Below are 45,858 nucleotides of genomic sequence, written 5' to 3' on the forward strand. Positions count from 1 at the left end.
CGCGACGAAGGCCGCGACGTGCTGCTGTTCGTCGACAACATCTATCGCTACACCCTGGCGGGTGTGGAAGTGTCCGCGCTGCTCGGCCGGATGCCTTCCGCGGTGGGCTACCAGCCCACGCTGGCTAAGGAGATGGGTGACCTGCAGGAGCGGATCACGTCCACCAAGACTGGTTCTATCACCTCCTTCCAGGCGGTCTACGTCCCGGCGGACGACCTGACCGACCCGAGCCCGGCCACCACCTTTGCTCACCTGGACGCAACGCTGGTGCTGTCTCGCCAAATTGCGGAATTGGGCATCTACCCGGCGGTGGACCCGCTGGACTCCACCTCGCGTCTGCTCGACCCGAACGTGATCGGCGTCGATCACTACGAGACGGCGCGCGCGGTGCAGTCCACCCTGCAGCGCTACAAAGAGCTGAAGGACATCATCGCGATCCTGGGTATGGACGAGCTGAACGACGACGACCGCGCCGCGGTAGCCCGCGCCCGTAAGATCGAGCGTTTCTTCTCGCAGCCGTTCTTCGTGGCGCAGCAGTTCACTGGTGCTGAAGGTAAGTACGTGAAGCTCGCGGACACCATCCGCGGCTTCAAGGGCATAGTGAACGGCGAGTACGATCACCTGCCTGAGCAGGCGTTCTACATGGTCGGCACGATCGAAGAAGCGGAAGCGCGCGGCAAAGAAATGGCGGAGAAAGCGGCCTAAAAGGCGAAACGCCTCAGGTCCGCTGATCGACAGCTGAAGAAAAGGAATAACCGGAGAAAGCCATGGCCACCCTAACCTGCAATATCGTGAGCGCCCAGGAAGAGCTCTATTCGGGCGTGGCCAAAATGGTGGTGGCCTCCGGCGAAATGGGTGAGCTGGGCATCATGCCTCGCCACACCCCGCTGATCACCCGCCTCAAGCCGGGCCAGGTCCGCGTCGTGCAGGAAGATGACGAAGAGGAGTTCCTCTACATCTCCGGTGGCCTGATGGAAGTACAGCCGCACGTAGTCACCATCCTGGCCGACACGGCAATCCGCGCCGGCGATCTGGACGAAGCCGCCGCCATGGCCGCCAAAGAAGAAGCCGAGCGCACGCTGGCTGACAAAGAAGTCGGCATGGACTACGCCAAGGCACAGGCCGAGCTGGCGGAAGCCGTGGCCCAGCTGGCTGCGCTGGAGCGACTGCGCAAAGCGGTCAAGCGTTCCCGCTAAAAATGGGGTCAGGTTCAAGGGACAGATTAAAGCGAGCTTTACTCTGTCCCTTGAACCTGACCCCAGGCATCGCTGTATCGTTTGATGGCCGAAGTCGCCAGCCGAGTTCCGTGGCTGGTGGCATCGCGTCTTGCACTTATCTCCAGCATGGCCTGGCCAATCTGCCGCGCTTTGATCGCCACGCCGACAGGTGCAAACACACCATATAGGAACCGCTGCCCCAAGTGGGCCTCCGCTTCCGTCGGACCGATATAGTCTGGGCGGTAAAACACGGCGGTGATTGCTGTGCCCTTAGTCAGTCCTTCAATCGTCTTCTCCGCACGAATCTTTTCGCGCACCCACATGGTGTCCGAGTTTTCTGAGATGTCGCTCGAGCTGATGTAGTGGAAACTGACGCGCGGCTTGTCGGTAACCTCAAGCCACTGGCGAACAAACTGCGCCGGAAAATCCACGTGAATCTTGCCGTACGTCTCCTCATCGACACCCAGCGAACTGGTGCCGAGCGCCCAAAACACGGCGTCGACGCCCGCCAGCTGGTTGATGACCGCGCTGTAGTCTAGATAGTCCAGGTGCTGCGTCATCACCACCTTGCCCGCAGCAACGCCCGCTTCGATACGGGGGGACGGCCGACGGGTAACAACATGGATCTGCCTAACGCCGGGATCAGCCAGCGCCGCCTCCAGGATGCCGTCTCCGGCCGTGCCCGTAGCGCCAAAGATGGCGATGGTCTCGTGGCCCGCAGGAGGGCCGTCAAACGCCGGCGCTTCGCGAGTATCGGTGGCCACCAGATACACCCCGGTCAGGTAGAACAACGCGAACCCTCCGATAAGCACTAGAAAAATCGTTCGCAAACGAGGTCGTTTCATGCGTAAGCCTTTTAGTTATCCACTAAGGTGTACCGAGATTCGAAATGTCATGGACCAAGAACCGCCATCTCCAGCCAACACTATGACGAAAAAAAGAGACTATGAAACGTGGCCATAGTCGCAGTGGTTTTCGCCGGCTAGACGAATTCTCGGGAGGAAGCCCTGATCCATTCACTCTGTGCGTCTCGCGTAACTCAACAACGGTCCTAAAGAGCCACTTTACATGTGTAGCACATGCAACTAGGCTCAAAACATGTCTACCATGATCCAAATCCGCCACGTCCCTGACTCCATTCACCGAACGCTGAAGGCTCGAGCCGCGCTGGCCGGCACCTCGCTATCGGAGTATCTGCTCCACGAATTGGAAGCCATCGCCAGCCGCCCGACGCAGGAGGAGCTGCTCGAATCCCTGGCCGAGCTCGAACCCGTTTCTACTAAGACCTCGCTAGCAAGGGCGGTACGACAAGAACGCGATCGGCGGTGATCGTCATCGATGCCTCGGTTGTCCTTGAGTTGCTCTTGAAGGGCCAGAAAGCCGCCGCAGCTCAGAGTGCAGTTGCTGGGTACAAAAACTGGGCCGCGCCTCACTTACTGGATGTCGAAGTGGTCCAAGTGCTTCGTCGCTTTGTCCTGTCAGGTGAGTGCGATTCAAAGCGCGCCGAGCAGTCACTCAATTTGCTGAGCCTGATGCCCATCACCCGCTATACGCACCAGCCGTTAGTCCGCCGGGTCTGGGCCTGGCGGGAAAACCTCACGGCCTACGACGCCTCCTACGTGGCTTTGGCGGAAGCACTTGGATGCCCTCTCGTTACCAGAGACAAAAAGCTCGCCGCGAGCGCCCAACCGATCGCTCAGCTTATATAGCGTGATGGCAAGGGCGGCACGCCAACACCACGCAACCAAAACTAAAGACCAGAATCCATCGGCATGCTCGGTGTAATTTTCGCCCCTGGCTTTTACACTGGGACTTTCGAGGCAAGTCGTGCCGCTATGGCATTCAGGCGAATTCCACAACTTCCGAAACTAACCCTGGCCGTTGCCGCAAACTTGCTCGCGTTCCTACTAAGCCCTATGACATCCAACGCTCAAACTGTCGAAAGCAACCTATCGAATGCTGACCAAATCGATCGCTATCTGGCCGAGCAAATCCGTTCCACAAAAATCCCTGGCTTAGTCGCACTCGTAGTCAACAAGGACGGCGAACTTTACTCAGCCGCTTTCGGTCACCGAGATGTGGCGAACCAAGCACCGATGACCATGGACACCATCTTCCGGATCGCCTCGATGACCAAGCCTCTTGCCGCAACGGCGGTCATGATGCTGGTGGAGGATGGGCAGCTTGACCTCGACGACCCGATTGCCGACTACATTCCGGCGTACTCGGAACCAAGAGTACTCGTCGACTTCAACGCTCAAACAAGCAAATACACCACCCGCCCCTCGGCCACTCCAATCACGATCCGACATCTGCTATCCCACTCGTCGGGCATGGCGTACGGATTCTCCAACCATATCAATGGGGCCATAAGGCAGGCCAATCCCGAGCTGGACCAGCAAACGTTGCCGTTGCTCTACGACCCGGGAACCAGCTGGTCATACGGGCAGGGCATCAGCCAGGCGGGAATTGCCCTCGAGCACATTACGGGAATGGGCCTGGAACGCTTTCTCCAAGAGAGATTGTTTCAGCCCTTGGGAATGTCTGAGACGTCTTATATCGTATCCCGAGCCAACCAGCCCCGAGTCACCACGCTTCACCGGTTGGACGACTCGGGGCTAATAGAAATTCCCAACCCGATTGATATCCGATCATCTGCGAATGGAGACCGTGGTCTACACAGCACCGCACGAGACTACGCCAAATTCATTCAGCTGTTTCTCAATGATGGTGTAGCCCCCAACGGCCAGCGCCTGCTCAGCTCTAAGACCATCGAAGAGATGAGCCGCAATCAGCTTGGCCCAGTACGTATATCTCTGCAGCAGGGCATCCAGCCAGATTGGTCGCGACCCTTCCCCCTCGGCGCTGATCATGACAGCTTCGGCTTAGGCTTCCAGATAACAGGCCCACACAGCGCCGACAACCAACGAGCGCCAGGGAGCCTAAGCTGGGCTGGACTCCTCAACACCCAATTCTGGATCGACCGCGAAAACGGAATAGGCGGCATCCTCCTGATGCAATACCTCCCGTTCTACGACGAAGACGCCATAAAGACGCTGCAAGGCTTTGAAGCGTTGGTCTATCGCGGCTTGGGTGACTGAATTGACCCCTCATCCACGGGGTTATCCCGCCACGTTAAAACCCGAGAATCAGCCCTGCCGATAAATACCGCAGATCTTGTTGCCGTCCAGATCGCGAAAGTAGCACAGGTGCATCGGACCCATGGAGCCATTCCGCTGCCCTGGCGGATCTTCGATACTCGTTGCCCCGTTGGCGACAGCAACGTCGTGAAACTCCTTCACCTGTTCGGGTGAGGCGCAGCTAAAGCCGATGGTTGCCCCGTTGGACACCGTGGCCGGCTCGCCGTCGATGGGCTCAGTGACGCTGAAAATCGATCCGTCATGAATATAAAACAAGCGGGTTTGACCCGTGTCGTTCTCGTTAACCGCGGGCTCTCTGACTCCGATGACACCGAGTACGGCGTTGTAGAAAGCTTTGGCCTTCTCGATGTCGCTCGAGCCAACCATCACGTGATGGATCATTGTGCTTAACTCCCAGTGGTTTCTGAAAAAACAATGCCTGACGCGCGTGCCCTGGCCGCCATCCCGTGTCGTTGCGGTAGAGGGCCTGATTAGGACTGAGAGGGCCTGCATCTGCGTTCTGCGCGTTAGCCTGAAATACTGGGCCACTGTTTGCAAGCGTTGCGTTGCCGGTGAAAAGCGGCCCCAGCAAAACTGGGGCCGCCGCCTTAGCTAGAGGTCTTCGGAAAACTCCTGGCCGCTCACGTGGCGCAGCCACCAGTCCTCAGGGCTGACCGGGCTGCCGTCGGCACCGAGCATCGACAGGGACGGGCAGCTTTCGCCTTCACCTAAGATGGTGACGTGGTCGCCGTCGAACGACTTGAAAGTGCAGGCCACCGTTTCATTGTAGGTCGGCGCTTGTTCCATCAGTATCCCCACGGCGATTCGCTCACCCATTCGAAGACTGTCGTAGTAGTCCGAGTAGTAGTGCACGCCGGCCATGTTGCGGCCGATGGAGATGTTGGCCGCAAGCTTGTCGAGTTCACCCTGAATGGTCAGGGCCTTTCGTCCTCCATCGCCCACCAGGGCTGAGCCGTCGGCGTTCGGCACAAACCGCACGGCAGACCCGCTGGAATCGTACCGGCCATCCGCGTTTACCCGGAGCTCGCGTTCTTTGAAGCTGTCGCAGTCGTCGTACATCTCGAAAAACGCTTTGAGCATCGTGACGCAGCCACCGGCCACCGTCGCGTGTCCGGCGCCGTATGCTGGATGCATCGGCGAACCCTCGGGGAACGCCATGGGCAGCAGGAGGTTGCAGGCGTCAAACCGTTTGGCGGTAAGCCCCCGGGGCAGACAGTTGCCGCGGCAGTCGAACGGCCGATGGGTCAGCGCGTTCTGCTTTCGGTTGTGGTCGGTGATAGCCTTCCGAAGCGCCGCCGGGAACTCAGCCAGCGCGTGATCGAATGCTTCCTCCGAGCATCCGAGCGCCTGCGCGGTTTTGCCGCCGGCACAGGCGAGGGTGAAGCGTCCGCCCATCGCTTCGGGTCGTGCCCGTCGATGGTAGTTGAACTTCTGCCGCCGCACTGCCTTCAGGCAGCGCGTCGCCACCTCGCAGACCAGGCTGAGTATGTGCGGTCCGCCAAACGTGGCAAACGGCGTCCGCCGACCTGATGGGCTCGTTTCCGGAAAGCCCTTGGAGTTTGGTACGCCCATGGCAAGCATGATGAGGCAAGCGTTCAGGTAGGCCTCGTAGAGCGCGTCAAAGTGCACGTAAGTTGCGAGGTCTCGCGGTGTTGCGATGAAGCGCTTCTTCTTTTCGAACAGGTCGAGGCCGCGCAGGTCGGCGCCGTTTTGTACATCCAGCCACTCACACCAGCTGGTCATATAGTCCAGGCAGTTCTTCTGGCTCTGCGTGCGCTGATCGATGCACAGCGAGCCGTAGGGCACCAGCCCTTCCTTGAGCGTCCCGCCGGCACCGATCAGCATGAATTGTGAGATGTAGGGTCCAGCATGGGCGCCTTTGGTTGATCCGCGAAAAGCTGAGGCCGGCGTCAGCTTGCCGTCGAGCGACAGCGTTCTGCCGAAACGTCGATTGCGCTCAAACCGGTTGAAGCCCGTCTCGTCTACCTGGTGCGGGGTTGAGGACTTGACCCCTTTCCCGGAGTAAAACGGCATGCTGTTGAGCAGCTTCACGAGCTGCTGAGCGGACAGCTCGGCGTTGCCGGCGCGCGGGTTGGACGCGCAGAATTTGCGGCCCCCACCTTCGGCGATGGTGGTGAAGGGAACGTCGCGCAGCAGCGCCAGGGCATAGACCTCTGCCATTTCCGCGGCCAGCTCAGACGAAGCGATTCGCGGCGCCGGCGCCATGCCAACGGCTCCCGCATCTGGACCCTGCAATTCGTACACGTGGCCCGAGCGCGGGCTTTCCCAGCCGCGCCAGTCGAAGGGTTCGCCCTTCTTGGGTTTGCAGTGAAAGTCGTCAGGCGACGCGGAAACAACCTGCTTTTCAAAGAGCGTCGGATCGGGTGCGTTGATCGCCTCGACGAAGCACCGATAGGCTTCGGGCTCTTCGACCAAGCCCCAGGCGTTGTGCTTCAGCCCTTTGGTGAAATTCGAGGGATAGGTCGGCGAAAAGTCTGCCTCTTCGTCGTTTGTTCGGGTCAGCGCCTGGGGCGTCAGACGGGATATTTCTGTCGCCAGGTTGCGCTGCGCGCGAGCCTTTCGCGCTCGCTCGGATCCGGCTGGATCGGGTTCGGAATACGGTAGTTTCATTCGTGTCTCCCCACGTTTGGTTGGATAGGTGTTTTTAGTAACGTGCGATTGACCCGAACGTCCTCCCACTGGTTTTTTTGCCTGATAAATCGGTAGGCTGGCGGTAAGTGCCTAGGGACGCTGCCCGCTTCGCCGTGATTTTGAACCTGGCGCGGCGTCGGCAGTCCTACTTTGGATATAGCCAGTCCGAACGGTTATCGGACCGGTCCAGCTGGAGGGGATTAATGAGTATCGAGTTTGTGTTGACGTCGCTGGTGGTGATACCGCTACCCGGCACCGGCGTTCTTTATACGCTGGCTGTCGGCCTAGGTCGGGGATTTTGGGCGAGCGTTGCGGCGGCCTTCGGCTGCACCATCGGGATTGTTCCGGCTGCCGCTGCCAGCTTGGTGGGCCTGGCGGCCGTTTTCCACACCAGTGCGCTGGCATTCCAGGTCGTGAAATACCTGGGTGTCGCCTACCTGCTCTATATGGCGTACAGCATCCTGCGCAGCGGCGGCACGCTGGACGTCGACGAAAATCGCACGGCGGAACCGCATTGGCGAACCGCACTCAACGGCACGCTGATCAACGTCCTGAATCCTAAGCTGTCGTTGTTTTTTCTGGCGTTTCTCCCACAGTTTGTTGACCCGCAGCGCAGTGGCGCAACGCTGGAAATAGTGCTGCTGGCAGCGGTATTTATGCTGCTGACCTTCGCCGTCTTTATCGCCTACGGCGCGTGCGCGTCGCTCGCCCGCGACTACGTGATCTCCCGACCGGAGGTTATGAACTGGCTGAAGCGAGGCTTTGCCGCCACCTTTGGGTTTCTCGGCGTGAAGCTGGCGCTGAGCGAACGCTAGGACACCGTGAACCAACCCGGGTTTTCCGGAGACTGTTTCGTGTGAGTCAGACCACTGTGGCCTGACCGTTTTGTGCCTCGTAGAAGGCCTGTTCAAACTCTATGGGCGGCACGTCACCGATCGGTCCCATCAGCCGCTGGCGGTTGAACCAATCGACGTATTTGAAGGTTTCGTATTCGACCTCGTCGAGGGTTTTCCAGGGTCGTTCCTTTTCGATCAGCTCGGCTTTGTACAGGCCAATGATGCTTTCAGCCAGGGCATTGTCGTAAGAGTCTCCCACACTGCCTACAGAGGCCACCACGCCTTCCTCAGCAAGCCGCTCAGTGTAGCGAATGGAAAGGTATTGACTGCCCCTGTCGCTATGATGGATCAGTCCGCTGCCGCTTTGTCGCGCATGCAGCGCCTGCTCCAGAGCGTCCATGACCAGGTCTGTTGTCATCGTTCGACTGACGCGCCAGCCCACAATCGTTCGGCTGAACACGTCAATGATGAAGGCGATGAAGACCACGCCCTGCCAGGTGTAGACGTAAGTAAAGTCGGCCACCCAGAGCTGGTTCGGACCGTCCGCGATAAACTGCCGATTCACCAGATCTAATGGCCGGTCAGCGGACTCATCGGCAATGGTGGTCTTTCGTCGCTTACCGCGTACGATGCCCTGGATACCCAGAGCCCTCATTAACCGCTCGACCGTACACTGGGCCACCACATAGTTTTCGCGATGAAGTTGCTTCCAGATCTTGTGCGCGCCATAGACCCGGCGATTTTCATCAAACACCCGCTGAATCTCTGGCTTCAGTGCCTCGTCCCGATGCCAGCGGTTGGGCTGGAGGTCGGGATCGGCTTCACGCGCTTTGTAAGCGTAGTAGCTGGATGATGAGATCGGTAACAGAGCGCAGAGCGGCTCGACTCCGAATCGATCCTTGTGTTGGTCGATATAAGCGATCATTTCTTCAACCGGCGGTCGAGCTCCGCCTGGGCGAAAAAAGCCGATGCCGTCTTCAGGATCTCATTTGCTCGGCGCAGTTCTTTGACCTCCCGTTTCAGGGCTTTCATTTCTTCGCGTTCGCTGCTGCTCAAACCATCGCGTTTACCCTGGTCGATCTCGGCCTGCTTGACCCAGCGACGCAGCGACTCAGTCGTACAGCCGATCTTTTCTGCTACCGACTTGGTGGCCGCCCAGCGGGATGAATGGTCTTTCAGGGCTTCCTCAAATAGACGAACCGCTCGCTCGCGGACTTCTGGGGAATAGCGTGGGGATTTCTTGTTCATGACTCCAGTTTCTCAACATTTGGAGTCTCCGGAAAACCCGGGGTGGTTCAAGTGAGGGGCTCAGTGACCATTGTAGATCGGCCTTCATTATACTGCCCCATTCTATTTATCTACCGACATACCTAACTTCACGCATATGCGTCTAACGCGGTTAAGCGGCATTCAGAATATCAAACTGTTATTCGTCCCTGATTATGGTCCAGGATTTTCTTTGCAACCGATTGCGTTAATCCAACTACACCGTACAAATCATCAATCTTCTTAAACCCTTGCTCTTCTCTGTGACTCAAAATTGCTCGAGCTCTGGTTCTACCGACCATGGTGAGCTTTGTGAGTTCAGTAAACGAGGATGTATTGAGGTTAATGGGTGCGTCCAGCCTTTCAGTCGCTGCGCTTTGAACTGATTGTGGCGAAAGCCTAGGAGCCCTAGCAAGTAATTCCGCGAGCTGGTCGATCTGAGCTTTCAGTCGTCCTTCTCTCTTCTTCACCTTTCCTGCAGAGCGTCTATTCTCAGCGCGAATCTGATCAATTTCTTGCCCAAGCAACCGTTGTATCTCCGCTACGCTTTCCGAGGTGCCTAACAACTCGCGGGTAATTCTGGAAGCCTCTCGTACGCTGTAATGAGCGTCAGCGGCAGCTTTTTGTGCAACGTTTTTCGAATATTCAGCTGCCATGCGTGCATCTGCGCAACTCTCAGAAAACTCCTTGGCATTCTCCGCGTGTAAAACAACCTCCCGTTTTCTTTCCGACACTACCAGTGATCGACGTCGCAGGACATTTCGCACATCTCTGCATTCCTCAACAAGCATCCCGAGCTCACGTTGACTCTGCAAAATTACCTGTGATCCGTCCTCCATTGTCTTGCGGTGAGATTCGATCTCTCGGCTCATATCGACAACCGAATTTCGTTCTTCCACTACTTTTTTCACGCTATCCTTTGCAATTTCGTAAGCAGAAAGCCATCTTTCGACCACCGCCTCTGTCCTATCCATTTTTTCAACAAAGGCCGTCTTGCTCGATTCCAAATCCTCTTTTGCTTGCTCGAACGATGACAACTCAGAATGTAGATTATCTACTTGCAGCGTGATTTCCTGCTGCGTGTCTCGTAGGTCATTTAGCAACGACTTGGTTTGCGCATTTAAATCGTTAAGTTCGGATTGTGATTCATAGGTCAACGTTCTGACCTTTGCCATTTTCGAAGCCATGACACCGCGAACGAATACGATCGACAGCAGTGCGACCAATCCAATAAAAGCAAGAGAAATCAGCAACCAAGTGAGGATTATCTCGTTTCCCACATTGGGGTATAAATCGCTTGGGTTCATTTTTTGACTCTTTACGCCTTTTATCCAAGCCACCGCAACAGAAATGGCAGTAGTGTCTGCTCGGTCAGTTCGAGCATTCCTGGTTGGGAAGAAATGAGTATTCCGACTGACACCAAAATCAGCGGTACAACAAGATAAGTGCTAAGGAAAAAGACGATCCGTTTTGGATTAGACTCGCCCTGGCAGAACAGTTTACGTATGTTCGGACACTTTTCTAAACTAGCAGCTGATAAGACCGTGACCAGTGCAGCCATGATTTGCAATCCCAGGTACAGACCCAGGTGATCCGATTGAAAAGGGATTGGCGTAGCAAAGGTAAGCAATACGCCGGAGAAAGATGCGCCCATCCCCAATATAAGTGCGCCCCGGATTGTCCTTATCTTATGCGCTACGGCCGTAACGAGCGACGACGGAGCTTGCGGTCGCTGCAAGAGTTGGTCGAGGTCAACCAAGATAGCCGACTTAGGGACTGCAAGTGGTGTACTCACCTTCTCAGGGATGCTGATTTCGTTTGCAACGGGAGCTAAAACCTGATCCTCCCTGCTTGTTCGCTGAACAAGCGTCCAGGCGAGCCAGATACCGGAAATTGATGCAAGGCCGACAAGGAGTGGCCCGAGAGAGACAAATACCGTCCATATTGGCTGCGCCGGATGCGAAAAACTCTCTAGCCCCCGAATAAATAGCAGAACATATAGGCCTGTAACTAACCCCAGTAGACCACCAACAAAATCAACTCTAAGGCTACTCAAAAACGGAAAGCTCCAAGATTCATACTGTTCCGGCTTAGCCAAATTTTTGGCCAAGATCGCTTTAGAGTACTGCTTGAAGAATTTTGAATTCTCGTCAAATTGAACCAAGGCTGCAGTGAATATCAAAGTCAAAAAAAACCCGTAAGGCGCAGCTAAACCGGCCGCAATATCCGGTAGAGAGGTTTCTCTTTCCCAATTTGTTGGTTCAAAATATATCGCTGCAAAGGACAGCGTGATCCAGGACAACAAGAGAAAAAAAAGCACCAAATCTTTCGCTATCCGGGGCCAAAACCTGGCTACGTCGACCGTCATTACCTGCCAATCAAGAATTGCTAGGGATCGGAGAGAAAAAACAAATACCAACACTGGCAGCAGCACTACGCCAATCGACGCCCAGGTCAAAGGCAAAGAAAACCAGCGGTGGCAGAATGCTACTGCGATCAATCCAAGCAGCAGATAGACTAAAGAGATAGCGAGGCGAAGTTTGGGAAACCAGACGACGTTGACGGATCTGTGGTTGCTAAACGGCGTCTGTTCAGAATGCTGTCTCACGAACAAACTCAAAACCAGGCCCAGGACTGCAAATGCGGAACCGAAGCCAATACTCGACATCCATCGGTGGTTTTGGGCCTTAAAGTTATAATGCGGAATTTTTCGGAATCCGTCGCGTGAAGCGACAATTGTGTCTATTCGACATGGACGACCCGAATTGGTCGAAATGAAGCGGCTTTCAAAGCTGTCACCGGAAAGCGCATGCCAACAATGACTACGTCGATCAATGAAGGCAATTGCAGCTTCGTAATAGAGGCCTGCATCATCGCTAGCTGTAGTAGTCGCGACCCGATCTGACAGTTACCGGTTCTGACGGAGCACGTCCGGTGTCAGGTCAGTTCAACGCGCTGACCTTCTCGTCCCACAAAGCGCGTCCATCACGCAACGTCTCCATGGGTGTCCTTCCGCAGCACATCTTACCCTGGTGCGTGCGTTCGTGATTGTAGCGATCCACCCAGGCGTCCAGGTCCGCCTGCAGGTCTTCGAGTTTCGTGTAGACGCGCTTGCGGAACGCGATCTCGTAGAACTCCTCTTTGACCGTCCGGTGGAACCGTTCGCAGATTCCGTTAGTCTGCGGACTGTACGCCTTCGTTCTGGTGTGGTCGATGTCGTTGATCGCCAGGAACAGCTGATAGTCGTGGCGCTCAGGTTTGCCGCAATACTCGGTGCCGCGATCGGTGAGCACCCGTATTAGGTCCACGCCCTCAGCTTCAAGCAAAGGCAGAACCCGATCGTTCAACAGCTCAGCTGCCGTGATCGGCGTCTTCGTCGTATACAGCTTGCAGGCAGCGACTTTGCTGTAGGTATCCACGAACGTCTGCTGGTAGATCCGGCCGATACCCTTGATGGTGCCGACGTAGTAGGTGTCCTGGGATCCCAGATAGCCAGGATGCTCTGTTTCGATCTCACCGTGGGCTTCGTTCAGCGTTTTCTGCCGCTCCAAAGCAATGACTTGTGCTTCGGTTAGCACCAAGCCTTCCTCAGCCATCTTGGTCTCCAGAGCTCGCAGGCGTAATTTCCGGCTTTGCAGTTGGTGACGAAGCCAAATGCTCCGAACGCCACTGGCTGAGACAAAGATCCCTTGCTTACGCAGCTCGTTGCTCGCCCTGACCTGGCCGTGCGCGGGAAACTCTAGCGCAAAATCCAAAACCGCCTGTTCGATCTGCGGCTCGACGCGATTCTTGGGATTCGGTTTGCGGCGGTTCTTGTCCAGCAGCGCTTCAACGCCGCCATCTTCTTTTGCCGATTTGTAGCGGTAAAACGTATCTCGCGATACGCCCATCATCTGGCAAGCCTTCGATACGTTGCCCAGTTCTTCCGCCAGATTCAGCAATCCGAGTTTGTTTCCAATGATCCTCTGTGTAGACTGACTCATGAGGGTTATCTCCTATGGTTTTTGATGAAAATTCGCACTTCCATCAAAACCGATAACCCTCACTTTCTTCAAGCTAGGTGTCAGATCAAGTCGCGACTAACTCAGCTAGCAAAGTGATATGAGCGTTTTTCAATTTCTGATCGTTTGTTTTCAAAAGCACTGTACTCCCAATCTTGCGTGGTGAGAGATATAAGGCCTCTAGTTGCGTCCAGATAGTCTGGATGCGTAAGCAGCGAATCAGCTTCAGGCACAACCAATTGACCATTTGGGAATCGGGATCGTATAGATCTCGCCATAAATAGTTTGTCGCGCACGTCCGTCGCCAATATTAGGAAGGTTGGAACTCTTGACCTTCTATCATTCACCAACCGTTCGAGCATCGTAAGCTTTTGACCAAGCACCAACTCTAAAGAACGGCTTGTCGTTGCGGTGGAATAGCTATTAGGAAACTCAGCGCCTTGATCCCATCCGAGGCTAAGTTCTCGGGTTTTTTTTAGAATTGGGGAAAAATCAGGAATCTGAGGTAACGATCCGTTCAGGTCAGACTCTTGAGTTTGAGTCGTAGCGTAGATTTCAAATAGATTTCTAGGAAATGTGAGCGACGCAAATGGTTCATTCGGCGCACACCTTTTCCCGAGTGCTTGGCTAAATGCGCTTCCCCAGGTCGAATTTTCCGATAGCACATAAAGATCCGAACAACTACGTGCCAGTTCATTTCTCTGACCTGAAGTTACCGATCTAACAATTCTTTCAATTCTGTCTTTATCGACACCCGCTAGTTGCCTCAATTGCAAATACGGTGACTCCGCGGCGAAAAGCCGATTCTTTTCTGCCGTTGTGTGGGGCGCAATAACTGTTAAGCACGGGTGGTCTGCTTGGTTGCACAAGGAAAGTCGTTGGTTTGCCTTCTGGAATATTTCTCCGACCGGATCTAGGCCGGCTAGTCCTCCAGATGTCGTAGGACCGATGACAATCTGCTCATAAAACTCCAAAGGGGAGAGTGTTTGATGAGCCTGAGAGTAGGTAATCGCAGAAAGAAGAGCGTTTCCATTTACCCCTGCGCTCGGACGATCTGCCACTAGATAAACCGCTATTACCTCGTATCTATAATCGCTAGACTCACTTTGGCTTCCGTTTTCACGCCAAAGATCTTTTCTGAAGGTCATAATCCCAAAATCTTTGCTCGGGAGAATTGTTGTTGTTCTACGATTTTCCGCAATGTCAGGTAAGCATGACGATTCGGTTGGATAGCACAAAAGCTGAGATAGCTTTTGTCGCGTTGTCTGAAGGCGCGTAGCCCGCCACTCGCATGTCCGATGTTCGTCCTGGCAAGCATTCTGCGGCTCACTTCCTGCTGAACTAGGTGGCTCTGTCCGAGTCTGGTACCGAGTACAAAAGTCCAACGCCCATTTGTCGAACTCAGACAGCTCTTGACGCGCAAACTGGGTAAGAAGTAACGTCCGAAATTCTGCGCATGCGGCGTGCTGCTCATATTCATCGACCGAGGGTAATCGGTCCACGAACGGTTCATCTTTCATCCATGGAAAGTAGTATCTGTCTTGCACGTAGTTTCTGTCCGTGTGTGCTCTCGTGATGGCTTCCACCATAAGATCAAAATTCCTTCGCAATCTGGGAACACGAGGATCAGAAACCAGGGCGACGAACGACAGGTATCTTGTGTTTTTACCGTAAATCTCTGGAAGTACAGAAAACGGTCCCAGTTGATCTGCCACCCTGCCAGCTGGTTTTGAAAGCGGATCTTCGGCACGTTTTGGTGTATCAGTAGCGGTCCTACCAACTAGGTTAAGGCTTGTTCTCAAACCCACGTTTAGCTCTCGAATCTCACTTAACAACGCATCGTGATTTTCTTTTGCGACACCAAAGTCCTTTTCTTTTTCAAGAATTGCAGCAAACAGTTCTCGTTGCCGCTTCTCAAGTTCAGGGATTAGATCGGATAGTGCTGAAACCAATTCCAAATTGCGATCTTCGAACAGCGAGATCAACAATGTCTCGATTTCACCAATCTCATTGAGTTCGCTCTCGAAAGCGTTTTGATTGTTACCTGCAGCTTCGGCTAGGCGCCCGATCTGTAACGCAAGGGCTTCGCGTTGTTGATGCAGGTTTATCAACTCTGCCAGTAACGCGTCGTCAGCTCGTCTGCTCTGAAGGTCTTGCGCTTCTGCTATCTGTTCAAAAGCATTGCGCATGCGTTCAATCGTGAGGCCTTGTTCGATTTCATTAGCTTGCGATTGGCAGGAAAAATCCAATGAAAGTAACAGCGCTAGGAACTTACCTAGTTTCACTGTGCTCAGTTGCATCAAAACGTATCCAACAAGCTCTCATCCAAACAGGCCGGCTTTGTTGGTTGTCTGTTTAGGCATTGCTTGTGACAAATACATTTCGATAGTTGTGACTGCGACTCAACCCGTGGCCTCAGTAATGGCCCACAATAGGAGCCGCTCTCCGGGCCGGATTGAGATTCTTCAAAGCCACATCTTTTTCTGCAGATCTCTCCAAGCAATTCACTGTCCGCTCCCGGTGATTCAGCAAACGCTCCATCAAATACCCGTTTACGCCACTGTGGAATCAACAGAAAGTCGACCGAATCGCAGGAGCTTGGCCTCTGATAACGTGCCTCGAGATAAAACTCCGCTTGGGTACCGGGCTCGCCGACTGAAAGCACATGGCCTGAGTTAGTGGGGTGGGCTATTTTTTGACAAAAGGCGATCGCAAACTTTGATTTTGCCTGCAAATCAAGATGGAATGCGTCATCTTCCAGCACCTCCCTGGCACTGAGAGGGTTGTGTCGTCGGCGCTCTGCTCGACCAGGCATGGCTGCAACTGTGCATATTCCATGGGCTTTCGGGCCAAATGATTGGCTGAGAGAAGTCTCCGCCGATGTGGCATTCTCTTGTTCGACGTTGCCTGGGCAGCCCCAAACTGACAGATGACGATTTAAGCTGGCGTTTGCCTCCGTGAGCTCTTCAATGAGTGCAAACACATCTCGATCTACCTTGGGAGCGTTCTGCTCTCGACATTCCGAAATCTGTGTTTGTTTCTCGCAACAGCATTCTTGAGCCAAGCTATCTCCGTGTAATTGCGCATGAGCGACAAGAATGCTTGGCAGTTTGTCCCGCACGGTCAGAGGATTCAGTTCGTTAGCATCTGTGTTTGTTATTGCTCTCCCAACGTCAATAGAGACCTCGATGAGGTGCCTAACTTCATTTAGTCGCTGTTCAACAAGTGCTGCTTCAACTCCGGTAGCAGACTTGCCATTGGTCTGAAAGCATACTCTCTCAGCCAGGTCCGCCAACAATGCAAACTCGGGGCCGTGAGGGCGTACCTGGCGAGTTTGGCGTCTTAGTAGCTTTGTTGCGTCATCGCATGCACCAACCAGGGATTTCCCAGGCGTATCGCCATTGCTTTGACCACCAAGCAGAAATCCGGCCTCCAGAGTTGCGCACCGCAGGGCATGTGCTCCATCAAGCAAAGCTGACTGTCGCTCATTGACTTTCGCTTTTTGATATTTTCGGCGACCGATGCACTCAGGGGATACAGCTTTGCGCGCGTAAGCATTGACTGACAAGTGTGTGACGGATGGACACTGCCAAATCTTGGGCATGAAAGTTGTGCTCCCACGTGAATTGCCGAGAGCCGACAACATCATGGTCGCTTGCCCCGTATCTGCTGCATGCAATTCGGGATACTGTGCACAACGAATAGCATCCGCGCTCGACCTGGCATGTTCGCGATATTGCCGACACGTCATTTGTCGGTCGGTCTCGTTACTCGCTGTTGCTGGAAAAGTATTGCAGCCGGATAAAGAAACCGACATTGCAACATGCATAAACATCGCGACCACAATGCTGTTTGTGCGGGTACGCTCAGTCCTCGTTGACCTCGCGTTTCTTAGTTTTCTAGCCAAAGACGCGATCCATCTGCTTAGATGATCTTCTCTTGAAGTCTGCAAGTGACGCTCTCTAGGTGGATATGCATCTAGAAGAGTGCGTATGGTCGGCCGAAACTCTCACCCAGCGAGGGCCGCACCGTTAACTCTGCTTCTTTGAAGCTCCAGTCTTGGTAGTAGACTGGTGTTCGGATAGAAACACAGTAGTTTAAAAAGAACCTAAGATGAGGCCGCAATGAAATGACCCTTCTTAATCTCAAAAAAAGCCTTCCCAACTTCTCATTGCTTAGATGGTCAGTATTGCTTACCCACCTTTTGTTGTTGGTAGGTTGCACTCCTGGCCCCGATGATGACGACAGCCCAAATCCTGCCCCTAAGAGTCCAACTCAGAAAAAAGTCACAGTGAGAGATTCGGATCCGCCAATGCACATGTACGTTGAAGCGGTTGTCACGCTGACTGCAGAAGGCGTCGGAAACGCCAGGGCCAAAAGTGCCTGCGCCGATTGGTTTGAGGCGCAAGGCTACAGTGTTTTGCCCATGCGCAACGGCCTGCTTGTTCGGGGTACAGAGTCCCAAACTGCAAAGCAGCTCCGCGTGTTACAGATTGGCGATCTGCCTGGACCGCTAAATGAGTGGGTGTCGGACATCAGTGTGCGACCTCCACCGGATTATCAGGAATAGCCACAACCGAGCAAGGTGAGCAGGAAGAAATATGGCTAAACACATACAACCTTCATCACAACTTCCTTTCACCATGGCATCAAGCAATGCCCTTCCAGACGTCATCACCGGTTACATCTCGGCGAAGTCGAAAGGCGGAAAGCCCTGCGATCAGCTCACATCATTGCCTCGGTCTGCGAAGCCTTTTCATTCGAAGCGGGCCGACGCAGACAAAGCTCACAAAATGGCGGAGACGGCTGGCTTAACTATCTTGGCTGAAAGCCCTCTTGGGTATGCTGTAGCAGGCCCGGGCGCGGCTTACGAGGAGCTTACTGGCGGAAAACTGGTTATGCAGGAACAGCTGATGTATAGCCACGGAGCGCGGCAAAGATACGTCAGCCACATTGATATTCAGGGCAATGGCCAGCCTCAAGATTGTGGATGTGGAAAAATAAAAGGCAAAAGCACTGCCATTGAAATGGTGATGTTGGAGAGCCCCCGGCAGTACGCTGGCATTCAACCATCGCCGATTCCGCCGTCATCAACCAAATTCCATCTGCGTGTGCCAGGCGACGTCGCGCTTGGACTAGGTGCGCCGGCCGTTCATCGAAGTGGAATAACGGGCGCCGGAGTAACAGTCGCTATGGTTGACTCCGGTCAGCAGGCTCATCCTTACTTCGCTGCTCATGGATACGACGTTGGAACCACCACAACTGTGGTACCGGGGACCGATCCTGGCCATGATCCGGTCGGCCACGGTACTGGGGAAGCCGCCAATATCTTTGCTGCCGCTCCAGGAGCGATTCTTGACCCGTATAGAGCGTCAAACGACCAAGGAAAATTAGTCGGCGCAATCGCTGGTTTCCTCAGTGCTAAAGCGGCCACGCCGGCTATTCTCACTAACTCCTGGGGTGGGAATGGGCCATACAATCCTTCCAACCAGGTTCCGCCCTCCCAGGCCGACATTACGTGGGCCCTAGAAATATTAGATGCAGTTCAGCAAGGAATAGTCGTGGTTTTTTCGGCTGGAAATGGCTCGTTTACCATCGAGCCACAGGTGCCTGGCGTGCTCGGAGCCGGTGGTGTTTTCATGGAAAACGATATCGATCTGCGTGCCTCGGATTACGCTAGCGGATACAAGAGTCCTTGGATCAATAATCGTATCGTGCCCGATGTGTGTGGTCTGGTTGGTCTGCTTCCAAGGGCAGATTACATAATGCTGCCGATACCGGCTGGATGCCAGTTAGACATAGATCAAAGCTTGCCTGACGGAACAGCGGCCGGAGACGGAACGCAGGCTAATGATGGTTGGGCTTTGTTTTCGGGTACCTCTGCCGCCGCCCCGCAACTGGCTGGCATTGCTGCGCTAATTCTCGAAGCCCGACCAGCTGCGAAGCCCAAACAGGTGATAGAGGCGATAACTGTATCGGCAATCGATGTGCGAGTAGGGAATTGTCATCCCCGCTTCAATAATCCTGCGATGCTCGGGCCAGATTTGGCTACCGGCCATGGTCTCGCCAACGCACAGGCAGCAGTGCAATACGCAATGACCAATTTTTGATAGCTCTTGAGTCGCTCATCACTGACTTACCTTGTGATCCAAGAATTCGTTTAGGAAAGAGAATGAAACGCATATTGACAGTGACATTTGGAGTACTTGGAATGACCATTTTTTCAAACCCCCTCAACGCGGCTGAAAAACTTGAGGGTAACGGCATCGTGGTTAGTCCGCCAAAGCAATTCCCGTATGCATATCTGGAGGAACAACTCCTCGATCTAAATCAACAGCTTGCACAATTGCAGGCGATTGATGGAACCAAAATTGGTAGTCGACTAGGAAACTATCAGGGATCGAATCAGCGTACCAGGAACTTTGCGCTGAACCTGTCACCTGTGCCCCTACCAAAGATCGAGACAATCAGCGAAGCATCAGATGGCGCGTCTCTGTCGCCTACAAAAGAAACCATTACGCAAGACTCACTAAGTCAAACAGCCCCAGCCTTGCCTACTGCCACGGCCACTTCTCTTCCTGTCTCTGGATTTGGTGGGTCGGCACAAGACCTATTATCCGAGCAAGTCAACCTTCAATATCAAATCGGGAATCTGCGGCTTCTCCTAAACCAGTCTATAACTGACCGTTACCTCGAAAAAGGCGGCAAAAAAGGGGCCAAAAAACATGCACTGCTAGGATTTAGAATCAGCCTCAATCCGACTTCTAAGCATGAAGATCACGCTGCCAACGTAACCATAACGGTTAAGCCGAAACACTCTTCGGACAAGCGGCCAAGCATTGTCGCACTAATGCCCGAAGAAAAGACCTACAATGCTGTCGCGCTATCCAGCAAAAGCGGCTCCTTCGGCGCGGCGGCGTTAACGGGCATTTTCACGCTCGGTCTCGCCGGTGGATCAAGTTCGGAGGTTTTTTATGTGTATAAGGACGCGGACACCGTTGCGTTCCAACCTCCAATTCCTGACGGGAACAAGGTATCCTTTGGATGGCAGTTCCGCCCGGTCTTGAATCAAACGAGCGTAACTCCAGGCATTCGTTACCTGTTCGTGGCCTTGGCACTAGATGACTTAGATGATCCAGATGCCTATGAGTTAACGATCTCTACCAACACCTATTGGAACCGATACGATATCAAGGATCGGCTACCCAGAAACACGATTGAGGAATCAGAGGCAGGGCCGACCACGGACTTTCAAGTAATTGGCTCTGTAGCCCTTCAAGAAAGCCTCGCTCCAATAGTAGACACGGCCACAGCCAGCTCGCTTAGCAACGAAAAGCTCTTAGTCACGGTGACGGGCAGCAACCTTTTCAGGGGCTCGCGGGTATACGTAGGATCGCAGCAGATAACTGCAGAGAACGGAGCTTTATCACACCCCTCAGACGAACGTATTGAGTTTGTAGTCGATACAAAAAGCGTCTTGACAAACGAGGTCCGAATCACTGGTCAAAAATACGGCTTCTCGACTGTAGTCCAACACAAGGGAGCGGAGGATTTGCCTGGCTTCGTTCTAAGTTCATTTCGCCTTGGCGGGATGGCCAAAGGCGCTTTTCGAGAGCTGACGGTTGAGCTTCAAGATCGGTGCGGGGCGCTGAACCAGGCCTCGCTCTTAGGTCGCAATGCGTTTCTGCGCATCGGTGATCACGTCTTCGAGATTGAGAACGCTAGATTCAAAGCAGACCAAAACTCGTTGGTAGCTGCAGTTGAAGTGCCTCAGTCACTTCTTAAGCAAGATCAAGAACTCGAAATTTCCATTCCATTTCTCGGACCCAATTTCTCTACAACAGCAGTATTTCATCCTCCTATTGCAGTCACTTCGGTACAGCAACTTGAGCGCAAGGGCGATAACGTAGTCTGGGGACTAACCGGTCACGGCTTTGGTAGTGCAAACAAAAATGACACATCTCCGACACTGAGAATTTATGCCGGACAATACTATGAGCACACCGTACAAAACGACAACCTGGTAACCATTTCAGGAAAGCACACGGAGCTTGGAACCCAAAAAAAGGTCATTGTGTTTCTTGGCGGCTATTTTGAACCAACCATACTGCAGTCACCGAGCGCCCCAGCTCAAACGAAAAAACCGAAGGTGTCTTCGAGTGCAACAGCCAAGAAGAACAGTGCCGGTAGCGTGCAATACCAAGGCGAGAACCTAAAACAGATTACTGCAGTACGATTCGGTACCGAAAAGCTCGAGTTCACAGCTAAAACAGATGGTCTCTCAGTGTTTCTATCCAGAAACGTCACCAAAGAAGTTGGGGATGTGGTGATGTTGGCTGATTACGGCAATGATTCAATAGTTGAGCTCTCGCTGTCCATTGAACAATAGGAGAAAAGCAAAATGGCAGAAATTTCGAAAAGCAAATCTCAGGCCCAACAGATCACGGAGCTTTTCAATAATGAAGACTTAGCATCTAAGCTCACGGAAGTTCTGCGTGCCGAGGGTATTGAGGACCTAATCGTCTCCGAAGTAGTCCTAAAAGAGCCTTCGGAGATGACATTGAGTTTTGGAGCGCCTTGCCCGACCAAGTGTCGTGTATTAGAGGATGGATCTATCAGTTGTAGACCCGAATGCTGATAAATGGGTCGGAAATCAGTTTCGACTGTTCAGGCCTAACTCTGCTTCTGATCATGGTAGAGCTCTCACAGCACCCAAGATATCGCTGGGCTTTACGTTGTTCGACTCAGTACCTGCCCTGCGCAGCTCGAGAAACCAACCTAGTGCTTTTGGATAGGCCTTGACGCGCTTTTTTCAATCGCCAAGGAAGGCCATAGCAAGGCACGTCGCTCGACCTCAGGCTAAATGAATTTTTTTTAGCCAATGTCGTCATCTCAGAAATCGTCCGGATCAAGCTTGAGCATCACGCGCTGTCCTAAGATAGCACTAATTTGTGTTGGAGCGAGGCAAATCGAAGCGCCAGATGAGAGGTTCAACTGACCCAGCGCACTAAGGCAAAAGTGGCCACTAGTATGTTCGCGCGCGAAGCGGTCGAATGAACTCGTCACACAACAAAACACAAAGCTGCGACATGCAAACGCGGCCCAGGGGTATACCTAAATGTCATTCTTGCTTGAGCCTCCGCCGGAGTTTGGCGCGGATATTGCTCCTTCGTCGAACTACTACCGTAGCATCGACACCTTCCCTGACCCTTTGTTCTCCGGGCTACCCTCGGCGCCTGCACTGAGCCAAGGTCAGCAAAGCGCCGTGCGCGCTCAGATGCTTAGTCAACACATCCCTACCTCGGGTAGCGAAACTTCGGCCATTGTCACTTATGTGGGCCAGATGATCGCTCACGAGATTGTTCCCAGCACCTCTCTGTTTCCTGACTTGGTGGTCGAACCCACGATGAATCTCGGAAGCTTATACGGACATGCAGGCACGGACGACCCTCGCCCACCAATCGACTCCGCGGGGCGGTTTGTGCTGGGCAAGTTGCCCGGCGATCCAACCTCAGGTTCCGATTTGGCGCGTGATCGATACTCTGCTAAGGCACTTATCGCCGATCCGCGTAACGACGAAAACCACCTTGTGTCGCAGATGCACGCAACATGGCTTCGTTTTCACAATCGTATGGTCGATTACGCTCTCGCAAACGAGGAGTGCGATCCTTTACATTATGCTAGGCAGATTACGGTCAGGGCGTTCCAATTCGTTGCCGTAACAGACTTTCTCAGCCAAATCATTTCTCGTCCCGTCTATGAGCACTATCTGCGCGCTGGGCCTCAAATTCTAGACAGCACCAGGTTTACCAAAATCCCCGACTCGTTCGCGTTCGGAGCATTTCGAATCGGCCACAGTATGGTACGTAATGCATACACACTCAACCGACGACGGGGACGGCTGCGGCTTCATCCAATGCCAGAGCTATTCGCTCGATTCCGTGACCAACCGTTCAGCGCCGAAGAAAACGTTGACTGGCGAATCATTGACCAACAGCCTGCAGGCCGTATCGACTGCGCCATTGTGCACGCGATGAATAGACCGCCCTTCGATGGAACACGAAAGTCGATAGTTGAGATCAACCTACGTCAGGGCCAACACCTGCCACCTGGATATGCGTGTGCTGCGCACATCGTAGCTCGGCATCCTCGTCTGGCAGGGATAGCCCGTTTGACGCCTATGCCAGAAGACGCGCTCGAGAGCGGTCGTCTTCGTCCTTTGGGTCTGAACATTGAAACGCTACCGCTCTGGCTTTATTTGCTGCAAGAAGCCAGCGTTTCACCTGGGTTTGGTGATTCCATGGGTCCGCTGGGCAGCATCATCATTGCTGAAGTTGTGTTTTCTTCGATTCAAGCAAGCACCGAATCCGTTTCCCCGCTTCTCAGCCAGGGTTTCGCAGAATGGTGCGGCTGGCTTGGTCCTTTTGGCCGTTTTCTAGAGACGCGCCGTCCACCGCAAACGACACATGTGCGGTTTCTCGATGTTTTTGACTTCCTAGAATCAACTTAACCGACAAGGAAAACTATATGAGCCAACCAGAAGAATACTTGCCTTTCATCATGACTGGAACCGCTAGTGAGCCGACGTATGATGACAATGCGCTCGCCGCCTACCACCCACCGACAAATGCCGATGATAGAGTCGGATACACCACAGAGACTGTGCTTGGATTTGATCGTAACCAGTGGTACGCAAGGTTGCTTCTCACCGGAAGATGGCACCAGGAGGCAAAACGACTGACTTCCAACCTCCGGTTCTTTCGCCAGTCTGCGACCGAGCTTTTGGCAAACGACATCGACAATCAAGGCGTATTTGCGGATAACTGGAACTTAGTTGAGTATCGGCTCAGATTGCCGAATTCGAACACCGATCCAGATGACATCGTCATGGTAGGAGAGTTGACCTGGATTAGGGACGGTGTCAGAAAGAATACCAGGTGGTATTGGAAGGAATGATGTTCTGGCTAGCACGATCTACGGCGAATTCTCGACGAAATCTAGACTGATCTTATCCAGATCGGTTTGGTTCCTTGGGCTGTTCGCTGCATCTTCACTCTCGGCCGCACCGCTAGACGCGGACGGCCTGGAGTTCCCGATTGATTCGGACACCTCTGCCGTGTTCGTCCTGGAGCCATCGCAGATCGCTGGTGAGCTCATTCTGCAGCCAGCAGGGAGCGGCGAATCGCTCAAATTCCTGCCGGCAACGATGCCCGGGATAGCCGTTGCAGTAGTTCCACGTCGCGCTGAGTCGGAGATTTGGCGGATCACATACAGGGAGGGCGTCCTGACGGTTCCGAGCGGAGCGATCGTTAGAGCTTATCTTGAAGGTGTAGACGATGAATACGATGCGTATCACGCGCTCAATGAGGCGCTTAAGCAGCTAAACGTTGGTACCGATTTTGGGGAACGGGCGGGACGCGAATTGCTAGGACAGACGTTGCAGCGCACGGGAGTTAAGTCTGACGCCGCCCGACACTTGGTATACACCTTGGCCAAAGCACACGGTGATGCAGGTAAAACTGATTCTGCGGTCGAGATACTGAGCCTCATCGACTCTAACGCGCTCGTGTCCGACGCCAATCTAACCCATTCGGCTAGCCTTGCCCGGCTCCACGAGGCAACTGAGGACTACGCCAAGGTTATTAGCCTTGCTTCCTCGGCAGCTGCACGATTTTGCGTCGAAGATGTGTTATCGCCTGTGCTTGAACTCGACTGCGCAAAGATGGCCTTAATGCTAGCCGGTGCTCAGCTTATGCTTGCCTCGCGGATACAGGAAAAAGACCTTTTGATTTCAGCTCAGGAGAGTCTGGAACGACTTCTGCAAAGAGTGGCCGTGCATCAATCGAGTGCCTTACTGGGAGACACCTATGGACTATTAGCCTTGGCTGCTCTTCTGTCGGGCAAACTAGCTGAGTCTGAAGCCTACTACCGACTGGAACTGTCGGAGCGGCTGACAAACCGGAGCATTCATCCAGATCAAACCAGATCATCCCAGATCAATTTGGCCTCCGTCCTCAATCGCCTGGGTCAAGTAAGTGAGGCTCAGCGAATGATGCGCAGCGTGCTTACGAGTTCGCGCCAGACAATGACGGCGGAGAGCCGGCTAGGGATTCTCTTCAATCTAGCCCTCACCTACCAGGAAACCGGTGATTGGCCTCAGGCATACCGCTACTTCGACTTGGCCCAAGCGCTCGCCGAAGAGATGGGCGATCAATTTTCGGAGCATTTGGCCAGATTCCGTGCCGGTAGCGCGCTGCGAGAGAATGGAAATCCGACCGCGGCGTTGCTCATTCATAAGCAGGCGTTGGCATTTTTCGAAATCCAGTCACCCGAGCTCGCCACGCGACTCCGCGTTGAGCTTGCCAGAGATTACCTCGCGCTAGGTGATATTGACTCTGCCGGAAAAAGCATCGTGGATGCTATGAAAGTAGCCGACCGAACCGTCAGCACTCGTTACCAGCTTGATGCGCTTGCTACTGCCACAGATATTGCGTGGCAGAGAAAGAATTTTGATCGCGTGGCCGATTACGTTATTGAGTTCGAGGAGCGATTCCGCGGAACTCATGTTTTGCCTGGGGTAAAAATAGACCTTTACCTGTATTTTCTTCGCTATTTTCGAACGATTGGCAACGACATCAAAGCCTCTGAGTATGCTGCCGAAGCCTTGAGACTTGTCGAGTCTATTCGGCAACAGTACGACGCACTGGCAGTACCCAAAGCTTGGACACATCGAACCCACGCTCTCGTAGTTGAGAACCTGCGGCGGTTGTTGGATCCGTCATGTGCAGATGCGAATCAATGCCGACGAAGAGCCTTCGAGATGCTTGAGAGACACGAGAACTACTGGGTCCGCGCCGGACGAAAGACACGGTCAGGTAACGTTACTGTTAACACGTCTCAAGTGGCCGCCAGGGCTTTAAGGGACTACCAGTTCGCGGAAGCACGTCTGGTCCGGGTTGCCGACCAGCCAGATCAACTCGCGATGGCGATGGGCGAACTAGACCTCGCTCGCGAACGGTATCTGGATGCACGGTCAGGTCTTAGAACGACGCCTGATCTAAATTTCCTCCGCTCCGAGGACATTCAGGCTGCGCTTGAGGAAGATATGCTTGTTCTTCGATTTCACTATGACAACTCCACCGGAGTTCTCACAACCTTCACCATTGCGCCGTATCTCTTCGATGCGCGCGAAATTCACTTCCCAACTCTCCCGCAACTAACAAGGCAATTTGTTCTGGATCGAGGAGCAGATCAGAAACTCGCTGGTCAGCTGTACGGAATGTTGTTCGGGAGGTTGGACGGGGTCGAGTGGTCGAAGGTTGATCGGATTATCATGGTCTTGCCCGCATTTCTAGCCTCAGCACCCTTGACTGCGCTAAAGATTCCTAGCTCTGAAGACTATCTGGGTACACGATTTCAGATAATCCAGACACCATCAATCACTGATTTCCTCATTGATGCCACCACTAAGCCGCTCAGCGAGGAAGTCGCGGATATTGCCATACTCGCGGACCCACTTTTCGACGGGTCGCTAGGTACAAGCAGTCAATCCGAAGCATTTCGCAGTTGGAGTAAAAACCTGAAGCGTCTGCCCTTTACCGCACTTGAGGCTCAGGCCATTAAGGAGCAGTTCGCAAAGCGGAATGTGATTGTCGCCACTCAGGATGCAGCCACCGCGAAAAGGCTTATGTCCCCAGCCTTTCGAAATGCCCACGTCCTTCACATCGCGACACATGGTTATTTTTCGGATAGAACACCGGATGTTGTTGGGCTGGCAGTTAGCCCTTCCGCTGAGGACGGAGAAGTTGGATTCGTGTCGCTAACTCGATTCCTGACAAACGATATCGGGTCACGCTTGGTGATCATCAGCGGATGCGAGACTGCGCTTGGAAAGCAATATGACGGGGCGGGGTTGGGTAGTCTCACCAGCGGCGTACTCTCACGAGGTGCTGGAGCCGTCATCGGCACTCTTTGGCCGATAGATGATCGGGCAACGGCAAGATTTATGTCGCACTACTATGAGGCCTTAAGCCACGACGGTGGCGATGGGGCAATGGCGTTACGCGCGGCGCAGCGTTCCATGGCGATCTCCCGCCGATTCCGTAATCCTAAATATTGGGCGGGATTCGTGTTAGTCGCAGCGAATCAAAGCTTCCGAAAGGTTTTGTGATCGTATGCCCGTTTTTGCACTCGTTACTCTACTCGCAGAGAGTAGGTAGTTGTTGGCGTTGATGCCAAGTCCGAGTGAACTTCTACTTGTAGTAATCCCGGCGGGAGAAAACCCGCTGGCACGTAAATGGTCAATTCGTTTTCGCGAGCGAGCAATTGAGACAATTCTCCAACTACTGACCCATCTGCATCCTTGATGACTATTCGATACAGGCCGTTCGAGCCTGCAACACCCGCAAAGAGAAGCGTATGTTGATTGCTGAGCAATGTGGGTGTCTGCGGACCTCCCGAGCGCATCGTTTCCAAGTAAACCAATCCGGTCTGGCCAGACAGATCTTTAGACCCTTTCAGAAGCTCTTCTAGCTTAAGATTTTCATTCTGTGTGGAGATCAGCAGTGATGCTGGTCCCAGAAATGCGACGATTGCCGCTGCGGTTGCGACTGATAACAAGGATCCGGTCGTCCACCGTCGACGATGAGAATCGATACTGGTAATCCTTGCTGGCGCGTCTTTTGTTTGGTTTCTCAGGGCTTCGATGAGCGCCATGTCTTTGTTGAGCTCTGGTAAATGAGCGGTATGCTCCGCTAGCCAAAGCTCGAACGTTTCTTCTTCGCTCGGACTCAGTTGGTCGGCGAGGTACTTCCTGGCCAAATCCGGATCCATTGAATCCTTAGCAAGCTGTTCCCGTATGTCTGGATTGCTATCTGCGCCATTCATATCATCAATCACTTAACTTTCTGACCCGTCATGGTGCCGCTTTCTAAACAACTTACGAAGCCGTTGTTTGGCGCGAAATAGCACTCGATCAAAGTGATTGAGATCGAGCCTCAAATCGCGACAGATGTCCGCTTTGTCCTGACCGAGTACAAAGTACCGTCGAATAATTTCCTGATCCCGTGGAACATTCAATTCTTTGATGCACTGCTTTGCGCACTCAAGCAGGTCTTGCCACTCGGCAAGGGAAGCGACGTTATCGGGAGACGCCTCAATTTCAGACATTATTTGAGGGTCCAAAGGTAATTGTTTGCCTTCACGGGCTACGCTCCTATTCGCGATGCGAATCGCTGTAGTCTTAAGAAACCCGAGAATCCGGTTCGGGTTCTCCACCTTCCCTTCGGTCAGACTGATGATCGCCACCATAAACGCCTCCTGGGCTATGTCCTCAACCCATGGAGAGGAGACGTACCGCTTCCGGATGATGAACACCAACCAGCGAAAGTACTTCTCGTAGAATTGACTCTCCGCAATCTTGTCTCCTTCCATTATTCTGCGAGCCAGCTTTCCGGCCGCAGAACCTTGGGACGGCTCCGATTGATCCCCCACCTTGACTCCTGATTGTTGAACTCATGCGCTGTGGTCAGTTAGCAAGAGAACTTTACCATTTAGGAGCTTAGCGTTCTAAACGAGTCGGGCTCGTATTGGTCCCGCACACCAGGAAATAATCCTGTACAACATGTGTCACCAACATCGGCAACCTACCACCCAGAACGCCACCGATTCGGCAGCTCTCTCAACCAGGTTGGTGGGAGTTTTACGAGAAACCTTTCACCAACACTCTAGGTCGCAGTTGAGCGAACGACCGGTCCAACAAGCAGCAATCACCCTAACCGAAGGTTTCCTCAGAATTTCTTCTGTTTTTACACCGAGAAAAAAAGGTCCAGCCGATACAGAGTGTTATCTCATCAGTTGTCCCCGGTGCAAAAATGAACTGCTTGGCAGATGCTCCACAGAACACTCATCAAGACCCGCGCGAAGATACCCTGGTCGATTGCTGCGCACGGGCTCACCTCGGCGACCTGGCAGCGGAGTCCAAGATGCTTGATCAGCTCTATCCGAGAGTCAAAAGGCTCGTGAACTCCCAAACGCGAACCACCGATATCGTCGATGGCGTGGTCCAGGACACGTTTCTGATTTTGTTGAAGAAGCTCCGAAAAGGCGAGCCAGAAGATCCAGCAAAAATCGAGAGCTATACGCTCGGCATCGCCAAGTTTACTTTGATTGCTCGTTGCAGGCTGATGTCACGGCTGTCCGAAACTGAAATGTCGGAAACGTTGTTTGAATCTGGAGACTCGACTCCGTTAAATTTCGTGATGACCGAAGAGATGTATATGTGGATTGAACAATCAATTGACAGGCTCTCGAAGGAGAGAGATCGCGAGCTCATGCGAATTTATCTTGCGGAAGAGCTCGGTACAAACGATCTATGTGAGTTAATCAAAGTCAGTCGAGATCATCTTTATCGTGTCCTTTATCGCGCAAAAAAACGACTCGGCGATATTCTTGCAGAAGGCGCTGGAATGGAGTTACTAAAGTCCTGACCATTTTGGCGAGTAAATGGGCAGCTCTTGGAGGGTTCATTTGGAGCGAACGCTTGGTTCAATGGCGTGATCTTTGTTGTGACTTAGTTTTCGCGTCTGAATATTCATGACCAAAGAACCGCTGCTTGCATGCGTGATGTCAGTTCAAGTCGCAGACTCTAAGCCCGATTGCATTCCGGGCTTGGAACGAGTGGCCGTGAGCCGGGGCGGCCGGGTAATTCAGATCAGTAGTCTCGGATTTTTCGGGATTTTCGAAAGCGCAAGTGTTGCCGTTCAGGTCAGTATTGCTCTCGCACGTTTCGCAGCATATGGAAGCGACTCACCCATCAATGTAGGGATCGACGCCGGCCAGCTGCATATGGCTGGCGCTCAGTGCACTGGTGATGCCGTTAACGAAGCGTCTCGACTACGAGACTCAACAACCGACTCCGAACAGATCGTTATTTCCCCCGGGGTGCGACGTTTTGTCTTGTCTGAAGAGACGTTACCTAGTCTGAATCGACGAGAAGACGGTAGCTATGTCGTTGAGTGGCGCACCGATAAACGCGGCGCCGTATTACCCCGATTCCTGGCTATCAATGATCAGGTAATCGTTGGGAGAACGAATGCCCTTCGGACTCTCAAACTCAGGTCCTCAGAGCTCTCGGGAGCAAGTTTGGTGACGGTAATCGGCGAGGCTGGAATCGGAAAAACGCGCCTGCTCTCCGAGTTTGCCATTTTTGCAGCGAACCAGGGAGCACTTGTCCTGGGCGGACAGGAACATGAAGGCCTTGGTCAACCCTACGCCAGCCTTCACGAGTGCCTCTCCCAGTGGCTAGAACAAATCGATAACGTTGCCTTTCAGAGCATGGGTTCAATTGCGCATCTGGCCAAAATTGTCCCTTCGATTTCTGATCAGCTCTACGGGCTCAAGGTGGTAGACGTTCAAGATGCAGAGACCGAAAGGCGCAGGCTAAGCAAAGCCCTCGCTGAATGGCTCGCATCTGTGGCTCAAAAACGGCCGGTGATTTTGATCCTAGACTCCATGCACTGGGCGAGTGATAGCACGTTCAAGATACTGGAGGGCATGTTGCATTACCTCCAGGATGCCGCTTCGGTTTCACTGGTGCTTGCCTCTCGTGATACCGACAAGCGAACCTACCGGTTGTCCAAGTTGGCAGGAGAACGTTGGGGTGACGGTCGTACGTCGAACATCGTTCTTAGGAATCTAACCAAGTCTGACATTCAGGCCTTTTACGAGACTTCGCTATCAGAGGACCTCGTTGATCTCATTCATCTAACCACTCGTGGCCACCCTCTTCACCTGGTGAACCTGATGGATTTTGTCGCTAAAGGGCAGGACCTTCCGAAATCTGTTGAAAAGGCACTACAAGGCCGCATCAAGGAGCTGCCTGGTAATTCGCTCGCCGTACTCGAAGCTTGCGCCGTGCTCGGGCCTCGATTCACCGCTCGCGTGATCGCTGACATTCATCCCCAACGCGTCGAAGTCTTCGAGGCTCTGGACCGAGCCACAGAGTCAGGCTTAATCAAGCTGGTGGACCCCGTTCGTCTCGGATACCAGTTTGCTCACTCGTTAATTCGGTCCTACATCAAGCGGGGGATCGGGGCGGCTCGAGGGGCGAACCTCCACGTTAGGGCTGCCGACGCGCTTCAACTACCGCAAAACCAAGAACTTGCTTCGCCAGCAGATCTAGCTCGGCTATACGCCGGAGCTGCCTCACTCGGATATCAATCTGAAGCCACTAGCTGGGCGGAAAAAGCCGCCGACACGGCTCTCATGCAACACGCCAACGAAGAGGCGCGCGACATGTACCAAATGGCGCTGGAGTTGCAAACCGATCCAGCGACTCATGCAGCTTGCCGCCTGCAACTGGGTTTCGGCATCGCATTGGCAAGAGCGGGAGATAGTCGCAGCCAAGATCTGCTGTGGGAAGCCGCGGATCGCGCCGAATCACTAGGTGATGGCATCTTGATGGCTCGAGCCATGCTAGCCACATATCGACTAGCATTTTCTAGAGCCCGGGAAGTGGACAAGGAAGCCGTAGGCCGACTGCGACGAGCTCTTGCGATGATTCCCAAAGACGAAACAGCCCTGATCACCAGGATTACAGCTCTTTTGGCAGTGGAACTGGCTTGGGAGGACGATCGAAGTCTCGCCTTGGAGGCATCAGACCAAGCTATGGAAATGTCTAGATCGGAGTCTGAGGAGGTTCAGGCAGAGGTTCGAGCGCGTCGGCTATGGGTATATTTCCATCCGACGCAGGAACGCGTAAAAGAGACGGAAGAACTGCTCGCGCTGGTGGAAGCGTCAGAGAACCCGGTCTTGGCATTCGAAGCGGCGGGTCACGCTGTCTTTACGGCGATTCGAGCTGGCTCGCGCTCGATGCTGGAGCGGTATCGAGAGTCGATGCGAGTTGCCGCCCGGGCCATCGACGACCCCATCGTCAAAAGCATGTACTACTTGCGAGAAGCCAACGTGGCCCTGCTCGAGTCGCGGTATACCGATAGCCTGACATTAGCTCAGCGCCGCCTTAACCTCACAAAGAAGATTGGGCAGGTCCAGGGAGAACAAGCCTACCGCGTGCAAAGCTTCTGGGTCGCTTATGAAACCGTATCAGTAGCTGATCTGTCCGTTCTTCTCGACAAACTCATTTCCACGCTTCCTAGCGAATTCCTGGACCAGCAAGCCCTCGGAGCCCACGTCGCTTGCGAATGTGGAAGGCTGGAACTAATCGAGTCGCTCATTGAGCCCTTCGCGGATTTCGCGTTTGCGCATGATCAGATCTTCCTTCAACTGAATTGTCTTCTTGTTGAACCTGCCATTGCTGTAGGGCAAAAACAAATGCTTGCGGCGTTAGAGGCTAATCTCGAACCGCACCAATCCGATCACGCTAACACGGTGTTCAGCTCGATGGGACCCGTCGCTCGATATCTGGCTCTCATTAGACTGTACCAACGTGAATTTGGTCGGGGGGTCGAGCTGTTGAGGGAGTCGATTGAGTTGGCACGCCGTCTTCACTCCAAGTTCTGGGCCACCCGGGGCATGATTGATCTGGCTTCAGTCACACCGGACCGACGAGAACGCCACGAATTGGTCGATCAAATCAGGCACCAATCGAACCAACATGGTTGGAGCCGGTTATCGGAACGGATCGACCAAATTAAGGGTTAGTCACCATGGCCCGATGTGAGGCTGGGATTTCTGATTGGTCGACAAGACCAAGCGCTTCCTGTCCAAGTCGAAGTTCACCCGCGGAAGCAGACTGAAAGAGCGACGTTGCTCGCTGAATGACGCCTCCAACGGGCATCTGGTCGTCGAGCAATACATCGCCTGCACAAATACTCCCTCGAATCAGCTCGCTACATTTCTCGATGGTCGACATGAGCTGATTTGGGCTGTTAGTGACGACCATCATGGTGTTTCCCGCACGTTGGACCCGTAATGTCCAACCTTCGTCGCTCTCTGGCGTTGGTATGGGTCGTGTATCAGGTGGCACCTCGAAGATGCCGACCAAGGCGAACATCAAATTGTCTGAAACGGGTTTTTCGGCACCAATTTCGTTTTCAAGTCGACTGTCCCTACCTGATGCGCTGTTTGCCTTCGGGACTTCTTCTACAGAGCCGACGAGCCGATAGCCAACCTTGGGAATTGTTTTTAGGTAACGAGGCGATGCACGTTTATCTCCCAAAGCATTTCGGAGCTCAGAAATGCACCGGCTGAGGGAATCGTCGGTGACCACAATGTTTCCCCAAACCTTTTCGAAGATCTGGTCTCGCGTTACGACCTCGCCGCGGTGTGCGACCAGGCACATCAGAACGGACATCACCCGTGGTTGGATGCTGGTATGACCATTCGGTCCCACTATCCGACCTTCAAGCGGGAGCACCAGGTTTTCCCCAAGTTGAAAACCGGACGGCATATCGACGCCTAACACTATCTAGCTTCGGCTAAGTACGATGGATAGGACGTAATCTGTTAGGAATTTTTCTCACTATCGCGACCCCTTTTCCCTTATTGTGAGGCGGTCGGCCTTGTTCGACCGATGTCGGCGAAAGCACCAAAATTGGGTTCGCCTTCCCCTATGCAAAAGTCTCCTAGGGGAGCATGGACGACCCCTCGCCTACCTCAACCCCATTCGATAAACGAATAAAGTTCTTATCACGCAGGGATAGTTTCTTCAAGTTAAGCTGACGAATACTCGTCAATTTGCGGCGATTTAGGACAAACTCCCGCCCGGATAAGCATATGGGATTTAGACAAGGATCGACCGAATTCGATCTTCGAGCGGGTCTAGAAAATCATCATCTCGCCAATAGTGCATATGGCTTAGTGGATTCCAGAACGCTCGAACGCCGCCAACATTGATGCTCTTTTCAACTTTGACGGCCTTTTGGTAAGCCGCGTTGATCGGTTTCAGCGGCCAGCCCAACGCGTCGTCCGCGTCATAGTAGTTTTCCCAATGAATGTCCCAGCCTCCACTAGATACTTTGAAGGGTTTGATTTTAGGAAGGGGCATCCCAGAGACAAATATCGGAATGTTGCAGCCAGTTGTGTACAAGTACCGCAACGTTTTGAGCCGAATCACCCTGCCAAGGTCGCCATCAGGAATTTGCACGTCCGAATCTGGCCCAAAAATTCCCCAGGTGGCCTGGTTTTGCTGGGCACCCCAGATGTAATTTGAGAGCACCTTGCCACCCAGTGACTGGGCAACGATGATCACCGGTCTATTAAGAGAACTGAGTGCGTCCGCCACACGGCTCAGCGTCTCGAAAATGATCTTTTGAGTCAGAAAGTAGATGCTCTCTTTGCCTTCTGGCCGGTAAATCGAGGCAGCCGCATCACCAAACCCAAACAGCAGGAATTTCCGCAGCCGAGTCCAATCCAGATCTCCCCCTTGCTGGAGCACATCAAATAGCTCTCTTTGGTTTTCTTGCAGCAGGCCCTGGTAGTACGCCTTGTCCCAATAAACCCTGTCGTATCGGGGGCCGCCTAAGCGGCGGTACATTCGGTTTTTGATCGCTTCGTCGAAGTCATCTTCCGTTTCGCCCATTCCATGCACGAAAACCACGGCAACGTCTTTTGCCATCGTATGTTCCTGATCTGATTTCCCGCCTAGTCCGTTGGTGATGCTAGCGATCAGAAACTCCCACGGAAAGCTTCAGCTAAGCGGTTCAGTGAATCAGAAAAATATTTCTGAAGTAGGTGGTAGGAATCTGACCGTCGCGCCACGTGGTTAGGCAAACAACAAAGCACAGGGTGTGCCAACACGATGACAACACAAATCTCCCGGGCGCGAGATGCCAGCGATCTCACCGACGCAAGGCGATTCTGGTACGACGTTTATGTCAAAGAGATGGGCCGCGACCTCAACGACGCAAGCACAGACCACGAATCCAGAGAACTAAGTGATCCATTCGATGAAATTGGAAGGTTATTCATTGCACGCGATGACAATCGTGTAGTTGGGACCGTTCTAGGCACACCTGGTCGTGATGCGAGTTTTGGCTACTACGAAACACTCTATCGATTGAATGAGCTCACTGAGGCAAGCCGATTGCGATCGTCCTTAACGAACAAACTTATCGTGGCAAAGGAAAAGCGCCGGTCGCCGCTGGCGCTAAAACTCGCCACCACGGTCTACCGGCAGGGCTTGAGCGACGGCGTTCAGCGTAATTACATCGATTGCAACGCCCATCTCGTGAGCTTTTTCAGACGGATGGGCTACCGCCGGCATCGAGGATGGGTCATTCACAAAGACTATGGGCTGGTTTACTCCCTCGTGCTGCATCTTGAAGACATCGAACACCTCAGAGCGAGTGAGTCCCCCTTTGTGTCGCACTACCAGTCAATCAGAGAGACCCCTAACCAAATCAATGGAGCTAACCACAGTGACAGCACTTCAAGCCATTCAGCAGCAATTTGAATCCGCTCTGGCAGAGTTCAGCCAGTGCCGCGCGATAAAACTGCTGCAAAGCGGTGATATGACCGTAGACGACTACAAGTGGGTTCTTCGGCAGATCTTTCATCACGCGCGCGAAAACCCCCAAATCCAGGCTCTGGCGACAGTCTATTTTCGCGGGGAACAGCGCGAAGCGGTGCGCGGTTTTCTTACTCATGCGGTTTCTGAGATTGGCCACGACAAACTGGCGTTAAATGACCTCGCTTGTCTTGGTGAAGACGTCTCAGGCATTCCCACTGAGAATCCGCTACCGGCAACCACGGCGCTTATTGCCTTGCCGTTTTACCAGATCTACAACCTGAATCCTGTGGGTTATCTGGGCTACTTGTACTTTCTAGAGTTCACGCCAACCTCGGTTGGCGGCGCATACATGGAAGCCTTGGCCGCTAAGGGCGTGCCACCCGAAGCCATGACCTTTCTGAAAGATCACGTAACGATCGACGTTGGCCACAACAAATTGATGGAAGGTTACATCGAAAAGCTGGTCAACACGGAAGCCGACTTATCCGCTGTGTCCTATGCGATGCAGGTTACCGCGAGACTTTACGCCAACATGCTGGACGGAGCTGTCGAGCAGGCCCGAAAGAATATCGATTTTGGGCGCAATACAGAGGAGACCTTTCGGTTTCCCCTTTCGGAGGGTGAGAGGGGTGCGTCAGAGGCGGCGGCCTAACCTCGGGGTCATGTACGGTCGACGTTCTCTTTCGCTGACGGCGCGGCCATCGGTCGCGCCGTCATTTTCGTCTTGGACTCGGTGATGGCTCCTTATCCGTCCATCACCCGACGCTATTTCGCGGCCGTCCTGGATGCCATAGTTGCCATCCTTTTCGTCACCGCGCTCGCAAAAATAGCGACTGCCTTTGATCTATACGGCGGCTACTACTGGATTGCGGTTTTTTCGCCGTTCTGCCTGTACGAGCCAATTTTTACAGGTGCATCCGCAACCCTTGGACAACGCGTTTTTCGCTTCCGAGTTGTTGGTTCCAGATCCGGCTGGGCCATTGGTATCCCTCGAGCCTTTGTGAGACTGATCGTGAAGTATCTGCTTGGTCTGATTTCCCTTCTCATGATCCCAATGGATCCCCAACGCCGGGCCATTCATGACAAAGCAGTCGGTTCCGTAGTCGTTGACTCTTCAGACCTGATGGAAGCGCGATCGAGCGCGTAGCGACGCATGAGAGAAACACCTGCCAAATTGCACACTATTAGAGAGAGAGCTAATGGACCGAATTGTGACGGAGGAAAAGCCCAAAAGACCACTTTCTATTTCTATCGTTTGCGTGCTCGCGCTACTCGGAGCAGTTTTTTCGTTTCCCGCCGTGTTCTCAGAGTTTTCCCGTTCGGTAGGAAGCTGGTTCCCCCCTTATCTCGTAATTTCGTCACTAATTGGTGCCGCCTGTTTTGTTGGGCTTTGGTTTATGAAGAAGTGGGCCGTATACACGTACATCGGGTACATAGCGTTTAGCAATATCGCCCTGTTCTTGCTTGAGTTTTGGGTTCCTTTTGCAGAGATCATTCCTTGCATAGTCATCATTGTTGCCCTTTCACACATTCCCAAAATGTCATGAGCGTGCGTTGGCCTAACCATAGGAACCTCAACCAGAAGGCATAACAGACAGAGAGCCGCATGTTCGAAAATCCACGACGAAACGAGATAAATCACCGGACAATCAAGCTCATCATGGGGCTGATGTCCCTATCCCTCGCGATCCTCACCAACTACTTCTCAATCGAGGATCTAACCTCCATCAGCGAGGCCTACCACCAGGGCGGTTGGCCGCGGGATATTCTCGTGGGTTTTCTCTTTGCCGTCGCAGCCTTCCTGATGGCCTATAACGGCAAGTCATTTCTCGAAGCGCTGTTGAGCAAACTTGCTGCGCTTGCTGCGATCGGTGTGGCTATGTTTCCTTGCGGGTGCGACGGCCATCCACAGATCATTCCATACGTACATGGAATTTCTGCGGCAGTGATGTTTCTGATTCTGGCCGCGTTTTGCCTCTACTTTCTAGGACGGGCGAGGCAGAAAGGGCACCTGTCAGCCCAGATTCGCGTTGTGATCTATGCGCTGTGTTTCATTGTCATAGTCGCTGCCGTCGGGGTGATCGCCATTGACTATCTGGCCGGTCACCCGATCAGCAAAAATATTCCACGCCTGGTATTTTTTGGGGAAATGGCTGCGCTTCTCGCCTTTGGCGTAGCCTGGCTGGTTGCGGCTCGCATCATTCCGGTGCTGGCCTCAAAAGACGAAAGGAAGCACCTGTTCGATTAGTACGAGACCACGGGTCTCGTGGGGGAATGCGATGTTTCGTTTGTTGATCAAGGCCCGCGTGTTGATCGGCGCGGCGCTGTTTGCCTTTTTGAGTTCATCCCACGCCGTCAACATGCTGCAGGCGGAATCCGTACCCTTTGTGTTCGCCAGCAGCGGCGGAGTGAGTCTGGGTTCTTACCAGGCTGGTGTGAACTGGGGCGTTATCCGTTATCTCAAAACGCGGCGGCGTGATGCCTCCGGTGAGGTGCGGATTCCCGACCTGCGCGCAGCTACTGGCGCGTCGGCGGGCAGCATCAATACCCTGTTTACTGCCGTTGCCTGGTGTCTTGACGATTCAGAGCAGGTTGATGAGGCGAGCAAGTACAACGCTCGGTTTTCGGTAGCCGCTTCCGATTACCAGACGCAGCGCCTCGTTAGCAACGAGCTCACCGACAACCTCTTCTTTCAAACGTGGCGGGAGGTCGACATTGACGATCTGGCGCCTGCCGTGCCGCCGCAAGGCGAGACGCAGCTCAACTACGCTTCGACCGATGGCCTGTTTTCCCGGGCAGCGCTTGAAAGAGCGTTTGATGGCCTGGAGCGGGTCATCAAAAACGGGCGATTCCGTGCGGGCTGTGAAATGCCCATCGCGTTCACCGTCACGCGGGTACAGCCGCTTGCGCTACGCCGCGCTGGGGTGAACCTGGAAAACTCTCGGTTTCTTGTCGCCATGCGTGTAGTGACGGAGGTGGTGACCGACGCGGCTGGAAAGCAGAAAGTCAAGCTTCGCTTCAAGTCTGACGTCACCACACAAGACGCGGCCATCAGCCTTTCGGACCCAAACCTTGGCAACCTCATCATGCTCCCCGCCCAGAACAGCAATGACGACCTGGAACTGGAACAGGTCAAAGAGGCGTTGTTTGCCTCGAGCGCTTTTCCTGTGGCGTTCAGTCCCTGGGAGCTCGAATATTGCGAACCGCAACCGGCCCAGAAGGCCGCAGATGGATGTCCCGATGGTTATGCCCTACAAACCGAGCAGCGCTTTGTCGACGGGGGCGTATTCGACAACATCCCGCTAGGTGCCGCCCGGGCGCTTGCAGAGCCGAGAGCTGATGATGTTTACACCAAAGATCAGTACAGCAACGCTGGTCGACGTTTCTCTTATGTGTACGTAGACCCGGACGTACGCCGACCACCTGAAGACGAGGAGTCAATCGACGACAACGATCATCCGGAGCGTAACGATCTGCAGACTCAGCTCAAGTTTCTCGGCGGTGCTTTTTCGTCGGCCCGCAACTACGAGCTATACAACACGCTGCGGGGCGGCGACTGGTCCCGGCAAACCTGTGTTTTGGTTCTGCAGGTGTTGGCTGCTCGAGGGGAAAATGTAGGCCGGCCAGTGTTCTGCGAGCCGTTGTTCGAACTCGCCGATGATCAGACTTGTCCAGATGATGTTTCCGATGCTGGCCTTGCCGTTCAGTGCATGATTAATCAAGCGGTTGAGCTGGAACAACAGTACAACCTCAACCCGTTTGGCGGCCGGACGAAAAGTGCTCGCGAATTGGCCGAACTTCGCGAACGCGTTCGCAGCCTTGCTTTCGTAGCTCTGTCGGACGTGGATGAAAAAACACGGCCGTTGCTGCAACTGGCCGAAATTCTCAGAAACGGCGAGGACGACGCCCTGGTTGACCGGCGTCTCTATCTCACTACGCGCTATCCGCGGGTTGTGGGGGAGTTGCTGTGGGCCTTCGGTGCGTTTCTGGACCGCTCATTTCGCTACTACGACTACTACGCCGGCGTTTACGACGCCCTTTATAACATCACCTTCGCCGAGTGTGAGCCGCTGGTAGGAAAGCCAGGCCACGACCGTTGCATGGCAGGACGTTCCGAGGCGGTATATCAAATCCTCTGCGGCAGAAGCTGTGACTCCGCAGAGCTATGGCAATTCAACCGTTTGCTCAAGGCGCTGGTGGAATCAGAAGGAATTTCTAACTGGGCATGGGTGAACACATTGCCCGATGGCTCTGCGCCATCCGTCGAAACCAATCGTCTCCTGGCTATTGAGCGCGCCATCCCGGTGGCGTTAGACATCGATATGCAAGAGGCTGACGGCTTTGACACCAAGTGCGAAATGGACGCACTCGGATCGGGGGACCCCAATATCCGTCTGTTCCGCTTGCTGGCCTGCGATGACGCTTACCAAACGCCCAAAGGGCAGTGCGACATGAGCCGGGTGTTTTGCCGCATCGTTCGTTTTCACGACGCGCACGTGAAACGTTGGTATATCGACCTGGTGCGCAGCACCACCGACCGCCTGATGGTTCTGGAAGATCGGGCCACCTATGTCGCGGATCTCAACCCGACGGAGGAAGAGCTGAAAAAGCCGTCTCCTGAGCTGCAGGCAGCAAAGGATGCGGACAGTCTCTCGGACACCATCAGGACGGGTCTCGGGTTTCTACGCTGGGCCGCCGAGTCTGCGGCCGTTCCCGACAACGGAGACGGCCTTTACCTGTCCACCGCCAACGAAAACAAGTGGTTCAACCTGGCTCCCTATTCGATCGCCACCGATCTACATGAGGGCATGGGCAGCATGTCCTGGGAGCCGCGCTACTACCTCAATACCAAGTGGTCGGTAGCTACGCGGATCTCGCCGGTGCTCAAAAGCAAGAATGGCGGGCGAACCGTGCGGTTTTCCCAGGCGGACGTCTACATCAGTCACCATTTTGATCGGCTTGGGTTGAGCAGCGTCGGCTTCGGGCCGACGAACACCCAGACCTGGCAAGGCCGCGGCGCATTTGATCGAGAGTCCCTGGGCTACAGCGCATATGTAGGTTTTCTGGGAGACAAGATCCGACTCACGTATGGCGATCGTTCCTTCGACAGCGGATTTGCCGGCGACGACAACTATCTGATGGTGGGTATTAACGACATTCCTGGGATTGCCTACTGGCTGTTCGGTGGAAACCGTGGTCGGCTTGATGGCCTTTATCCCAGGTAACTAGGCAAGTTCTCTCCGGGACGCATGGAAGCCTATTCAAGAGGACGGGCCCATCTTTCCTATGGGGTCCCGAATTCCCGTGAGCTAGTTCGTTTCTCAATTCCGAGCTGTACTAAACGGCTGCCCTGAATTGTGCAAATAAGTCTCCGGATAGCGGATACTGCAACCGCCACGTAACTTGCATTGGATTGCTTGACCGGTGCTGGACATAGGTTGCCGGACCAAGAAACCAAAAGGCCCTATCGCTGTTTCGAATTCGCGCAAACAAAAATATGTGCGAACCGCTCGCCAAATGCTCTTGGTAGCGTCGGCCAGTTTTGCTACTGGCGCTCGTCGTCGACTGACTTTCCCAGTGAATCAGATCTGGGCTGATTGCGTAGTCTCGATATCGGGTCGAAGGTGAAAACCCTCCGGTAGTCTTGTCCAGCGTGAAGGCAAAGGCATCAATATTTTCGTCTGCAAACCACTTAACGCCTTCTCGCCAAGCGCTCGGGATCACTTGGTGACGTGAATCACCAAGCGCGCTTTGAATCTCTATTCGGGAATACCTGGCATGAATCTTCAGCGGGATCTCAGGATGCGATCGAAGGGCAAACTGCTCATGGTCAATCTGATCGTGAAGGACCTCGCTGATTTGGTGCAGTTCTTCGAGCGTCCGGGGATGTTTCTGTAATTCGTGGATTGCCTGGGTCAGAGTTATTTCCGCGTCGATGTTCTTTGGCGATAGGAAACTCGCTGCCACCATCCGGATCAACCTCGCTTCCTTGCAAGAAAGGTCAGTTGGTATGGGCAGATTGGCGTTTGAGATTTTCCTCAAGCAGTCAATTCTGTCTTCATCATCTATATGAAGATACCGTCCTAAAGCCTTCTGAAACGATTGCTCTAACGGGCCAGGCGCCGCAACACTCAATCCAGCGTCTTTTCGCAGGCTCATCCAGCTATGAGTTGCGGTGTAGACATCCTCGATTTCAAGTCCCGTCTCGAACAGGAATTCCTTTAATGAGATATCTCTACCACCAGCAGTCAGTGACACAAGCTCCCGGACTTTTGCGTCTTTCCGGGTAGGGATCGCATTTCTTAGGCTCTGCAACACCTGCGTTTGGCTTACCTTGTCTAGTTCCATATGGCAACCAGCGGGAAGGAAAGGGAAGTCCTTTTCGACCTGTTGTTCAACATCCTTTCTCGAACCGCCAAGCAGCGCCCTATACTTGATGTCGAAGCGATACTCTTTTCGGTGCAGGCCGACAAAGTCGAGTACGGTGCACGCGCGCTTGTTCTCGCTCTTTCGTAGGCCACGACCTAGCTGTTGCAAGAAAAGCGTTGCGCTGTTTGTGGGACGAAGCATCAAGAGCGTGTCGACGTCCGGAAGGTCAACGCCTTCGTTGAACAGATCGACAGAAAATAAGACGTTGATGTCCTTCCGTTTAAGAGCCGCGAGCGCGCCGCTGCGGTCTTGGCTGCTGGACTCTCCCCATACGGCCGCTGCTGGAACATTCGCCTCGTTAAAGACTCGTGCCAGGTATCTGGCGTGATCAACGCTCACACAAAAGCCCAGAGCACGCATCTCTCCAATTTCATCAACCCGATCTTGCACCGAACGGATAAGTCCGTTGGCCAGTCGATCGTTTGCCGTATAGACATTTGTGAGACCATCAACGTCGTACCCAACTCCTCGTTTCCACGGTACTTCTTTGAGGTCATATCCATCGTGGACGCCGTAGTAGATAAATGGCGATAGCTGATGCTGATCAATGGCATCCCAAAGTCGAAGTTCTGCTGCGATTTCTCCCCCAAACCACTTGAGTATGGGCAAACCGTCTGCTCTCTCTGGTGTAGCGGTAAGTCCCAGTAGCTCTCGTGGTTGCAGATGGTTAAGAATTCGTTCGTATGATTTTGCAGCGGCATGGTGAAATTCATCGACAATGACCACGTCAAAGTGATCAGAATCAATCTTTGAAAGGTCTACATTGTTGAGCGTTTGGATCGATGCAAAAACATGATCAAAACGCTCTGGCCTGTGACTGCCTACCCAAAGCTCTCCAAAATTTTGATCCCTCAAGCCGTGGCAGAACGTCGACAGGCTTTGTTCCAGGATCTCCTGCCTGTGAGCGACGAACAGTAGACGGTCCCGCGGAATGCTCTCTTTTAACCTTGAGTAGTCAATTGCGGCCATTACGGTTTTGCCGGTGCCCGTAGCGGAAACCAACAGGTTCCTGTGCTTGCCTCTCTCTCGAGCAAGGTGAATCTGTTCCAGTAGTCTGTTTTGGAAAGGCTTAGGCTTGAATTCGAACGGTGACAAAAGCAGCCGGTGAGAAGTAGTGGGTCTATTTGGAGCTACCGCTTGGCGGAATTTGTCCGCATGGAAAGGTTCGAATTCGGCGGATTCCCAGGTCGACTCGAATAGAGCGCTAGTCTTATCCAGAACGTCAGAGTTCCGAGCTTCCGACAGGCGAACGTTCCACTCTAGCCCCTCAACTTGAGCCGAATAGGTCAGGTTCGATGACCCAATGTAGGCGGTCGAAAACCCGGAGTTGCGCTCGAAAAGCCAAGCCTTTGCATGTAGACGCGTGGTGCCGGTGTCGTAAGACACTCGAACTTGGGCGCCGATTTCCTCCAGCCATTCAAGAGCAGCGGGTTCGGTAGACTTTGTATATGTGGTCGTGACGACCCTCAGCGATTTGCCTTTTGCACAATGATCGACAAGTGCCTGTTTCAACGGGCGGAGTCCGGACATCCGTACAAATGCCATCAAAATGCTAATGGAATCTGCTGAAGCTATCTCGCTCTTGATCTGGTTGCCGACTCTTGGCTCACCGGGTGCGTTGGAAAGAAGCGTTGTATCTACAAGTGGGATTTGAGGGGCGGGAATCCGGTTAGGGCTCCCATCCGGCCTGAGCTCAAAGACTCCCTCAAGGTATTTCGGAGGAACATCGATGAGCTCTTCGCCTCTTTCAATCTTCGGCTGTAGTTTTTGGACCAGACTAATGAGTTCGTTTGCTATCTCCGCTCCGCGGCTTGCTCTATCTCTCTCAGGTAGTCCATCAATCGCTTGGGCAACCAGCTTTGCCACATGCCATGACAGCCGGTCGGCAGCTTCGGCGTCGCGAAGCGACGATTGCTCTCCGAAAAAGGAGTCTGTTAGTTCGTCAAGTAGGTCTAAGAGGCGCTTTGTGACAAGCTTTTCATATAGACCAGGCTTGATCTCATTTTTCATTGGCTGCTTGGCCTACTCATACTGAGCCGGCCGTTCAGCTACCTTTCGATGATCGCCGGCGACCGTCCAAACACTTTGCTGAAAGTATTGATTGGTCTCGGGATCACAGCAAAACAGGTAGCATCCTTTGAGTCCTCGGGTCATCAACGTCCGATAGGTGTTTCGTATGATTCGATCTAACGCCTTAGCGGTTCCTTCCGGGTCGAGTTTTGCCATTTTTTTGCGTCCGAAAATGGATCTGTCCTGGGACGAACGTGCGTCCGGGTTCGTCAGTACAGATCCGTTTCTGACAATCAGGTCCGGCCCGATGATGACGCCTACGTAATCCAGCTCCAGCCCCTGACAAGTATGTATACAACCTACCTCGGATACCGACTCTGGCATCAAAATCCAGAGGCTTCCGTCCTTGTCGAGATTCCATCTTGCTTCAAAATCGTATTCCGGAATTACGACATCCTTGATGTTCGGGTCTCTTTTTCCTTTCCAGTCCCAACAGTATCCGGCAACCATTCGACTTTTGTTTGTAAGCCGATTCATATGGACAATCTTCGCTCTCAAATCCAGCGGCGAATCCATAACCTCAAAATCGTAGTCAATACCCTCAAGTTAGGTCGTGGCGGCTTCGGATATGCCAAGTACATGGTTTACCCAAGCAAGATATCCATCAGACCCATTACATCGGAACTGTGATTGAAGCTTGTTCTCTGTGGCAATTGCGCCTTCCCGGGTTGCCGTATTCGCGATCCTTTTCTTCTCCCCTACGTCTTTTAAGGTGACGCGCTGATCGTCGTCTACGAAAAATACGCAGAATTTGGATGCTCTGATCAGCTCAGCTGCCTGACCTTCGCCCTGATTCCCATAGAAACCAGACTTTTCATTGAGCCGATGAGCTTCGTCAACGATCAGCACGTCAATTTGGTTTGGGGAGCGCTGACAAACGACCCAGAGGACTTGAAGAGATTGCCAATGTGCGTTTTCTTGAGCGTGCCAGTCAATTTGCTTTCGTAGACAGCACGAGGGGCGGCGTTTCGCGTGACGTATTGGGTGACCATGCCTTGCTCAGTCAGCGCGACCAGTAGATTTATGCAGACGACGGATTTGCCAGTGCCCGGCCCGCCCTCCACAACCAGCACCTGTTTTCCTTTGGTTTGAGCCTTTTTTGCGAGGGCCAGTGCCTGTTCAAACACCAGCTTTTGCTCGTCGATCAGGCGGAATTCCTCATTTCCCTGGAGCATCGATGCCAGCCGTTCCGAAAGGCTTTTTGAAGGTCGGAGTCGCCCGTTTTCGATTTTGTAGAGAATGGATTTCCGATCACCCTTTCGAATGTGCCGACTCAGGAAATCCTGCAGTTCCTGCGTGTCATCACGAACGAATACCGGTGCTTTTCCGATGTGGTCTGCGTATTGCCTGGATTTAATCGGTTGGGCATCCGCCATATTGTGCGGATATGCACAGGGTCTCAGTCTGATCTGCCCATCGTGAGCTGCCTCGTTGAAGTCTTGGATTAAAGCAGCATATGTCCAAGCTTGGTAAGAAGGGTGCAAAACCTCTCGTTTTCGACCGCCTAGGAACGTTTCAACAATCGCATCTCTTTCTGTTTGTCGTGCTTCAGACCATTGCTTTAGTTCGACAATGACTGCTGTGTCATTGCCGGCACCATCATAGCCGGAGAGAATGTGTAATCCCCCCATTTTTACTCGGGTTAACGAGTAGAGATTCAAGCAGCTGACAACAGCTGCCTTGGGGGTACGCCGCCGATGGCGGAGTTGGGTCGTTCGTTATTGTATTGCCACAGCCACTGCGTCGCTAAATGCTGAG

35 protein-coding genes, 1 pseudogene and 1 other annotated feature (1 of these 37 cut by a window edge) are annotated in these 45,858 nt (G+C 53.5%); of the genes and pseudogenes, 20 read left to right on the forward strand and 16 right to left on the reverse strand.

Annotation, left to right across the window (positions count from 1 at the left end):
• Positions 1-705, forward strand: the 3' portion of a protein-coding gene (gene atpD / locus AAF358_08770; GenBank protein MEM7705630.1) for a F0F1 ATP synthase subunit beta. 693 nt of this gene lie to the left of the window's left edge; 705 of the gene's 1,398 nt are visible here — the last part of the coding sequence; the start codon falls outside the window, past its left edge; it ends in the stop codon at positions 703-705.
• Between the two features lie 62 nt (positions 706-767).
• Positions 768-1,196 carry a F0F1 ATP synthase subunit epsilon gene (locus AAF358_08775; GenBank protein ID MEM7705631.1) on the forward strand — a complete coding sequence of 143 codons (429 nt, stop codon included), beginning with the start codon at positions 768-770 and terminating at the stop codon, positions 1,194-1,196.
• Positions 1,197-1,234: 38 nt separating this feature from the next.
• Here the strand turns inward: AAF358_08775 and AAF358_08780 are convergent, their stop codons facing one another.
• Positions 1,235-2,062: an NAD(P)H-binding protein gene (locus AAF358_08780; protein ID MEM7705632.1), complete on the reverse strand. Its 828-nt coding sequence runs from the start codon at positions 2,060-2,062 to the stop codon at positions 1,235-1,237.
• Positions 2,063-2,315: 253 nt separating this feature from the next.
• Here AAF358_08780 and AAF358_08785 point away from each other — a divergent pair, with 253 nt between their 5' ends.
• The 3 genes from AAF358_08785 to AAF358_08795 all read left to right on the forward strand — a co-directional run bounded on the left by AAF358_08785 (position 2,316) and on the right by AAF358_08795 (position 4,318).
• Positions 2,316-2,546, forward strand: a complete 231-nt coding sequence (locus tag AAF358_08785) for a hypothetical protein (protein ID MEM7705633.1) — start codon at positions 2,316-2,318, stop codon at positions 2,544-2,546.
• Positions 2,543-2,926 (forward strand): type II toxin-antitoxin system VapC family toxin, encoded by a 384-nt coding sequence (locus tag AAF358_08790; GenBank protein MEM7705634.1) that lies wholly within the window; start codon positions 2,543-2,545, stop codon positions 2,924-2,926. Before AAF358_08785 ends, AAF358_08790 begins: the two co-directional genes overlap by 4 nt.
• Positions 2,927-3,133: 207 nt before the next feature.
• Positions 3,134-4,318 carry a serine hydrolase domain-containing protein gene (locus tag AAF358_08795; protein MEM7705635.1) on the forward strand — a complete coding sequence of 395 codons (1,185 nt, stop codon included), beginning with the start codon at positions 3,134-3,136 and terminating at the stop codon, positions 4,316-4,318.
• A gap of 48 nt (positions 4,319-4,366) precedes the next feature.
• Here the strand turns inward: AAF358_08795 and AAF358_08800 are convergent, their stop codons facing one another.
• Both AAF358_08800 and AAF358_08805 read right to left on the reverse strand, forming a co-directional pair.
• Positions 4,367-4,759, reverse strand: a complete 393-nt coding sequence (locus AAF358_08800) for a VOC family protein (protein ID MEM7705636.1) — start codon at positions 4,757-4,759, stop codon at positions 4,367-4,369.
• A gap of 210 nt (positions 4,760-4,969) precedes the next feature.
• Complete coding sequence (locus AAF358_08805) at positions 4,970-7,009, reverse strand: bromoperoxidase (GenBank protein MEM7705637.1); 2,040 nt, start codon at positions 7,007-7,009, stop codon at positions 4,970-4,972.
• 224 nt (positions 7,010-7,233) lie between these two features.
• Here AAF358_08805 and AAF358_08810 point away from each other — a divergent pair, with 224 nt between their 5' ends.
• Positions 7,234-7,845 carry a LysE family translocator gene (locus tag AAF358_08810; protein MEM7705638.1) on the forward strand — a complete coding sequence of 204 codons (612 nt, stop codon included), beginning with the start codon at positions 7,234-7,236 and terminating at the stop codon, positions 7,843-7,845.
• A gap of 46 nt (positions 7,846-7,891) precedes the next feature.
• Here the strand turns inward: AAF358_08810 and AAF358_08815 are convergent.
• The 6 genes from AAF358_08815 to AAF358_08840 form a co-directional block, all read right to left on the reverse strand.
• Positions 7,892-9,114, reverse strand: a protein-coding gene (locus AAF358_08815) for an IS3 family transposase (GenBank protein ID MEM7705639.1) whose coding sequence is annotated in 2 segments (ribosomal slippage) — positions 7,892-8,832 and positions 8,832-9,114 — 1,224 coding nt in all. Because the reading frame shifts where the segments join, the coding sequence is not laid out codon by codon here.
• Positions 8,732-8,833: a sequence feature (AL1L pseudoknot), on the reverse strand. It overlaps the preceding gene by 102 nt.
• A 170-nt stretch (positions 9,115-9,284) precedes the next feature.
• Positions 9,285-10,439 (reverse strand): helix-hairpin-helix domain-containing protein, encoded by a 1,155-nt coding sequence (locus AAF358_08820; GenBank protein MEM7705640.1) that lies wholly within the window; start codon positions 10,437-10,439, stop codon positions 9,285-9,287.
• A 20-nt stretch (positions 10,440-10,459) separates the two neighbouring features.
• Positions 10,460-11,740 carry a hypothetical protein gene (locus AAF358_08825; GenBank protein MEM7705641.1) on the reverse strand — a complete coding sequence of 427 codons (1,281 nt, stop codon included), beginning with the start codon at positions 11,738-11,740 and terminating at the stop codon, positions 10,460-10,462.
• 334 nt (positions 11,741-12,074) lie between these two features.
• Positions 12,075-13,115 carry an IS481 family transposase gene (locus AAF358_08830; GenBank protein ID MEM7705642.1) on the reverse strand — a complete coding sequence of 347 codons (1,041 nt, stop codon included), beginning with the start codon at positions 13,113-13,115 and terminating at the stop codon, positions 12,075-12,077.
• Positions 13,116-13,216: 101 nt separating this feature from the next.
• Entirely contained in the window at positions 13,217-15,433 is a 2,217-nt protein-coding gene (locus AAF358_08835; GenBank protein MEM7705643.1) for a hypothetical protein, read from the reverse strand.
• Positions 15,433-16,737, reverse strand: a complete 1,305-nt coding sequence (locus AAF358_08840) for a hypothetical protein (GenBank protein ID MEM7705644.1) — start codon at positions 16,735-16,737, stop codon at positions 15,433-15,435. Before AAF358_08840 ends, AAF358_08835 begins: the two co-directional genes overlap by 1 nt.
• A gap of 525 nt (positions 16,738-17,262) precedes the next feature.
• Here AAF358_08840 and AAF358_08845 point away from each other — a divergent pair.
• From AAF358_08845 to AAF358_08870, 6 genes are all read left to right on the forward strand, one after another.
• Positions 17,263-17,703: a hypothetical protein gene (locus AAF358_08845; protein MEM7705645.1), complete on the forward strand. Its 441-nt coding sequence runs from the start codon at positions 17,263-17,265 to the stop codon at positions 17,701-17,703.
• A 31-nt stretch (positions 17,704-17,734) separates the two neighbouring features.
• The gene (locus tag AAF358_08850) at positions 17,735-19,243 is read left to right on the forward strand and encodes a S8 family serine peptidase (GenBank protein ID MEM7705646.1); all 1,509 of its coding nucleotides are present in this window, start codon (positions 17,735-17,737) and stop codon (positions 19,241-19,243) included.
• Between the two features lie 62 nt (positions 19,244-19,305).
• A complete protein-coding gene (locus AAF358_08855; GenBank protein ID MEM7705647.1) occupies positions 19,306-21,522 on the forward strand; it encodes a hypothetical protein in 2,217 nt (738 codons plus the stop codon).
• Between the two features lie 729 nt (positions 21,523-22,251).
• On the forward strand, positions 22,252-23,643 hold the full coding sequence (locus AAF358_08860; GenBank protein MEM7705648.1) for a peroxidase family protein: 1,392 nt from the start codon (positions 22,252-22,254) through the stop codon (positions 23,641-23,643).
• Positions 23,644-23,660: 17 nt separating this feature from the next.
• The gene (locus AAF358_08865; protein ID MEM7705649.1) at positions 23,661-24,089 is read left to right on the forward strand and encodes a hypothetical protein; all 429 of its coding nucleotides are present in this window, start codon (positions 23,661-23,663) and stop codon (positions 24,087-24,089) included.
• A complete protein-coding gene (locus AAF358_08870; protein ID MEM7705650.1) occupies positions 24,052-27,303 on the forward strand; it encodes a CHAT domain-containing tetratricopeptide repeat protein in 3,252 nt (1,083 codons plus the stop codon). Before AAF358_08865 ends, AAF358_08870 begins: the two co-directional genes overlap by 38 nt.
• 23 nt (positions 27,304-27,326) lie before the next feature.
• On the opposite strand, the gene AAF358_08875 is transcribed toward AAF358_08870, so the two are convergent.
• Both AAF358_08875 and AAF358_08880 read right to left on the reverse strand, forming a co-directional pair.
• Positions 27,327-28,031, reverse strand: a complete 705-nt coding sequence (locus tag AAF358_08875) for a hypothetical protein (protein MEM7705651.1) — start codon at positions 28,029-28,031, stop codon at positions 27,327-27,329.
• Positions 28,032-28,625, reverse strand: a complete 594-nt coding sequence (locus tag AAF358_08880) for a sigma-70 family RNA polymerase sigma factor (GenBank protein MEM7705652.1) — start codon at positions 28,623-28,625, stop codon at positions 28,032-28,034.
• Positions 28,626-29,116: 491 nt separating this feature from the next.
• Here AAF358_08880 and AAF358_08885 point away from each other — a divergent pair, with 491 nt between their 5' ends.
• Both AAF358_08885 and AAF358_08890 read left to right on the forward strand, forming a co-directional pair.
• Entirely contained in the window at positions 29,117-29,620 is a 504-nt protein-coding gene (locus AAF358_08885; GenBank protein MEM7705653.1) for a sigma-70 family RNA polymerase sigma factor, read from the forward strand.
• Between the two features lie 106 nt (positions 29,621-29,726).
• The gene (locus AAF358_08890) at positions 29,727-32,792 is read left to right on the forward strand and encodes an AAA family ATPase (protein ID MEM7705654.1); all 3,066 of its coding nucleotides are present in this window, start codon (positions 29,727-29,729) and stop codon (positions 32,790-32,792) included.
• On the opposite strand, the gene AAF358_08895 is transcribed toward AAF358_08890, so the two are convergent.
• Both AAF358_08895 and AAF358_08900 read right to left on the reverse strand, forming a co-directional pair.
• Positions 32,782-33,555 carry a winged helix-turn-helix domain-containing protein gene (locus tag AAF358_08895; GenBank protein ID MEM7705655.1) on the reverse strand — a complete coding sequence of 258 codons (774 nt, stop codon included), beginning with the start codon at positions 33,553-33,555 and terminating at the stop codon, positions 32,782-32,784. The genes AAF358_08890 and AAF358_08895 overlap by 11 nt on opposite strands.
• Before the next feature lie 318 nt (positions 33,556-33,873).
• The gene (locus tag AAF358_08900) at positions 33,874-34,707 is read right to left on the reverse strand and encodes a hypothetical protein (GenBank protein MEM7705656.1); all 834 of its coding nucleotides are present in this window, start codon (positions 34,705-34,707) and stop codon (positions 33,874-33,876) included.
• A gap of 183 nt (positions 34,708-34,890) precedes the next feature.
• Between AAF358_08900 and AAF358_08905 the strand changes: the two genes are divergently transcribed.
• The 6 genes from AAF358_08905 (at position 34,891) to AAF358_08930 (ending at position 40,826) form a co-directional block, all read left to right on the forward strand.
• A complete protein-coding gene (locus tag AAF358_08905) occupies positions 34,891-35,544 on the forward strand; it encodes a GNAT family N-acetyltransferase (protein MEM7705657.1) in 654 nt (217 codons plus the stop codon).
• Positions 35,510-36,253, forward strand: coding sequence for an iron-containing redox enzyme family protein (locus tag AAF358_08910; protein MEM7705658.1), 744 nt, complete (start codon positions 35,510-35,512; stop codon positions 36,251-36,253). The genes AAF358_08905 and AAF358_08910 overlap by 35 nt, the downstream gene beginning before the upstream one ends.
• Positions 36,254-36,337: 84 nt before the next feature.
• Positions 36,338-36,748 carry an RDD family protein gene (locus AAF358_08915; protein MEM7705659.1) on the forward strand — a complete coding sequence of 137 codons (411 nt, stop codon included), beginning with the start codon at positions 36,338-36,340 and terminating at the stop codon, positions 36,746-36,748.
• A 52-nt stretch (positions 36,749-36,800) separates the two neighbouring features.
• A complete protein-coding gene (locus tag AAF358_08920) occupies positions 36,801-37,148 on the forward strand; it encodes a hypothetical protein (protein MEM7705660.1) in 348 nt (115 codons plus the stop codon).
• A 59-nt stretch (positions 37,149-37,207) separates the two neighbouring features.
• Entirely contained in the window at positions 37,208-37,849 is a 642-nt protein-coding gene (locus AAF358_08925; GenBank protein MEM7705661.1) for a hypothetical protein, read from the forward strand.
• 31 nt (positions 37,850-37,880) lie between these two features.
• Positions 37,881-40,826 (forward strand): patatin-like phospholipase family protein, encoded by a 2,946-nt coding sequence (locus AAF358_08930; GenBank protein ID MEM7705662.1) that lies wholly within the window; start codon positions 37,881-37,883, stop codon positions 40,824-40,826.
• Positions 40,827-40,938: 112 nt separating this feature from the next.
• Here the strand turns inward: AAF358_08930 and AAF358_08935 are convergent, their stop codons facing one another.
• The 3 genes and pseudogenes from AAF358_08935 to AAF358_08945 form a co-directional block, all read right to left on the reverse strand.
• Positions 40,939-44,040, reverse strand: a complete 3,102-nt coding sequence (locus AAF358_08935; protein ID MEM7705663.1) for a DUF3427 domain-containing protein — start codon at positions 44,038-44,040, stop codon at positions 40,939-40,941.
• 12 nt (positions 44,041-44,052) lie between these two features.
• Positions 44,053-44,949: pseudogene (locus AAF358_08940) on the reverse strand (DUF2075 domain-containing protein).
• On the reverse strand, positions 44,943-45,761 hold the full coding sequence (locus tag AAF358_08945; GenBank protein MEM7705664.1) for a DNA/RNA helicase domain-containing protein: 819 nt from the start codon (positions 45,759-45,761) through the stop codon (positions 44,943-44,945). The pseudogene AAF358_08940 and the gene AAF358_08945 overlap by 7 nt, the downstream one beginning before the upstream one ends.
• Positions 45,762-45,858 lie beyond the last annotated feature (97 nt).

It is taken from the genome of Pseudomonadota bacterium (assembly GCA_039033415.1).
Classification (GTDB): Bacteria; Pseudomonadota; Gammaproteobacteria; order Xanthomonadales; family SZUA-38; genus JANQOZ01.

What these genes read in the sequence shown, in the direction of transcription:
- AAF358_08775 (MEM7705631.1), top strand. Translation starts at nt 768, where the DNA reads ATGGCCACCCTAACCTGCAATATCGTGAGCGCCCAGGAAGAGCTCTAT.
- AAF358_08780 (MEM7705632.1), bottom strand. Translation starts at nt 2,062, where the DNA reads ATGAAACGACCTCGTTTGCGAACGATTTTTCTAGTGCTTATCGGAGGG.
- AAF358_08785 (MEM7705633.1), top strand. Translation starts at nt 2,316, where the DNA reads ATGTCTACCATGATCCAAATCCGCCACGTCCCTGACTCCATTCACCGA.
- AAF358_08795 (MEM7705635.1), top strand. Translation starts at nt 3,134, where the DNA reads ATGACATCCAACGCTCAAACTGTCGAAAGCAACCTATCGAATGCTGAC.
- AAF358_08800 (MEM7705636.1), bottom strand. Translation starts at nt 4,759, where the DNA reads ATGATCCATCACGTGATGGTTGGCTCGAGCGACATCGAGAAGGCCAAA.
- AAF358_08805 (MEM7705637.1), bottom strand. Translation starts at nt 7,009, where the DNA reads ATGAAACTACCGTATTCCGAACCCGATCCAGCCGGATCCGAGCGAGCG.
- AAF358_08810 (MEM7705638.1), top strand. Translation starts at nt 7,234, where the DNA reads ATGAGTATCGAGTTTGTGTTGACGTCGCTGGTGGTGATACCGCTACCC.
- AAF358_08820 (MEM7705640.1), bottom strand. Translation starts at nt 10,439, where the DNA reads ATGAACCCAAGCGATTTATACCCCAATGTGGGAAACGAGATAATCCTC.
- AAF358_08830 (MEM7705642.1), bottom strand. Translation starts at nt 13,115, where the DNA reads ATGAGTCAGTCTACACAGAGGATCATTGGAAACAAACTCGGATTGCTG.
- AAF358_08835 (MEM7705643.1), bottom strand. Translation starts at nt 15,433, where the DNA reads ATGCAACTGAGCACAGTGAAACTAGGTAAGTTCCTAGCGCTGTTACTT.
- AAF358_08840 (MEM7705644.1), bottom strand. Translation starts at nt 16,737, where the DNA reads ATGCCCAAGATTTGGCAGTGTCCATCCGTCACACACTTGTCAGTCAAT.
- AAF358_08845 (MEM7705645.1), top strand. Translation starts at nt 17,263, where the DNA reads ATGACCCTTCTTAATCTCAAAAAAAGCCTTCCCAACTTCTCATTGCTT.
- AAF358_08850 (MEM7705646.1), top strand. Translation starts at nt 17,735, where the DNA reads ATGGCTAAACACATACAACCTTCATCACAACTTCCTTTCACCATGGCA.
- AAF358_08855 (MEM7705647.1), top strand. Translation starts at nt 19,306, where the DNA reads ATGAAACGCATATTGACAGTGACATTTGGAGTACTTGGAATGACCATT.
- AAF358_08860 (MEM7705648.1), top strand. Translation starts at nt 22,252, where the DNA reads ATGTCATTCTTGCTTGAGCCTCCGCCGGAGTTTGGCGCGGATATTGCT.
- AAF358_08865 (MEM7705649.1), top strand. Translation starts at nt 23,661, where the DNA reads ATGAGCCAACCAGAAGAATACTTGCCTTTCATCATGACTGGAACCGCT.
- AAF358_08885 (MEM7705653.1), top strand. Translation starts at nt 29,117, where the DNA reads ATGCTTGATCAGCTCTATCCGAGAGTCAAAAGGCTCGTGAACTCCCAA.
- AAF358_08890 (MEM7705654.1), top strand. Translation starts at nt 29,727, where the DNA reads ATGACCAAAGAACCGCTGCTTGCATGCGTGATGTCAGTTCAAGTCGCA.
- AAF358_08900 (MEM7705656.1), bottom strand. Translation starts at nt 34,707, where the DNA reads ATGGCAAAAGACGTTGCCGTGGTTTTCGTGCATGGAATGGGCGAAACG.
- AAF358_08905 (MEM7705657.1), top strand. Translation starts at nt 34,891, where the DNA reads ATGACAACACAAATCTCCCGGGCGCGAGATGCCAGCGATCTCACCGAC.
- AAF358_08915 (MEM7705659.1), top strand. Translation starts at nt 36,338, where the DNA reads ATGGCTCCTTATCCGTCCATCACCCGACGCTATTTCGCGGCCGTCCTG.
- AAF358_08920 (MEM7705660.1), top strand. Translation starts at nt 36,801, where the DNA reads ATGGACCGAATTGTGACGGAGGAAAAGCCCAAAAGACCACTTTCTATT.
- AAF358_08925 (MEM7705661.1), top strand. Translation starts at nt 37,208, where the DNA reads ATGTTCGAAAATCCACGACGAAACGAGATAAATCACCGGACAATCAAG.
- AAF358_08930 (MEM7705662.1), top strand. Translation starts at nt 37,881, where the DNA reads ATGTTTCGTTTGTTGATCAAGGCCCGCGTGTTGATCGGCGCGGCGCTG.
- AAF358_08935 (MEM7705663.1), bottom strand. Translation starts at nt 44,040, where the DNA reads ATGAAAAATGAGATCAAGCCTGGTCTATATGAAAAGCTTGTCACAAAG.